The organism is Faecalibacter rhinopitheci, from assembly GCF_015234135.1.
GTDB classification, from domain to species: Bacteria; Bacteroidota; Bacteroidia; order Flavobacteriales; family Weeksellaceae; genus Empedobacter; species Empedobacter rhinopitheci.
On the sequence record NZ_JADGIK010000002.1, the window covers coordinates 1 to 57,671 of the forward strand.

The 57,671-nt window shown below is 30.6% G+C and carries 45 protein-coding genes, 1 tRNA gene and 2 pseudogenes (1 of these 48 running past the window's edge); 23 read left to right on the forward strand and 25 right to left on the reverse strand.

Going from position 1 to position 57,671, the window contains the following annotated elements:
• The 3 genes from IM532_RS02735 to IM532_RS02745 all read right to left on the reverse strand — a co-directional run.
• Positions 1-351, reverse strand: a 351-nt coding sequence (locus IM532_RS02735; RefSeq protein ID WP_194181924.1) for a DUF6443 domain-containing protein, incomplete at its 3' end; no start/stop codon positions are given.
• Positions 352-361: 10 nt separating this feature from the next.
• The gene (locus IM532_RS02740) at positions 362-3,703 is read right to left on the reverse strand and encodes an RHS repeat protein (RefSeq protein ID WP_194181925.1); all 3,342 of its coding nucleotides are present in this window, start codon (positions 3,701-3,703) and stop codon (positions 362-364) included.
• Positions 3,704-3,705: 2 nt separating this feature from the next.
• Entirely contained in the window at positions 3,706-4,392 is a 687-nt protein-coding gene (locus IM532_RS02745) for a T9SS type A sorting domain-containing protein (RefSeq protein ID WP_194181926.1), read from the reverse strand.
• 1,264 nt (positions 4,393-5,656) lie between these two features.
• Here IM532_RS02745 and IM532_RS02750 point away from each other — a divergent pair.
• The 6 genes from IM532_RS02750 (at position 5,657) to IM532_RS02775 (ending at position 10,653) form a co-directional block, all read left to right on the forward strand.
• Positions 5,657-6,412, forward strand: a complete 756-nt coding sequence (locus IM532_RS02750; RefSeq protein WP_194181927.1) for a hypothetical protein — start codon at positions 5,657-5,659, stop codon at positions 6,410-6,412.
• Complete coding sequence (locus IM532_RS02755; protein ID WP_194181928.1) at positions 6,412-6,816, forward strand: DUF5675 family protein; 405 nt, start codon at positions 6,412-6,414, stop codon at positions 6,814-6,816. The genes IM532_RS02750 and IM532_RS02755 overlap by 1 nt, the downstream gene beginning before the upstream one ends.
• Before the next feature lie 264 nt (positions 6,817-7,080).
• Complete coding sequence (locus tag IM532_RS02760) at positions 7,081-7,260, forward strand: hypothetical protein (RefSeq protein WP_228063639.1); 180 nt, start codon at positions 7,081-7,083, stop codon at positions 7,258-7,260.
• Positions 7,247-7,411 (forward strand): hypothetical protein, encoded by a 165-nt coding sequence (locus IM532_RS02765; RefSeq protein ID WP_194182349.1) that lies wholly within the window; start codon positions 7,247-7,249, stop codon positions 7,409-7,411. The genes IM532_RS02760 and IM532_RS02765 overlap by 14 nt, the downstream gene beginning before the upstream one ends.
• A gap of 137 nt (positions 7,412-7,548) precedes the next feature.
• Positions 7,549-8,193 carry a hypothetical protein gene (locus IM532_RS02770; RefSeq protein ID WP_194181930.1) on the forward strand — a complete coding sequence of 215 codons (645 nt, stop codon included), beginning with the start codon at positions 7,549-7,551 and terminating at the stop codon, positions 8,191-8,193.
• Positions 8,194-9,786: 1,593 nt separating this feature from the next.
• Positions 9,787-10,653 carry an FRG domain-containing protein gene (locus IM532_RS02775; protein WP_194181931.1) on the forward strand — a complete coding sequence of 289 codons (867 nt, stop codon included), beginning with the start codon at positions 9,787-9,789 and terminating at the stop codon, positions 10,651-10,653.
• Positions 10,654-10,753: 100 nt separating this feature from the next.
• Here the strand turns inward: IM532_RS02775 and IM532_RS02780 are convergent, their stop codons facing one another.
• From IM532_RS02780 to IM532_RS02790, 3 genes are all read right to left on the reverse strand, one after another.
• Positions 10,754-11,197: a hypothetical protein gene (locus IM532_RS02780; protein ID WP_194181932.1), complete on the reverse strand. Its 444-nt coding sequence runs from the start codon at positions 11,195-11,197 to the stop codon at positions 10,754-10,756.
• A 3-nt stretch (positions 11,198-11,200) separates the two neighbouring features.
• Positions 11,201-11,782, reverse strand: coding sequence for a Panacea domain-containing protein (locus IM532_RS02785; RefSeq protein WP_194181933.1), 582 nt, complete (start codon positions 11,780-11,782; stop codon positions 11,201-11,203).
• A 102-nt stretch (positions 11,783-11,884) separates the two neighbouring features.
• Positions 11,885-12,505, reverse strand: coding sequence for a master DNA invertase Mpi family serine-type recombinase (locus IM532_RS02790; RefSeq protein WP_194181934.1), 621 nt, complete (start codon positions 12,503-12,505; stop codon positions 11,885-11,887).
• Between the two features lie 122 nt (positions 12,506-12,627).
• Between IM532_RS02790 and IM532_RS02795 the strand changes: the two genes are divergently transcribed.
• Positions 12,628-13,230, forward strand: a complete 603-nt coding sequence (locus IM532_RS02795) for a TaqI-like C-terminal specificity domain-containing protein (RefSeq protein ID WP_194182335.1) — start codon at positions 12,628-12,630, stop codon at positions 13,228-13,230.
• Here IM532_RS02795 and IM532_RS02800 read toward each other — a convergent pair.
• A complete protein-coding gene (locus IM532_RS02800; protein WP_194181935.1) occupies positions 13,217-16,978 on the reverse strand; it encodes a type IIG restriction enzyme/methyltransferase in 3,762 nt (1,253 codons plus the stop codon). The genes IM532_RS02795 and IM532_RS02800 overlap by 14 nt on opposite strands.
• 141 nt (positions 16,979-17,119) lie before the next feature.
• Between IM532_RS02800 and IM532_RS13760 the strand changes: the two genes are divergently transcribed.
• Positions 17,120-17,251 (forward strand): hypothetical protein, encoded by a 132-nt coding sequence (locus IM532_RS13760; RefSeq protein ID WP_262892199.1) that lies wholly within the window; start codon positions 17,120-17,122, stop codon positions 17,249-17,251.
• Positions 17,252-17,368: 117 nt separating this feature from the next.
• Here IM532_RS13760 and IM532_RS02805 read toward each other — a convergent pair whose 3' ends face one another.
• The 3 genes from IM532_RS02805 to IM532_RS02815 form a co-directional block, all read right to left on the reverse strand.
• Positions 17,369-18,499, reverse strand: a complete 1,131-nt coding sequence (locus IM532_RS02805) for a hypothetical protein (RefSeq protein WP_194181936.1) — start codon at positions 18,497-18,499, stop codon at positions 17,369-17,371.
• 759 nt (positions 18,500-19,258) lie between these two features.
• Entirely contained in the window at positions 19,259-19,663 is a 405-nt protein-coding gene (locus tag IM532_RS02810) for a hypothetical protein (RefSeq protein ID WP_194181937.1), read from the reverse strand.
• Positions 19,664-19,722: 59 nt separating this feature from the next.
• Entirely contained in the window at positions 19,723-19,869 is a 147-nt protein-coding gene (locus tag IM532_RS02815; RefSeq protein ID WP_194181938.1) for a hypothetical protein, read from the reverse strand.
• 604 nt (positions 19,870-20,473) lie between these two features.
• Between IM532_RS02815 and IM532_RS02820 the strand changes: the two genes are divergently transcribed.
• The 11 genes from IM532_RS02820 (at position 20,474) to IM532_RS02870 (ending at position 29,405) form a co-directional block, all read left to right on the forward strand.
• Positions 20,474-21,886 (forward strand): MBL fold metallo-hydrolase, encoded by a 1,413-nt coding sequence (locus tag IM532_RS02820; RefSeq protein WP_194181939.1) that lies wholly within the window; start codon positions 20,474-20,476, stop codon positions 21,884-21,886.
• Between the two features lie 23 nt (positions 21,887-21,909).
• A complete protein-coding gene (locus IM532_RS02825) occupies positions 21,910-22,215 on the forward strand; it encodes a rhodanese-like domain-containing protein (RefSeq protein ID WP_194181940.1) in 306 nt (101 codons plus the stop codon).
• A 108-nt stretch (positions 22,216-22,323) separates the two neighbouring features.
• The gene (locus tag IM532_RS02830; RefSeq protein ID WP_194181941.1) at positions 22,324-22,872 is read left to right on the forward strand and encodes a YeeE/YedE family protein; all 549 of its coding nucleotides are present in this window, start codon (positions 22,324-22,326) and stop codon (positions 22,870-22,872) included.
• A gap of 4 nt (positions 22,873-22,876) precedes the next feature.
• A complete protein-coding gene (locus IM532_RS02835) occupies positions 22,877-23,290 on the forward strand; it encodes a YeeE/YedE family protein (RefSeq protein WP_194181942.1) in 414 nt (137 codons plus the stop codon).
• A 1-nt stretch (position 23,291) separates the two neighbouring features.
• Positions 23,292-23,921: a Crp/Fnr family transcriptional regulator gene (locus IM532_RS02840; RefSeq protein WP_194181943.1), complete on the forward strand. Its 630-nt coding sequence runs from the start codon at positions 23,292-23,294 to the stop codon at positions 23,919-23,921.
• A 130-nt stretch (positions 23,922-24,051) separates the two neighbouring features.
• Entirely contained in the window at positions 24,052-24,852 is an 801-nt protein-coding gene (locus IM532_RS02845; RefSeq protein ID WP_194181944.1) for a sulfite exporter TauE/SafE family protein, read from the forward strand.
• 10 nt (positions 24,853-24,862) lie between these two features.
• Positions 24,863-25,228 (forward strand): hypothetical protein, encoded by a 366-nt coding sequence (locus tag IM532_RS02850; protein WP_194181945.1) that lies wholly within the window; start codon positions 24,863-24,865, stop codon positions 25,226-25,228.
• 45 nt (positions 25,229-25,273) lie between these two features.
• Positions 25,274-26,284 carry a TQO small subunit DoxD gene (locus IM532_RS02855; protein WP_194181946.1) on the forward strand — a complete coding sequence of 337 codons (1,011 nt, stop codon included), beginning with the start codon at positions 25,274-25,276 and terminating at the stop codon, positions 26,282-26,284.
• Positions 26,277-26,867: a TlpA family protein disulfide reductase gene (locus IM532_RS02860; protein ID WP_194181947.1), complete on the forward strand. Its 591-nt coding sequence runs from the start codon at positions 26,277-26,279 to the stop codon at positions 26,865-26,867. Before IM532_RS02855 ends, IM532_RS02860 begins: the two co-directional genes overlap by 8 nt.
• A gap of 107 nt (positions 26,868-26,974) precedes the next feature.
• Positions 26,975-27,346, forward strand: coding sequence for a hypothetical protein (locus IM532_RS02865; RefSeq protein ID WP_194181948.1), 372 nt, complete (start codon positions 26,975-26,977; stop codon positions 27,344-27,346).
• Between the two features lie 43 nt (positions 27,347-27,389).
• A complete protein-coding gene (locus IM532_RS02870) occupies positions 27,390-29,405 on the forward strand; it encodes a TonB-dependent receptor domain-containing protein (protein ID WP_194181949.1) in 2,016 nt (671 codons plus the stop codon).
• A 628-nt stretch (positions 29,406-30,033) separates the two neighbouring features.
• Here IM532_RS02870 and tyrS read toward each other — a convergent pair.
• Complete coding sequence (gene tyrS, locus IM532_RS02875; protein ID WP_194181950.1) at positions 30,034-31,239, reverse strand: tyrosine--tRNA ligase; 1,206 nt, start codon at positions 31,237-31,239, stop codon at positions 30,034-30,036.
• Between the two features lie 273 nt (positions 31,240-31,512).
• Between tyrS and IM532_RS02880 the strand changes: the two genes are divergently transcribed.
• The 3 genes from IM532_RS02880 to IM532_RS02890 all read left to right on the forward strand — a co-directional run bounded on the left by IM532_RS02880 (position 31,513) and on the right by IM532_RS02890 (position 37,457).
• The gene (locus IM532_RS02880) at positions 31,513-31,893 is read left to right on the forward strand and encodes a hypothetical protein (protein ID WP_194181951.1); all 381 of its coding nucleotides are present in this window, start codon (positions 31,513-31,515) and stop codon (positions 31,891-31,893) included.
• A 99-nt stretch (positions 31,894-31,992) separates the two neighbouring features.
• A complete protein-coding gene (locus tag IM532_RS02885; RefSeq protein ID WP_194181952.1) occupies positions 31,993-36,321 on the forward strand; it encodes a CusA/CzcA family heavy metal efflux RND transporter in 4,329 nt (1,442 codons plus the stop codon).
• Complete coding sequence (locus IM532_RS02890; protein WP_194181953.1) at positions 36,321-37,457, forward strand: efflux RND transporter periplasmic adaptor subunit; 1,137 nt, start codon at positions 36,321-36,323, stop codon at positions 37,455-37,457. Before IM532_RS02885 ends, IM532_RS02890 begins: the two co-directional genes overlap by 1 nt.
• 341 nt (positions 37,458-37,798) lie before the next feature.
• Here IM532_RS02890 and IM532_RS02895 read toward each other — a convergent pair whose 3' ends face one another.
• From IM532_RS02895 to IM532_RS02935, 9 genes are all read right to left on the reverse strand, one after another.
• Entirely contained in the window at positions 37,799-40,894 is a 3,096-nt protein-coding gene (locus tag IM532_RS02895) for an efflux RND transporter permease subunit (protein WP_194181954.1), read from the reverse strand.
• 4 nt (positions 40,895-40,898) lie between these two features.
• Complete coding sequence (locus IM532_RS02900) at positions 40,899-41,993, reverse strand: efflux RND transporter periplasmic adaptor subunit (RefSeq protein WP_194181955.1); 1,095 nt, start codon at positions 41,991-41,993, stop codon at positions 40,899-40,901.
• Positions 41,994-41,997: 4 nt separating this feature from the next.
• Positions 41,998-43,251, reverse strand: coding sequence for a TolC family protein (locus IM532_RS02905; protein WP_194181956.1), 1,254 nt, complete (start codon positions 43,249-43,251; stop codon positions 41,998-42,000).
• Between the two features lie 82 nt (positions 43,252-43,333).
• Positions 43,334-44,671 (reverse strand): HAMP domain-containing sensor histidine kinase, encoded by a 1,338-nt coding sequence (locus IM532_RS02910; RefSeq protein ID WP_194181957.1) that lies wholly within the window; start codon positions 44,669-44,671, stop codon positions 43,334-43,336.
• A 1-nt stretch (position 44,672) separates the two neighbouring features.
• On the reverse strand, positions 44,673-45,353 hold the full coding sequence (locus IM532_RS02915; protein ID WP_194181958.1) for a response regulator transcription factor: 681 nt from the start codon (positions 45,351-45,353) through the stop codon (positions 44,673-44,675).
• A gap of 461 nt (positions 45,354-45,814) precedes the next feature.
• Entirely contained in the window at positions 45,815-46,339 is a 525-nt protein-coding gene (locus IM532_RS02920; protein WP_194181959.1) for a DUF6705 family protein, read from the reverse strand.
• Positions 46,340-46,346: 7 nt separating this feature from the next.
• Positions 46,347-46,793: a hypothetical protein gene (locus IM532_RS02925; RefSeq protein ID WP_194181960.1), complete on the reverse strand. Its 447-nt coding sequence runs from the start codon at positions 46,791-46,793 to the stop codon at positions 46,347-46,349.
• Between the two features lie 75 nt (positions 46,794-46,868).
• Positions 46,869-47,171 carry a hypothetical protein gene (locus IM532_RS02930; protein WP_194181961.1) on the reverse strand — a complete coding sequence of 101 codons (303 nt, stop codon included), beginning with the start codon at positions 47,169-47,171 and terminating at the stop codon, positions 46,869-46,871.
• On the reverse strand, positions 47,140-47,388 hold the full coding sequence (locus IM532_RS02935; protein ID WP_194181962.1) for a hypothetical protein: 249 nt from the start codon (positions 47,386-47,388) through the stop codon (positions 47,140-47,142). Before IM532_RS02935 ends, IM532_RS02930 begins: the two co-directional genes overlap by 32 nt.
• A gap of 81 nt (positions 47,389-47,469) precedes the next feature.
• Here IM532_RS02935 and IM532_RS02940 point away from each other — a divergent pair.
• Positions 47,470-48,821, forward strand: a pseudogene (locus IM532_RS02940) (IS3 family transposase).
• Positions 48,822-49,436: 615 nt separating this feature from the next.
• On the opposite strand, the gene IM532_RS02945 reads toward IM532_RS02940, so the two are convergent.
• The 5 genes and pseudogenes from IM532_RS02945 to IM532_RS02960 all read right to left on the reverse strand — a co-directional run.
• Positions 49,437-55,142, reverse strand: a complete 5,706-nt coding sequence (locus tag IM532_RS02945; RefSeq protein WP_194181963.1) for a DUF3320 domain-containing protein — start codon at positions 55,140-55,142, stop codon at positions 49,437-49,439.
• A gap of 311 nt (positions 55,143-55,453) precedes the next feature.
• The gene (locus IM532_RS02950; protein WP_194181964.1) at positions 55,454-56,578 is read right to left on the reverse strand and encodes an AbiH family protein; all 1,125 of its coding nucleotides are present in this window, start codon (positions 56,576-56,578) and stop codon (positions 55,454-55,456) included.
• Positions 56,579-56,690: 112 nt separating this feature from the next.
• Positions 56,691-56,774, reverse strand: a pseudogene (locus IM532_RS13665) (ATPase); the annotation flags it as partial.
• A 182-nt stretch (positions 56,775-56,956) separates the two neighbouring features.
• A tRNA-Ser gene (locus IM532_RS02955) sits at positions 56,957-57,041 on the reverse strand.
• A gap of 134 nt (positions 57,042-57,175) precedes the next feature.
• Positions 57,176-57,671 carry the 3' portion of a TIGR03915 family putative DNA repair protein gene (locus tag IM532_RS02960; protein WP_194181965.1) on the reverse strand. The gene runs 269 nt beyond the window's last position, so only the last 496 of its 765 coding nucleotides appear in the window; its start codon lies beyond the right edge, outside the window; the stop codon is at positions 57,176-57,178.

The window sequence follows — 57,671 nt, forward strand, 5'->3', positions numbered from 1 at the left end:
TCCCGTTTCTGGGTAATTTGAATAATTAATCGTACTTGGAAAATTAATTCCAGCAACTACACCTGGTAAATATTCTTTATCTGTACGTCCAAAACCATCATACGTCACTTTAGTGGCTAGTGCTTTTTCTGTATTTGGTTTCGTAATTGAAACAGTGGGTCTACCTAGACCATCAAAATAACTGATATTCTCAAATTTTGGATTTCCATTTAGTTGAGCTGTATCAGTCGTTGAAACAAGTGGTTCTTTTGTTAAAACATAATTATGATTAGTCGATTGGGCGTGTATATTACTAACTCCTAAAGCTAATAAAGCACTAGAAAGAAGTGTTTTTTTACAAAATAATTTCATAGCTTAAAGATTAGTTCTTGTAATTGTATTTGAAAGTTTTCAGAATTTCATTTTTATGATTTCGAATAACCTCTAAACGACCTGCAGAATCATATTCATAAATTTCAGTTAATCCATTTGGTCCAGTTATACTTGTAACACCTATAAGTGGCTTATATTTATAAGTCGTAATCATTGCATCTGGAAATAATCCACGAATACTATTCTCTTCACTCGGTGTTAAAGTACCATTCTGCAATTTCGTTAATAAACTACCAATTTTAGTTATTGAATTTGCATAGGTATCTCCTTCAATTTTAGCTACAGGATATTGACCGTTAAAACCCCAAATGATTGAAACACTAGAGCCGTTTTTCGGTGTGTATTGGGTTATGTTTCCAAAAGAATCATAACTATTGAATGCGATTACATCATCACCTTCAACTATAGATGAGCTACCTTTTTTCTGGAATACACGAGATTTTTGCATTACACCATTGAATTCTTGAAATTCATTGTAAGTACTGCTTAAAAGTATTGAATTGTTAAATTTCTCAATTTTTAATGGTTCATTTATTCTGTTCCCTTCAACTAATTTTTGAGCCATCACATTATTATTGGCAGCCCAATCTTGTGGATATTGATATTCTGTGGTAATTGTTTCTCCTTTAGAATTGGTTGTAGTATTTTTTGAAGGTAATAGTTTATTTGTACCGTTATATTCAGTTATAGAATTGTTTACTAATTCTAAACCATTTAAGAACTCAGTAGTTTTAGTATTAATATTTTGAGCAATACCAATGACTTCTTTTTCTTCACTAATAGTAAGAAAATACTCTGGTCTTTTTTGGTAACAGAAAATATTAGGAGCTTCAGTGTCACAAAATGCTATATATTTATTATAATTATCAAATTTTGAAGCATATAGATATTCAAATTCACTATTTCTTCCAAAGAGAATATTTAATCCAATTATTTTACTTTTTTCAAAATTATATTGGTATTGATTATTTATTTTCTGAAGAGTATTATTATAATTATCTTTTTTAATATTATCAATATTTAGCCCTCTTTTATAATCATAATTTCCTACAGGCAAATATGGAGGTAGTAAGTCAAATTCAAATAAGTTAGGATAATCTAAAGATGATGTATAAATATTAATTGTATTGTTTGTATTGTTTCCGTCCGTTTCTATAATCTTAACATATTTATAACCTACATCACCGCCTTTAGTTTTTTGCACTGGATAAAGATTTTGAGAAGAAATTAGATTAAATTGACTATTAAACATCAAACTTGAATGACTTAGTGATGTTGGGTAAATTAGTCTAGCACTGTAAGAATAATCATATGAATGAAACGGCTCTGGAAATACAAGACTACCTGAACTAAAATTCTCATTAGTTGGTAATGAGTATTCATAACTAATATTTCGTGATGGTTGTTTTCTACTTAAATAATCCTCTTTAGAATTATAGTATTTGATATTATTTATTCTTAAACCACCACCAATTTTATAATCATATCTTTTGACTTCTTTAACATATGAGTAAAGATTAATATAATCATTGTATTTAAATCCAGGTTGGATTATTTGTAATTTAGCACTGTAAATTCCTTTTTTTAAATTAAATATTGGACTCGTATTATACACATCATCTCCTGCTATATTTCCGATGTAATCATCTATTAAAATACCATCTTTGTATAATCTAATTTGCCAAGGTATTCCATCTAATCCATAGGCATTTACATCAAATTTAACCTCTTGGTCACTATCTAAGGTAAATAGAGATTTAAAATTTGTAATATTAGATTTATCTAATTGAATATTACCATTATTAATAATATTTTCTTCTAATGATGTTACAGGTTCACCTTTGTGATTGAATGAGTAAATATTAGGTCCAAAATCAAAAACTTCTAAACCACCTAATGGTAATTTAATAGATTTTAAAGAATTTACTTTCATACAATTGATATCTACATTACGATCCAAATCGCTTGTAGCACAATTAGCCCATCCCCATTTATCTATACCAAAATTCAAACTTGAACTATTGTTGTATTCAAATACATAGTCATTATCAAATTGATTATTAATCAAATGTTTAATATTATCAAGTTTTAATTTTATTTTATTTCCATAACGGAAATAATCATAATTAAATGAATATTTACTTAATTCATTGTCATAATTATCAAATTTAGCAATACTTTCTAATTTATACATGTGATTTCGACCTCCATAGTCAGTATCTTCTCTACCAGGTGTATAAGTGAAAATTACTTTACCCTGACCAGGAATTTCAATATTGTTTAAGTGTCTTATTTTTATAGTATTATTTGTAATATTTATTTCTTTTAGAGCAGGTAAACTACCTTCACTTTGTCTTGCTACATCTTCATCTGTATTAGATGTATAATTTAATCGATTCCTTGTAATATTAGATACGTCATTAAAAGAAATTTCAATTGGATCATTATAATTAAATTTAACTATAGGATTAACATTATCATTAAAATCATATATTTTACTAAGATGAAATGCTGATTTTGTATTTGTACCGTGAGAAAGATTAATAGTATTGCTATTGTACAAACCTCTTCTTTCCGTAGTGTATGTAAGATTTGTAGTTTCGGGAACGTCGAAAATATATTTTCTACCTAATTCATCTGTAATTGTAAACGAAATAGGAACAAATAAGGAATCGAAATTACATTTGATTTCTAAGTTATCAACATCAAGTTTTTCAACATAAAATTTATTTTCAGAATCTTTTTTTACAATAAATCTACCTGAATATCCAAAAAAATTATATTGATACAAATCATATTGTGTATCAAATTTATTGAAATAAAATGCTTCATACATTAATTTACCATAATTAGGATTATTGGATAAATCACCTAAATTTCCATTTTCAATTTGGGAAATAGTAGTAGCAGCATAGTTTTTATCTATAAATTTATTTGTAAACTCGTCAAAATATATACCTATTTGAGCTTTCCCACCTTGAGTACTTGGTATAAAATTGCTTTCATCTGGTCCACTTTTAATCGTTCTAGTAATTGATCCACTTGCGATTAAACTCCAACCTAATCCTACTTCAGTAGCTCTATCCTGAGGTTTAATATTATGTAAATGATAACTTAGTTTAACAGGTATTTCTAGTGATTTAGATTTTAAATTATAAATAGGTATATTAATATCTGGTACACCTGTGTAATAACTAACTGGAACTTCTTCAAATTTCATTAAGCTATTGGAAGTTGGTGCAGGCGGAAAAATTTCGGGAGTAAGTTTATTGTCTTGTGCTTCTAGAAAAAGCCCTTGTAATAGAAAGAGTAAAATAATTTTTTTATTCATAGCTACTTTTTAATGATTTTAATAGATTCGGTTTGATTATCGTAGTTGATTTTCGCGATGTAAAGCCCACTTGGATAATTTTCTAAAGAAATAGGAGTTGATCTATATTTTACAACTATAGACTGTAAGTATTGTCCAGTAATATTGTAGATTTCTATAGTCGCATTGTCAAAATCTTTATTGATTAAAATATTAACAAAATCAGAAGTCGGATTTGGATATGCTTCAATAAATTTGCGATTATTTTGATTTTCTTTATCGCCAATCTTTACCAGATATAATTGACTATTGTCCTGAAGGTTATTTTTTATTTCGGAAGAGGAACCGAAAAGGATTATGGAATTATCTCTCGTTATTATTGATTTTTCTAGATAATTATATCCTTTTAAGCCTAACTTTTTAGAATTCAATTTTTTTCCTGATAAATCGAATGTCTCATAATTATAATAACTTTCAGGAATTTTCGAAGTTTTTTTATCATCAAGAGTATTAATTTGATTAGAAGTAGAAATAATATAATCTTTATTCAGAAAAATTTCCTTTAAATCAAGGTTATTTTTAATTTCTAAAGTAGTCGATGATACTTGTGACATATTTTCATCCAAAACAATTAATTTGTTAATTGTTTCACTACCTTTAATATCTTTTAATGTTAAGTAGTACTGATTATCAGATTTTATGACATTCATTAAATAATTATCATCGTATAGAATCTCAGAAATTATATTCCCATCATGATCATAAGAGTTAGAAAAAAAACTAGATTTTCCCCCAGATTCATCATTCCCTAAAACTTTAAAACTATTATTGTCTAAAAAAATATTCTTTATAATTTTAGTTGTGTGATCCGATAATAATTTTTCCCATTTTTTTTGACCATTAGTATCTAATTTTACTAGGAACGAAGTCGAATTTTGAAATCTTGTACTTTTAATAACACTTGGGGAATTACTAATACCAGCAATAATGTATTCATTATTATTTGTTTGTATAATATCTACTGGTATATCATCACCGATACCGCCAATAGTTTCATCCCAAGTAATTTTACCTTTTGGGTCAAGTTTTATAACCCAAATATCATTTTGACCTAAATTTTTAGAAGATTTATCACCTGATAAATCTGAATTTGATGTACCTATTAATATATAACCACCATCACGTGTTGGTTTAGCATTTAATAATTGGTCAATTTTATTACCTCCAAAAGAATTTTCCCATTCAATATTTCCATCTTCATTTATTTTAACAAGATAGTAATCAGATTGTCCATTATTCTTTTTTAGATTATCACCTATATCAGAAGAAAGAGTACTTCCTAATAATAAAATTCCATAATCAGGTGTAGAAATTGCATTGTAGAGATAACTTGATTTTTGTTGTTCTATTCTTTTTTTCCCAAAGAATATCGTTTTGTGCTTTAACTGAATTAGTGCATAAGCTTACTAATAAAATTGGTAGTAGTTTTAGATTCATTAAATTGTTAAAATTTTAACAAAAAAAAACTATAAATATATATAATAAAAATATAGTGATATTATTCATATCAGATAATATTTTTCTATTATACCATATTACGATTATCCTTCATCCCCAAATACTCCTCCAATTCCCTCCAGGTAATGACTTGGTGAGGTTGTTTGTTGTAATGCTTTTTGATTTGGTGATAAATGCGAAGTGATTGTCTATAACTTTTGCCGGTGATGATTTGGATGTCTTTCGGGTACACGCAAATTCGTTGTAACTTCTTGTTTTGCATAATTATACATTTTCATACACTATCTATGCTTTATCTATACTGTATATATACCTCATCTAGGTGTCAAATGGTGACAAAAGATGAATAAAAAGTCATTTGGGATTTGCTGGTTTTTATAAAGTTACGTTTTTTTCTAACATTGTATTGTACACCGGTGTAAATCAGAATGTTGAACGAAAAAATGTTGTAAAAAAATGGCAAGACAGAAAGGTATTATTAAGCTTTTGGGTACTGTGGGAGACATTACCTTTTATAAAGCAAAAGAAGGGTATTTAGCACGTGAAAAAGGTGGCGTGGATAAGGAACGAATTATGAATGATCCCAACTTTCAGCGTACACGTGAAAATGGTGAAGAATTTGGTCGAGCAGGTGCATCTGGAAAGATGTTGAGAACTTCAATTCGAGGAGTGTTATTAAACTCTGCTGATTCGAGAATGGTTGGACGTTTGACACGTGAAATGGTGAAGGTGATTCAGACTGATATGATTAGTGATCGTGGAGAAAGGAATGTAATTAACGGTGATTTATCACTATTAAAGGGATTTGATTTCAATATCAATGGTAAATTATCGACAACGATTTATGCACCATACACAACGACGTTAGATCGTGCACAAGGTGAGGTTAAAGTTGATATACCAGCATTTATTCCGATTAATATGATTAATGCACCATCGGGAACGACGCATTTTAAAATTGAAGCTGCAGCATCAGATGTTAATTTTATTGATGGTTCTTTCAATGTGTCTACGGCAGATACTGGTGTTTTACCATATGATTCTGTAGAAACTTCGGCAATTAGTTTGGCGACAACATTACCTGCGAATAGTACAGAACCAATTTTCTTGGTTTTGGGTGTGGAATTCTATCAAGAAATTAATGGTGAAAAGTATGTACTGAAAAATGGTGCGTACAATGCGTTGCAATTGATTGAGGTAAATCAAGTCTAATGAAGTTAAAACTGATCCGTTCATATTTCCCTAATGGAACAAATGGCATTTTGCAAAATGCAAAAGGTATTATTTGTTATACGATTGAGTTGCCATGGTTGAATAATGAAGTGAGAAAATCGTGTATTCCGGAGGGGAAATATGTTTTAGTGAAACGATACAGCCAAAAATACGGATGGCATATTTTGCTCAAAGATGTTCCGAACAGGACTTATATTTTGATGCATCCTGCGAATAATGCCAAAAAAGAATTATTAGGTTGTATTGCTCCAGTGACTTCTTTGGGAGGAGCTGGAATTGGATGGGAAAGTCGGAAGGCTTTTAATAAGGTGAAGGATTTGGTTTATCAGGCGATTGATAAAGGTGAAGTTGTAAAGCTTGAAATCAAAGCTGCTTCACTTTAATTTAGATGTTCATTTTTGTCTTGACACAAAAACGAACCAAAAAGGTCAAGGCTACGATTTTCGACGGTCAATTATCATTTCGCTACACTAAAATGTTTAAATCGCTCCCGTTGGTCGGTAAACATTTTTGCGTTACGCTTAATGTATTGACACTCGTCTGCTAATCGTTAGGCCAGTGTTATTTTAGAATTATAGTTTAATTAAAAAAAGTATCGGATGAAAATAGTTGATCGAATTCAATCCCCGACGCCTAAGTTGTTTCAATTGCTCCGAAATATTGGTTTGGTATTAGCTGCAATTGGTGGAGTGCTTTTAGCCTCTCCGGTAGATTTACCAAGTTGGTTAAATGATCTTGGCGGATACTTAACTGTTGCAGGTGGAGTACTTAGTTCTGTCAGCCAATTGACCGTTGTAGATGGTGTCAATACACATGATTCAGGATAGTCAATTGAAAATGGGTACGCTTTGGGGTACACTATTTAGTATTGCGGGGAACTTAGGCATAAATGATTTGGTACAAACTGCGGTTTTAGCTGGTGTAGGTGCATTTGTGAGTTTCGTAGTTTCGTATATTCTTAAAAAATTAGAAAAATAAAAAAAGGCTCTTCGTTGAAAGGGCCTTTTTAAATCGATATATATTGCAAATTTTTATTTATGTACATTATATTAGCTTTAAAAATAAAAGAATATTAATTAATTCTATTTTATTAAATTAAAAGACCTGTAATTCTAATGATCAAAACCCTTAAAATATCTGTATTAATAGCACTACTAATTTTTTTCGGATGTAATAATTATAATGAACATGAGAGAAATCTAATTATCAATTACTCTATGTTATCTCCACATAAGTTTGCCTTATCTGAAAGTAATGATACAATTTATGTGTATGATAATATTTTGAAATCATTAGCTGAAATGGAAAAAACGTCTTCCAATAACAAAAAAAACAAGACAATTTTACTTAAGGTTCTTTTGAAAGTTAAAGATTACGACCAGATCATAGCGGTTTATGAGACTAATGATTTATCAAAAAATAAATCTTTTACTCAAGAGGTGATAATGGGAATTGCACTGGATAAAAATAATAATACAACTGAATCTTTTAAACATTTTGATCATGCACTTCAAATTGTAAAAGAAAATTATCAAGCTGACATACATCCATTTTACGAAGATTATCTTGAATATCTTAAGACAAAAGATTATGAATCCTATCGATTAAAAATAAACTCAGCTGATCACACTAGTCCCATTTATCAAAAAGCACAATTAGATGATTTATTTTATTATTCTGATAAAGAAGAGAATTATAATGATTTTATAAGCAATGCAAATAATTTATATGACTCTCTTTTCTTTCCAGTAGAAGAATAATATTTAAAATTGAGAAATATACTTTTACTTCAATTCTCGGATAATTTACAATTGCTTAGCGATGGATAATAAATTAATTGTTCCAAGGTTCGTATAAAGGTTTGCTTAAGTTTATAACTTTGGATAAAGTGAAAAATTAACTTTCAAAATGCGCTGTATTCCGAAGCTTATTAAGCTTCTCCTCTTAATCTCAAATAAAAGAAAAAAGGAAAAAAAAGAAAGCTCTTCGATATAGCAGGAGCATTTTTTAAGGCAAGGTTTTACATCCAAATACAACCTGTATAGGTGGAGATTTTGATGTAAATCTGCAAGGCTTGACCTTGACTAAAAATGAAACTGATAGACCTTTGCGGTTCTTTTTGTTGGATTTTTGGAAAGTTGAATTGACTTTTTTCAATGTGGTTTTTCTTAGCATTAAAAATTTCAATCGGGGAAATATGCGCAGGCGAAGAAAAGCATGCTTCTATTTTAAAAGGTGGTGAGGATATGTAGTGGAACATCCTTCAGGATGTTTTACTACGCCGAACCAATTTGTGTGGGCTAATAAGCAATCAAGCAGCACAAAAGTGAGGGGTTACGAATTGCTTGCAATGGAGTACTGAACGATGTGATGCGACTTGCTGTTTAGCGCAATCACAAATGTACCTTGTATAAAACTTTGCTTTTCTAAGCCTGTAGCTACTAATGGGGGTGGGTGGGATTTGAAATTAAAAGGAGAAGCCACAGTGTGGCTTAGGTATAGTATTTCTATGTTCATTTTTGTCTTGACACAAAAACGAACCAAAAAAGTCAAGGCTACGATTTTCGACGGTCAATTATCATTTTGCTACACTAAAATGTTTAAATCGCTCCCGTTGGTCGGTAAACATTTTTGCGTTCCGCTTAATGAATTGACACTCGTCTGCTAATCGTTAGGCCGTTTTTAGAAAAACTAATTTTCTAAGTTTATACAAGATTAAAATAGTATAAGTAAATTTTTATCGCTTATCAAGGATTTTTTGTGTAGAACGAAAGCCCTGATCAGCATTGGTTGCTTTTGTTTTTCTGCTTTGTGAAAAACAGTTCTTAGCAACGAATGCAAGGGCTGGTTTGTGGAGTTTGGTGAATGAAACGAAACGTAATGAAATGGAAGTACATTATTTTCATACTGAAATGGAATGAAGTAAAGTGGAATGAACCTAACGGAGTAAATCGTTTGTGCAAAAATGCTTGTTGCGATAATTTAAAACCTCAACAAGTGCAAAAAACGATATGAGATTCGATTAGTTTTGGACAGGTAATGGAAGGGGCTATTTTGCATAATGTGATTATAGTGGGGCTTGTCCCCCGTTAGCCCGCAGGTGACTATAATGCCACGTTATGTAAACATAGCTTGGGTGGGGCGGCTGGTTGCTCCCTACTTTGGTATTTAATGGATTAAGTTTTTTTGCTTTTGTTGGTAGATGGAAATCCCCAACCTATTAGAAAATTGGTTGGGGATATGAGATTTTCATTTCGCTGGTGATTTGATCTGGATTATAAAAATCTTAACTATTTTTTTACGATATTGCTATATTTTATATTAGAGATATTTATATTTAAATAAAAAATTTAATGTACAAAGATATATTAGAAGGAATTAGAATTAATTCAATTGAGGGGTTTATTAATACTATAAGAGATTTAGGAAATAGTATATCAGATACACCTGATAATTTGTGGTTTAGAGCTGAAAATGAAGCTTATGGTCATAGTCAATTGATACCTAGCTTTTATCGTGATTTTTCAAGAAAACAAGAAGATTGGTTTTTAGAATTAGACCAAGAAGCGTGTAATAATTTAAATTTGATTGAGGGCAATTTGAAATCTAAATTTAAAACATCAAGTTCTACTTATCATAGTATGAATAATTTTTTAGATAATGATTGGGAAATGTACTTTTTAATGCAACATTATGGGATTTCTACACGACTACTTGATTGGACTAAAAGTGCATTGATTGCGTTATATTTTTGTGTAGAAAAGGAACCACAAACAGATGGAACGATTTGGTTACTTAATCCATATGAACTAAATAGATATTCAGATTTATATGAAGGTATTCAAGCTCAAACTCATCAATATATATATACCCCACAGACTGCTGAAAAAGAATTACAAAATGTAAATAATGAATTAACTAAATATTTGAATTTAGATTTAGATAAAAAGAGTCCAATTGCAATCATGCCTACTTGGTTTGATGCACGTATGAAAAGCCAAAAGTCTTGCTTTACGATATTTGGAAGTCATATAAATGGATTATTAGCTAATAAGAATTGTAATAAGTTTTTACAAAAAATTGTTATTGAAAAATATTCAATGACAATTATAAAAAATGAATTAGCCTGGTTAGGAATTACCAATGAATCAATTTATCCAGGATTAGATGGAATCGGGAAAGATATTATGAGTGAAACTAAAAGAATTTTATGTATCTAAAAAATAATCCAGCTGCGTAGAACGAGCTGGATTTAATATTTTTTTTGAGTGCAGCATTAAAGCATAAAATGAATAGTGGGACACTGTTATGGTTGCAAATTTATAACAATTTTTTGTACTTGTTTTTCACCGAATCAGCTTCTTTAAAACATTTTATTACGGCTTGTAATTCGTTATCGTATAATTTACCGATATAATCATAATGAACTCCTTCAACGGGGTATTTCTCTTTAAATGATTGTGTTTCTAATATCGTTAGGTATGCACCGTATAAGAACGTATTTAAATCGAATGAAAAGCTTGTATCTTCTGTTACAATTTGACCAGCTTTGAAACAGTAAGATGTTTGATTCGCTACAGTAGATAAATCAATACATCCGTGTTCTACTTGCGTAGTCGCAGGAATATAATCTTTACTTGAGGGTAATGATATTAAAATTGAATTATGTTTTTCAATATCCTTTATTACTAGAAAGTATTTGTTTTTTGATTGTCCATTTTCAAATACATAATCATAGATATAGAGAATTGTACCTTCCTTCATTGATTAGAATGCTTTCGTAAAAGTTGTGAATTCTTTGTAATCGTGGTATAGATTCGCTTTTACTTGATCTTGTTTAATTAATTCTTCAAATTGAATTTCGTGATTTGAAGTATTTTTAAATTTCTTATCGAAAGGTTCTAACAAATCATTTTTTAGAGCCACATTGTACCATAAACTCCCTTTTTGATGAGTAATATCAATTAATTGATTTGCTGTAGCATTTTTAAATGATGCAGTAACTTCTTCTAATAATTTTAAATCATTCGTTGAGAATTCATCATCGTTAAATTCACCTTTACTTTTGATGTAAGTTGTATTATCTTGTCGGTCTAAAGTAATAAAACGATCTAAAAAAGTTAGTTCTTCTTCCTCTGCATTTAATTCAGCAAAAACTTCTTGACAAACAGGACCAAGACGCCACACTTCATAATTAAACCCAAAAAAAGGAATACCAAACTTCTTTACTGCATATTCGTCTAATAAATAAATTAGTTTCAGTAATTTCGTTTTGGAAAGGTTTTCCATTCGATCGGCTAAATAAATAATCGTGTTGCCTAATTTGTCTATTTGTTCTTGTTTTGTCATTGATTAGATTTAATTAGTGCTGTAGTTATTGTGTATTACAAAATTACAATTAAGTTCGTAAATTATCTCTATATAAGGCGTTAAAAGATTGAGTCGCTCGATTTAAAAATCTGATTTGGTGGTTACAATATCAGGATTGTTTTTGATGAAAGATGTAACCGTAAGGCGATGGACCCCTAAAATTCGACCAATTGCGCTGTATGATACATTTTTGTCTAAAAGCTCTTTGATTTGTTTTTCTTGCCCTGTTAATTTGGTTTTGGACGACTTTCTTCCTTTTGGACGACCGAGAATAACACCTTCAGCTTTTTTGCGTGCTAATGCTTCTTTGGTACGTTGAGAGATTAGATTACGCTCGATTTCGGCGGAAAGCCCAAAAGCAAAAGCTAATACTTTTGAATTGATATCGCTCCCTAATCTGTAATTGTCTTTGATGGTCCATACTTGGATGTCTCTGTTCATGCATTCGTTTAGGACTCCCATAATCATTAAGAGGTTACGCCCTAAACGAGATAGTTCGGAACAAACTAAGATATCGCCAGGTTTCATTTTTTTTAATAATTTCCCTAGTTTACGGTCTTCTACTTGCTTGGCTCCTGAAATTGTTTCTTCGATCCATTTGCTTACGAATAGTTGTTGATTATCGCAGAATTGGTTGATTTCGAATCGTTGATTTTCTACTGTTTGTTTGTCTGTACTTACTCTGATGTATCCGTAAATCATTCTTCATTTAATTTGGTGCAAAAATGAAGAGAAATTGTCTAAAAAAAATAAAGACTATTTTTTTATACAGTTTTGGATTTATTTTATTTATCCGATAAAAAACTGTTTAAAATAATCGACCTATTTTACGCGGCAGGGACATCAAAAAATACAGTTATGATTTTGCTGATTTATGGTTAATTACATCCCATAATGGGATCAAAGAAAAAGGCATAAAACCAGTCAATATAAACAATTACCCTGCAATTAAAGCACATTTGGACCAATTTTATCCTCAACTTGAAAAGCGAACGGATAAAGGCGATACTCCTTATAACTTAAGGAACTGTGCTTATATGGACGATTTTTTTAGACCAAAAGTTATGTGGAAAATTATAGGTTCAAATATTAATTTCTGTTATGATGAACATTCGCATATGTGCAATAATGCCGTGAATATTATGATAGGGAGTGAAACTCAATTATTAAATTTTATGGGGTTAATGAATAGTAAATTATATGATTGGTATTTAAAATTAACAACAACAGCTGAAGTACAAGGTGGTGGAGTTCAATTGTATTCAACTGTTTTAGAAAATATTCCGATTAATTTAAATTTACCTTTTGAAATTAACGAAGTAATCAAATCAAGACTTAATAATATAGAATTGGATAACTACTTAAATACTACATTATATAAGTATTTTGAATTAAATAGTGAAGAAATAGAATTTATTGAGAATTAATAAATTCTATTTCTTCAACTGATAAATTATAGTTTTGATAAATTAATTCATCTATTAAAAATGTATTTTTCACAGGCTCGTTTAAATATTCATTAATTAAATCCTTATAATCTTTTAAAGAATTAGATATATGAAATTTATTAAAGAATGTATGTTTCATTCTTATTCCATTTTCACCTAAACCACCTCCACCATAAAAATACTTTATGCTAAAGAAAAATAATTTTGAATTCATTAGTAATAAAAGAATATTTAAATCTTTTCCAATAATAAATCTAGCAGTATCTAAACATAGGAATTTTCCTTCAATGTCAAGTACAAAACTAGATTCTTGTACCATTTCTTGAAAAAGAATTTTCTGTTGAAAAAAATCGTCCATATAATTTGCTCCCCAACGTTGTAAAGCATACCATTCGTAACGTATTCCCGTTTCTGCTTGATTACGGTTTGATAATTCAGTTTTAAATTTTAATAAGTGATTATATATTGCAGGGTATTGATTCTTAAATGCTTCTTCCGCTTCTAAGGATGCTCCTTTAATATTTGGATCTTTATGTAAAGGGAAATGCCAAGGAATATAAAGTAAGTATAAATCCGCAAAATCATAAGAATAACGCTTAATATCACGTCCACGTAGTAACGGTCGTATAATTTCGGCAGATTTTGGGTCTTGATTTATTAGTTCTTCGCGCTTTTTACCATCAATAATAAATGCATCATTAAATCCTGTTTTAATGCCATAATTTATTCTAATATCCCAATCCTTTAAAGGTGTACCAACTGCTTCTATTTTCGCCTTTATGCTTTGCTCTATGGGAGATAAAACCACCCAACTTTCAGGAGAATTGAAGTCGGTTAATGTTTGGTTTTGACTAAAATAATCCCCCAAATTATTTATCACTTTTTCTTTTACAATACAAGCTAGGGTTTGGTGTTGATTTTGTTGTTTCTTAAACATTAGGATATTGGTATCAACAGTTGCAGAATCAAATATTTGAATCCCACCAAAATCAATTAAAATTTTAGGATTTGTTTTCTCTATAAAATATTGTCTTAAGCTTTCCCCATAGGCCGCACGCATCCATTTATTGGATGTGATAAATATTAAGCAGCCGTTTATATTTAAAATATTATTACCCAATTCGTAAAACAAACTGTAGATATCGCCCGTGCGCGCAAACGACGCATACCCTAATTTTTGAAGCATTTCGCTTGCTTCCTTCATTTTCTGTAATTGAATATAAGGCGGATTCCCAATGATGACATCAAAGCCTAAGTAAGAACCATCATCGGCTAGAACTTCCGGAAACTCGAAACGCCACTCGAAACTATTTTGGAACATTACGTTGTCCAAAATTTCTTGTTTCTCTTTTTCTAGTTTTTCAGCTTTAAGTTTTAATTTTTTTAAATTGTCTTTGTCCGCTTTTTTAATCTTTTCGCCAAATAATACTAAGTTATCTAAACGAAGCTTTTCATTTTCGAACTCACCTATGGCTTTTGAAATTTTTTCTTTGATTTTAGCATCTAAAGTTGTTCTGAAATTATTTTTGATGTTTCGGATAATGGTTTCAACTTCCCCTTTTTTCGCCTTGCTATTGGTTTGTTTATACTCGCTTACGGCTGCTTTATAATCTTCAATCGAATAGCCCACTTCTTTGTTTTTGAAGGCTTGTTTTAAACTATCGTCTAATTTAAAACGGCTTACTAATGAGTTCCCGCATTTGATGTTGATGTCAATATTCGGTAAAGTTTGCAGTTCTCCTTCAGAAGTGTAATAAGCATTCTTTAACAACTCTATCCATAATCGTAAACGACAAATATTTACTGAATTTGGATTGATATCTACTCCAAATAAACAATTTTCGATTAGCGTTTGTTTCTCATGGAATAATGTTTTCTGAATGCGTAGGCTATTTACATCTTGACGATTGTATTCGAATAATTCGCCTTCGTTGTAAGCAATGTATAATTCATCGTTCTCTACCGTCACTTCACAAGGAATTTTTTCACCTTGTTCGTTTGCTAGAATCCCTAATTCGCTTTTCACTGCAATTAATTCGTTTAAAGCCGAAACTAAGAAATGTCCAGAACCAACTGCTGGATCACAAATTTTTAAATTATTGATGGTATTGTTGAACTTGATGCGATCATCTTTTTTAAAGAAATTTTCACAGTAATCTTTTACATCATCAAAAGTTTCGATAGATGAATGATGTTCATCTTTAAATTTATCTACCACAGCCTCTCTTATGGCTTCTTTGCACATAAACATCGTTATATATCCAGGCGTATAGAAGGAACCGTCTTTGTATCCGTTGATTTTTTCGAAGATAAGACCTAAGACCGAAGCATTGATTAATGTTTTACCATTTTGTTCTTCTTCGATATCTGTATTGGCATCCGCAGAAAAATCGTAAGCATCTAAAAACCTAAAAATGTAATCGAGCGTATTTAGTTTACCGGTTAATTTTTTACCGTTGTTATCTTTTAATACTGTACCTGAATAGACTTGCATTTCTTCGTCTTTCAGTGCCGTAATATCGAATGTTAAACGCTCCATTTCACTATGTTCGAACAAGCTACTGTTTAAGTATGGAATATGTTTGAAACGTTCTTTGTATTTGTCGTGACGTTCGTTTAATGGTTTTGCCAATGCAGAAAAGAATAAATCATTTAATGCATCGTAGCCGTTTAGAAAATCGAAGTTTAGGAATTTATAATCTTTGGACTTGTTGTAACTGACCAATTGAGATTCTAATAACTTTAGAAACAAAATACGATTGATCCAATTGATGCATAATTCTAATCCTACATTAAACGCTTTTTCTGGCGAGTTTGGAATATGAGTTACACGGTCTAAATAATTTTTATCTTCTAAAGTAAAAATGGTATTTTCTAGGATTGAAGCATAATCACGTTCTTTTACCTCTTTTCGAACAATCACCTTTTTAGAACCTGTTTTTTCTTTGATTTCTTCTAACCCAATAATATGCAGTAATTCTTTGTAGAAATCGCTATTTAGCTTATTGCTATCGTTACCAAATGCTTTACCTAATAAATGCGTATCTGAAAATAATTTGTACAAGTTACTGATCTTCGTATCGTTGTATTTGGTAATTTCTTTCGAATCTAGCTTAACGTGTATATAAGGTAAAACATCTTTTACCTTTTCAATATAAGTTGCAGCAATTTCTTTATAAAATAGTTCGTTTTTTGCAGTGTCTTTTAAACCATCACGGAAACGCGCATATTCTTTTGCTAACTCTGCATTTTTGTAAAAATGATCGTAGAAGTCTTCCCCTTTGAAAAAGAACCATTCGAAACCATTAGTCACAATAATCTGTTTGATGTTGTTATTCTTATAATCGATACGTTCGCGTAGGTAGTATAAAAGGACTTCCTGTAGCGCTTTTTTATTGATATTAGTTGTAGAAATAAATTCGGCTTTGTTGCTAGGCCTTTTTGCTTCTATAATCACACCTACATCGCTTTTAGCTGTATTATCTAAATAAATGGCTAAGTCGATACGATCTTTGGTATTGATTAAGTTTTTTTGGTAAAAAGTATTCGTTAAAAAGCGCTTGATCGGTTCTTTAAGATGTTCCTCCGATTCGTTTCTGTTGTCACTGATTTCAATGGACTCTAAACAGGCTAATAATTCAGATTTAAAATTATCAACGTCTTTACGGATTGGTTTAAATTGACGATAAGCAGGATTTAAAGCTTTAACGATAGTTACCATTTTCATATTAGTTAAGTGTGTATCATCTTAACTTATATTTTTCTTATTTATTGTATTGTTAAAATTTATTCATCTGTTTATCTTTCTCAATTAAAATAGGTTGAGTAATTGTTGTAACTTAGGGATTCAACTAAAACTTTTTTTTAAATGAGTATCAAGAGAGGACCAAAAAGGATTGCAAAATCTACGGGAAAACCAGACCGCCGTCAGCGAGATAATAAAGAAACTCCAGGCAATACACCAAGTTTAAAGCCACATAAGCATAAGCCGGGTAAATAAGGTTGGTTGGTATGACTGCTTACTGTGAAATGGGTGGTTTTTAAAGAAAAAAAACTTCGATGAAGTGGTACAAGGAGGTTTTGGATTAGAATTATCTCTTTTTATTAAACAATATTTCTATTCTAGATATGTTAAAGGAAGTAAATACTTAAATATATCTAAAGGTTTAAATGCAAATTCACTTTTTTCAATTGTAGATATTTGATTTTCTACTAACTCTAAGTTACTTTTATACAAATCATTGGGAATACTTACATATTTTCTTTCATATTTAGCTAAATTATTTACAACATTTAATTTCTGTATCTCAGTTACTTCATTTATATAAAATTCTTTACGATTAATTATTGTATCAGTTAGTAACAATATGTTTTTATAATTATTAAAGAATATTTTATTTCTCTCATACTTACAATTTTGAATAATAGAGTCAATTCTTACAATATTTTTATGGTGATTTTTAATATATTTTTCAGTTATATTAAAAGACCCTGACATTGTAGAGTCAAATGGTGAAGAAAATAAAAAATGACTATCAATATTTACATTATCCTTACTATAAACAATTTGATAACGAGGTATTCTATATATATTTTTGAATTTATCTATATTATTAACTCTTTCCTCTAATATATAGTCAGTGTAAAATGATTTTTCTTCTTTATAATAATTATCAAGTGTTAAATAATTCATTCCAAAAAAGAATAAATTAATAACAATAAAATTATTAATCATCGAAAAAAATATATTCCATCTATTGTAAAATAAATATGATGAAAAATAAAAAATATTAAAAAATATAATAATTACAAACGATGTAGAGAAAAATAGATAATTATAGTTTTCAAATTTTAAGAATAAGAAAAAAAATACTATTTGGAATGGTGCGTACATCATTTTTGCAAGAACAACAAAGAAGATAGAATTTTCGATAGTTAGATTTCCATTTAAAAACTTTTTCGAAATAAATGTTGAAAGACAAAAAGGAATAATAATTAAAACCAATACAAATACCTCAAATATAAATGCTTGTACCAATTGTTTTACAGATAAATCATTTAAAGTATAATAACCTATTAAAATTATAATAGTACTATAAAATAGGACTTGGTATATTTTATCAACTGTATTTTTTTTAAAGAAAATATCATAAAATATAATAGGATTAAAATAATAATAAACTAATTCTTGTATGTAAATCTTAATATTTTCTTTATTAAAAAAATTTATAATCTCTTGCTGTGTCATTATAATACATTAAAACCTGAAAAAAGATATTTACGAATATACAATATTACCAATAAACTATATTGAAAATCAATATGTAACTTAAGTATGATAATTTCGGTAAAGATTTTTTTGTTTTCTAAACCTATTACGTGTTAATTCATACGTATTTGATTTGCGTAAGTAGCGTAAGTAAAAATCAATAAAAGAATATTTTTGTTTTTTGAGGTTTTGAAATAACTGATTTAAACGAAGAATTGAATGCAAAAGGAGAACCAATGGTTCTCCTTTGCGTTGAATAATCCCAATGAGGATAGTTTTTTATTTTGGTGATTTTACAATTTTCTTTTTTCGTAAAAAGTAGTTACGTTAGTTACTCCCTATAAATTGATGAAATGGCATGCAATTGGATGAAATTTTGGAGATTAAAATATGGGAGTGCGTAAGTATATATTTAATAAAAAAATCGTCGAGTTCTCGATACAAAAGGGTATCACCTTTCACTCGAACTGACGATTTATGATACTTAATATTTAGAACCATTAGGATGAGATCCTGAAACGAGTTCAGGATGACACTACCGAAATCATCTTATGATTTCTCCTTTTAATTTCAAATATCTTACTTCTCGATACAATTTTCTTATGCTGGGGCAACGAAAATCACTCGAAGTGACGAAAGTATTATCGTGAATAAAAAAACCTCAACTGGGAGTTGAGGTTGGGAGTTTATTTTTTATTACTTTTTAGTATAAAAGATCGAAGCTTATGTATTTACAAATTAATCTTCTTTAATCTTATAATCTACAAATTCGTAAGTGTCATTATCTTCACCAATAATCTTTATGGATTTAAAAGCTACATCACCATTTTTAAGTGTTTGGTAAGTATAAATATCTGTTAGATTACTATTTTTATGGAACTCATAGTATTTTCCATTATTGGTCCACCATTTCCCATTCTCAGTATGTTGTTTAACATTCCCTTCTTCATCAATTGATATAAAATTAAGAACACTTAATCCTTTTTCAAATCGACAAGAAATCCAGTATTTTGAAATACCATTATATTGTTGATTCTGCTCAGATCCTTTAAAACATCCGATTAAATCTTTGTCGTATTCTTTTTTTTGTGCAAATGATAAGGTCCCTATTGATAGGAATAAAAAGAGTAAGTTTTTTTTCATTTATAAGTTTTTTTAGATTTTAGTAAGTGTATGATTTAAAGCGAATATAAAAAAAATATTCAGATTCTCTTATCTTTCCTTTCTGCAGTAACAGATAATACATTTATCATTTGACGTAATCGAGAACGGACACGTTCTGTGTAATACTTTTCGATTTCGGATGCTGATAGATTGGTTGTGATATGGGTTTTGATATCTAGATTCATGTAAAGGTCGTAACGACTTAAGATAACCTCAACCATTACGTTGCCTTCGTTACCGAAATATTTGATGTTATTTTCAGTACCTAGATCATCAAAGCAAATGTTTTTAATGGGGAAATCGTATGGAATTCCTTTGCTGTACTTGTGGATTGTATTGTAACCTTCTTTGATGAATTTAGAGAAAATATATATGCAACTTATAGGATATTTTTTCCTGAAATATGATTAAGATACATTAAGACAAAAAAAGCTTCGAAGTAGAAACTTCGAGGCTTTATAAGCGGAGAGTGATCTCACAAACTATATTTTTAAAGTACCACTATAAGACATTTAGAAAAGAATGATTTTATAGGGTGTCTCTTATTTCAATTTATATGTAAATGATCTTCGTTTATTCTTTAATAAACATGCAATATATCTATCTGATAATAAATAATCTAGTTAATATTTAGTGGAGTTAATCTGATAAAATTGTTAAGTAAATTGATAGAGTAAAGTTACCTAACTGAATAAATTGAAATCCTAAATATTAATCTGTAACAATTGTAACAGTCTAGGTGAGAATATTGTATGAAATTTGTTCTATCAAAATACAAAATGAATAATCATGAAAATAGAACAAATATATACAGGATGTTTAGCACAAGGCGCTTATTACATTGAAAGTCATGGTGAAGCGGTAATTATAGATCCACTTCGTGAAACTCAACCATACATCGATCGTTTAGAAAAAGATGGTGTGACTTTGAAATATATTTTCGAAACTCACTTTCATGCTGACTTTGTGAGTGGACATTTAGACTTAAGTCAAAAAACAAAAGCACCAATCGTTTACGGACCTACAGCAAATCCGGAATTTGAAGCAACTATTGCGGAAGATCTTCAAATCTTTGAAATCGGAAACATCAAAATTAAAGTATTACATACACCAGGTCATACCTTAGAAAGTACCACTTATCTATTAATTGATGAAAATGGTAAAGAAACAGCGATTTTCAGTGGTGATACATTATTCTTAGGAGATGTGGGGCGTCCTGACTTAGCGCAAAAAGCGGCAAATATGACGCAAGAGGATTTAGCAGGTATGTTGTATGAAAGTTTATACACTAAAATACTTCCATTATCAGATGATATAACAGTATATCCAGCACACGGTGCAGGTTCAGCTTGTGGCAAGAACATGATGAAAGAAACCGTTGATACTTTAGGGAATCAAAAGAAAATAAATTACGCCTTAAATCAACCTTCTAAAGAAGCATTTATTGCAGCAGTTACTGATGGTTTATTATCACCTCCAGCTTATTTCGGTATGAATGTCGCGATGAACAAAAAAGGATATGAGAGTTTCGAGCATGTTTTAGCACAAGGGATGAAAGCCTTAACAGCAGAAGCATTTGAGCAATTAGCAGAACAACGTGGTGCATTAATTTTAGATACACGTACCAATAGTGATTTTGCAAAAGGATTTATCCCACAGTCGGTGAATATCGGTTTATCTGGCGATTTTGCACCTTGGGTAGGCGCTATGATTGTGGATGTAAATCAACCCATTTTATTAGTCACTGATGCAGGAGACGAAGAAGAAGCTGTGACTCGTTTAAGTCGTGTAGGATTTGATCATGTCTTAGGACATTTAGCTGGAGGTTTCCAAGCATGGGTGAATGCAGGCAAAGAAATTGACACGGTTAATCGCATTACTGCATCACATTTTGCGCAGGAAATAGAAAATAAAGAAGTTACAGTGATTGATGTACGTAAAGAATCAGAATATGCAGCAGAGCATATCAATGATGCGTATAGTAAACCTTTAGCGTATATCAACGAATGGATAAATACGATTGATCCAACACAACATTTTTATATCCATTGTGCGGGAGGATATAGAAGTATGATTGCCGCAAGTATCTTACAAGCCAGAGGCTACCGAAACTTCACAGAAATTGAAGGTGGATTTGGTGCAATAGCGCAAACTTCTGTTCCAAAAACAGATTTTATATGTCAAAGTAAAGTTTTAAAATAATCATATTTCAAAAAATAATTAATATGTTATCAGGATATAATAAAGAAAAGTTAGTGTCTTATATAAAGAATAATGCATTTTTAGTCGATGTACGTACGCCGGAAGAATTTGCTGAAGGTCATGTATCAGGTTCTACAAATATTCCTTTGGACCAAGTGGAAAATCAATTAGAAAAATTTAAAAATCATTCTGAAATTGTTGTTTTCTGTAGAAGCGGAAATAGAAGTGGACAAGCGAAGGTTATCTTAGAAAACAATGGTTTTACCAATGTATTAAATGGTGGTACATGGCAAAATGTCCAAGAAGTGAAGACAGGTGTTCAACCGTAAGAAATTCGATATTTTAATGCTATTTCAAAACAATCAATTGATTTGGAAATATTATTGGGTTTTATTCCCTGAAGACTTAAAGAATAAAATTAAAGAATATATAAACTAATGGAATTTATATTACAACCATGGCCATGGTATATTGGTGGACCATTAATTGCAATAATTATGTTATTGTTAATTTATTTAGGAAAAAGTTTTGGATTCTCTTCCAACTTTAGAACGATATGTGCAGCAATGGGCGCTGGAAAATCGTGTGATTTTTTTGCCTTTAATTGGAAAGCACAAAAATGGAATCTTTTATTCCTTATAGGAGCAATCTTGGGTGGATTTATCGCAGCACATTTATTATCAGATCATCAAATTCCTGCGATTTCAGAGCAAACGATTCAGCAGTTGAATGACTTAGGTTTTGCTAGTGCTGGTAAAGCTTATTCTCCTACAGAAATTTTTGAAAATCTAACGCCAAAAAATATTGTATTATTAGTAGTCGGTGGATTATTGGTTGGATTTGGAACACGTTATGCCGGTGGATGTACATCTGGACATGCAATTTCAGGATTGAGTGATTTGCAGATTTCATCATTAATTGCTGTCATCGGATTTTTTATTGGTGGTTTGATTATGACTCACCTTTTATTCCCTTTAATTTTTTAGAACGATGAGAAGTATAATTTATATCCTTTTAGGAACAATTTTCGGAATCACGATGTATAAAGCTGAAACAGCATCTTGGTTCAGAATTTATGAAATGTTTAATTTTCAATCTTTCCATATGTATGGATTTATTGGTTCTGCATTAGTCGTAGGTTTAATCGGAACACAATTATTGAAAAAAAATAAGGCAAACGATATTGATGGAAAACAAATTGTCATTTCGCCTAAAACCAAAACAATTCCACGTTATTTAATTGGAGGTACATTTTTCGGATTAGGATGGGCTTTAGTTGGTGCTTGCCCAGGACCAATTTTTGTATTAGTAGGTGCAGGTGTATACCCTATGATTATTGTAATTTTAGGAGCATTACTAGGAACATTCTTTTATGGAATCGTTAAAAACAAAATCCCACATTAAAATGATTAAAGAGAAAATAGAAATAACTTATCCTTATCAATTCGAAGAAGGTTTATTAGATGAAATGAATGAACTAGGAAGTTTAGTCGATTTTAAAGCTGGGGATGTATTAATTGAACTTAATCAATACATCAAAGGAATGCCTATTCTGATTACGGGAGCCATTAAAATTCTAAGAGAAGATTTTGATGAAGGTGAAATATTACTTTATTTTCTCGAAAAAGGAGATACTTGCGCCATGACAATGGCATGTTGCTTAGGTGATAAACAAAGTAAAATTCGTGCCATTGCTGAAACAGATGGGCAATTGGTTATGATTCCTATTACCAAAATGGACGAATGGCTAACAAAGTATCCAAGCTGGAGAAAATTTATTTTCGATAGTTATAACAATCGGTTCGATGAAATGCTTTCTGCTATTGATAATTTAGCATTTAATGATATGAATGCTCGCATTAAAAAATATTTATTAGATGTAGCAAGTATTAATAATGGAAATATTGTCATAAAAACACATCAAGAAATTGCTTACGAATTAAATACCTCTAGAGTGGTAATTTCTAGATTATTAAAAACTTTAGAAAAAGAAAATTTTTTAGTATTAAATAGAAATGAAATTACGATTAAGTAAATCATAATATCTGATGATATCTTTTAGCGATTGCAATTTTTTGCATTCGCTTTTTTATTCCAAGTATGTAACAAATGTAACAGTACAGGTGAGGGATATAATGGAAATTTGATTCATCAAATCATCAATCATGTTACAATATATTGGATATATAGTTACGGTATTAGTTGGCGTAACTTTGGGTATGATGGGAAGTGGGGGCTCTATACTAACAGTTCCTAATTTAGTTTATCTTTTTGGTCTTAATCCCGTACAAGCAACTTCTTATTCGTTATTTATTATTGGTATTACTTCTATTATCGGTAGTATTCCTAAGATTAAAAATAAATTAGTGAATTATCGTATTGCTATTATTTTCGGAATACCTTCCATGTTTTCCATGTTTGCTACAAGACGCTTTTTGATGCCACAACTTCCGGCTCAATTTCAAATCCCATTTGTCGGAGTTGTTGAAAAAGATTTGTTGTTGATGATTGCATTTGCTGTGGTAATGATTTTAGCAGCCTATAGTATGATAACAAACAAGCAAGAAGATTGTATTGATTGTGGGAAAAAGATGGAGAAGAATACTAAATTATTGGTGATTCAAGGTGTTATAATAGGAATGATTTCAGGAATATTTGGTGCTGGAGGTGGATTTTTAATTATCCCAGGTTTAGTAGTTTTAGCCAAAGTACCAATGAAAAATGCTGTTGCCACGTCGTTATTTTTAGTCGCTATTAATTCATTTGTAGGTTTCGGAAGTGATTATCAACAATTTTCGTCATTCAATTGGAATCTATTGGGCATTTTAACGGGATTATCTGTCATAGGAATTATCATTGGGAATTATCTTTCAAAATTCATATCTTCGACTCAATTAAAACCAATATTTGGTTATTTTATCTTAGTAATCGCGGGTTTAATCTTAATACAAGAACTTATCTATTAAGTGATTGAATATGAAAAATACATCAACATTTCTTTTCTTACAATCGATCCAAAAATACATTTGGATGGTGTTGGTGTGTTTTTCACTTTCATCTTGCACCGTAAAAGATGCGCTATTTGATCAGTTGGGATTAACGGTAGAAAAACCATTAAATAAATCCAAGACTGTTTCATCTTGTCAATATACGCCATTACAAGAATCGCAACAATCAGTAGTAGAAATCCAAAAAAAATCTTCATTTGAATTTTATTCGAATTTAGATTTTACTTCTACCTCAACTCAAGTTTTTAAATCGATACCTTTAGGAGGAGTAAAAAATAACAGTCCTCCGTTTTATATTCTTTACCAACGCCTTAAGATTGCCGTAGTTGCTTAATATTTTCGAGATCAAAAAATATTAACAACTATAAAAACAAGCAATATGAAAAATTTAAATCAGCATTATCAATCGGCTGGTTTGTTCACGCTAGCGATACGATTAGTGATCGGCTGGACTTATTTTTCGGCATTTTGGCGCCGATTAATTTTAGACAATAAATTAATTCCTAACGAAGCAGGCTATATCGGGGAAAAATTCAATCATTTTTTACCCAATGCTTTAGGCATAAAACCATTGATTGAGTATTTGGTCTTACATCCCGATCAATTACAATTTGCAATGGTTTCGTTTACCATCGTGGAAGCTATCGTTGGACTATTCATTATGCTCGGCCTTTTTACCCGTTTAATGAGTATTGGAATTTTCGGATTAGCAATGGGAATCTTATTGGGTTCGGGATGGATCGGTACCACTTGTTTAGACGAATGGCAAATTGGTGTTCTTGGAATCGCCTCAGGATTTGCATTATTCCTGACAGGAAGTGGCTATTATTCGCTGGATCACTATTTTATGAATAAAAATCCACAACTCATCGATTCAAAACTTTTTAAATGGTTAGGTTCAGGCTATTTACCTGAAATATTTACCAAAAGAGTCATATTAATTGGATCACTGCTTATTTTTGGATTAACACTTTACACCAATCAATACTTTCACGGAGGCGTTTATGGTACATTACACAACAAATCTGTAAAGCCCAAACTAGAACTATCTAATGTTGTACTAACGTCTTCTACGGTGACTTTTGAAGTTTATCGAACTGAAGGTGCTGATGTTTATGGTTCGTTTTTGATTGGAATACAATTGTTGGATGAGAAAAATCAAATTCTTGAAGAACTAAAAGGAGAAGATTTGGCTCAGTTTCCATTAAAAAATATCCATAACCATTATGTGGCTAAAATTAAACCAGGAAAACACAGCTTAATCATTCCATTAGGTGCAAAAGCCGATCTTACGGTAAATTCGAATAAGGCGAAATTGGTAAAAACAATCCGTTTAATCGATATCAGTGGTATCGAATGGGAACATCAAATCAATCAATCAAATGAATAAAATTGTGAAAATCTTAAAAAATAATACATCAAATCTAATTTTTGTATCCCTTGTATTGATCTTACTCTTTTCAACTGATGCAAAAGCTTTTCTTCAACAAGGTTTAATGAAAATGGGGCTTTTTCAACCTGATTTAGAAACAGTAGAAACTATACCAACGAATAAAAATTACCTAAATTTTCAGCTGATAAATGATCAAGGTGAAGTTATTTCGTTAGCCGATTTAAAAGGAAAAGTCGTATTCTTAAATTTTTGGGCAACATGGTGTCCACCTTGTATTGCAGAAATGCCATCCATTCAGGTGTTGCACGACAAATTTAAAATGGATGATGACATAATGATTTTAACTTTAGAAGTAGAAGGTAAAAAAGAGAAAGCGCATCAATTTATGCAGCGTAAAAAATTGAATTTGCCCGTCTATTATCCGCATTCTGCAATTCCTTCAGAATTATTTAAAGGCAGTCTACCCACAACGATTATCTTGGATAAAGAAGGAAATATAGCGCATACCACTTTTGGTATGGCCGATTATTCAGGGCAAGACATTGTTGATTTTTTAAATGAAATCAAGGCAATGCATTAACTCGAATGATTATAAATTAAGCCAGAAATACTATATGTTCTGGCTTTCTAATATCAATCATTTTTTACTCTATTTTCAAAATTTATTTTTGCTCAAAATTTAATTTCTTGATTCGTCAATTCTTCTATATCTTATTGTTTATAGCCGTGATGGTACGCAGCGCGTTTACACCATTTACATTGCTATTTTATACACTAGACAAAGAAGTTTTTGTGGAATATTTATGTGTGAATACAGCTCATCCAGAATTGCATTGTGAAGGAAAATGTCAATTAAAGAAAATAGGTGATTTTTATGCTCACGAACATCACGAACAAGAAACCAAAATTGTTTATTTCCATATCTTTTGGATTGTAGATGACATTGCAGCAATATCATTGAATCATCCCTTTTCTTTCGTGCAGTATTCCCAATATTTTTACCAAGAATTCTATACTTCAACTTCTCTACCACTTGATTTTAAACCACCCATTGTGTGATGTTTTAACATTATGCAATTCAAAAATTTAAAATCAAATATCAATGAAAAAAATATATATTAGTTTTTTTTGTTGCACTTCGCTATTGGCTAAAGCGCAACAGAAGGACAGTATCTCTACATCTATAAATTTAGAAGAAGTTTCTATTTTTACTCATAAAAATTTATCTCCTGCTTTAGATCATCCGATCATTACAGCGGATGAAATTTTTGCAAAACAGCAAGAAATTCATTTGATCAAACGTAGTCAATATGCGATTGACCCTAGTTTTAGAGCTAATCAATACGAACAATTGAATGTACAATTGGATGGTGGAATAAAAGCGATGAATGCTTGTCCGAATCGAATGGATCCTATTACGACTCACTTATCCTTGAATCAGATTCAGGAAGTGGAATTAATTAAAGGACCATACTCCATGCGCTTTGGACCCGTTACGGGCGGAATTATTAATTTTATTTCTCATTCTTCCCAAAAGGAAAACGGATGGAATGGCGAATTGTCGACCGGTTTACAAAGTAATGGTTTAGGGCATACGACGCATGTACGCTTGGGTTATACCCATAACCGTTGGAATATCCAAGCTGGTTATAACTATCAAACTTTTGATCATTATCAAGATGGTCGAGGAACAACGATTCCAAGTGGCTATCGTTCACAAGATTATTTTACGAAAATCGGTTTTAGTACTAAAAATTTAAGTCGATATGAAATAGGCATTCAGCAACAATTTGGACGCGATATTGCTCACCCAACATTGCCAATGGATACGAGTTTTGATGATACTTCGATTCTACATTTTATCGGAAAAACCAAACTTTCGAATTCGAAATTACAAGAGCTTCAAACGCGTGCTTATGCTAGTTTTGTGGAGCATCAAATGCATAATTTAAATCGTCCAAATGCAAATATGATGCAAATGATTACCGATGTCGAAAGCCAAACGATAGGTGGTAAAATTGAAGGAATATGGCGAATACGTCAATTGCAATTATACACTGGATTCGATTGGTTTTATTTAGCCAGAGATGGACAGAAAGTGACACAAACGATGATGAATCATCAGTTTAGTACAAATGATATTTGGCAAAAAAGTATAAACACTAATTTGGGACTTTTTATACAAGGAAACTATCGTTTAAATGCAAAACATCAATTTGATTTTGGAGCACGAATTGATCGAAATCAATTAGAAATTCAGCATCCATCCGATTTATTTCTAAATTATTATTCCCATCTAAAACCAAACGATTACTTAGTAAGTGGAACGATTGGTTATGAATATTTGATACAGCCTCATCAAGCACTAAATTTTAAAGTTGGTAGAGGTGTACGAACAGGGGATATGATTGAACGTACAATTCATCTTCACCCTGTAGGAATTGACGGAGCCAACTATTTAGGAAATCCAGATTTATTGCCTGAAATTAACTATCAAATGGATTTAAGTTATAAAAATAGATTTGCAATTAATTTCTCTTGGTTGGATTATTTTTCATTCGAAATTATTGGTTATCAATCTTTTTTACAAAATTATATTGTTGCAAAATCAACACAAATTATACAGCATCAAAAAAACACTTCGGTAAAGCAATTTGTCAATATTGATTATGCTTATAAATTTGGATTCGATTTCAATTGGAATTTAACATTCAATACGCATTGGTCTTTAAACGGCTCGATGAATGCAATTTATACCAAAAATAAAGATTGGAATGAAGCAATAGCTTTAACCCCTCCATTCGAAAATCGAATCAACTTAGCCTATCGCAACCAATGGATGAATGCAACTTTAGAACATCAATACGTCGATCGTCAGCAACGTATCGCTACTTCTTTTGGCGAAAAAATATCCACAAGTTATCATTTAATCAATTTTAATTCGAGTTTTCAAATTGCAAAGCCGATAACTGTTGTATTTAAGATTGATAATATATTGAATCGATTTTATCAATCGCACCTAAACTTTAATTATAAAAATCAAGCAGATTTGCCTATAATGGAAAGAATGTCCAATCCGGGAAGGAATTTTAAGCTGTTAGTTAGATATTCTTTATAAACAAGTTAACCTAAAAGGTTAACTTGTTTATCTATTTCTAAGTTTACTCCCAAATACTCCTCCAATTCCCTCCAGGTAATGACTTGATGAGGTTGTTTATTGTAGTGTTTTTTGATTTGGTGATAAATGCGAAGGGATTGCTTATAACTTTTCTGGCGAAATTCGAACCTAAGCCAAAATTACTTTATTTCAGAGGGATTGAAAATCTAAATTACTTAGAGTCTCGATTGGGTAGCTTGAAATTTTTAAGAACATCTCTATTCTTTTGCAAAGATATAATGTATCTCTCTGAAAAAAAACCTAACCAATATTTGGTTAGGTTTAACAGTATTATTTTTTAATTTTAATCTACAATGTTAATTGGATTATTACATTGTAAATTTTCTGTATTTTTTAATAGTTTGACGTTACAGTAAATTCATTTACTCGACTAAATTGTATATCAAAATATATATCTATGATCTCAATTTGTTTATTTTAAAGTTCTTTAAGTACATTTCATAAAACTTAATCACTATAAGTCTTTGCGATTAAATGTTTTGAAGTTTTGTGAATTAACGGATTATAAAGCCGAAAACTTTCGGCTTAGAACATATGTAAGTCAACATTTAATGTGTACTAGTTTAATTTATACAAGCATAAAAAAGTTAAGCTTACCAATTTTTAATTTATTACCACTAATTAGCTTAATATTTAGGTATGGATCCATTATTTTCACTCCATCCATTTGAACAGCTCCACTTTCAATCAGCCTTCTAATTGCTGATTTACTTTCATTATTTTTTAATTTATGACATAATTCTACTAATGATATATCATCTTTATCTACGCTTAAAGATTCAATAGGAATTGGCTGAAATTCCTTCTCCTCAAATTTTTTATTTTGGAATTGATTACTAAAAAATTCTTCTGCTTGAATAGCATCAACGTGACTATGGTATTGACTAATTATATTTTTAGCAATTTCTTTCTTTATTTCCATTGGATTAGCTCCACTTCGTAATTTCACTTTTAATTCATTTTTCTGTTCTGAACTGAAATCTGTAGCCAAATCCAAAAATTCAGTCATTAAGTCATCTGGAATAGACATTGTTTTACCAAACATTTCATTTGGTTCATCTGTTAATCCAATGATATTGTTTAGTGATTTACTCATTTTTTCTTTTCCATCTAAACCTTTTAATAAAGGCATGCACATTACAATTTGGGGTGACTTATCATGAGCTTCTTGTAGCTGTCTTCCCATTGTACAATTAAATAATTGGTCTGTGCCGCCCATTTCAATATCAGCATTTATTTTGATAGAATCAAATCCTTGTAAAATTGGGTATACCAACTCGTGCATCGCAATAGGTGTATTTTCTGTAAAACGTTTATTAAAATCTTTGCGATGCATTAGTTGAGCAACGGTTACTTTTGATAACAGTTGAATAACATCAGAAAATGACAATTGGTCTAACCAATCTGAGTTAAACATAATTTCTGCTTTATCAACATCTATAATTTTAGAAAGTTGATTTAAGTATGTTTGCGCGTTGTGCTGAACATCATCAATAGACAATGGTTTTCTACTCTTGTTTTTACCTGTTGGATCACCAATTCTTGCGGTAAATGAACCTACTAGAATTACGATTTTATGCCCCAACTCTTGAAATTGTTTCAATTTTTTCAACACAACTGCATGGCCAAGATGTAAATCCGGAGCAGTAGGATCAAAACCTAATTTAATAACCAACTGACGATTTTCCGCTTCTGCTTGCTTCAATTTTTGTTCTAAACCATTTTCTGGTAAAATGATTTCAACACTATCTTTTAATTCATTAATTACTTTCATTTTTTTTAAAATAAAAAAGCCCGAGTGAAAACACTCGGGCTTGGGTTATATAATAATTACTTATTTATCTCTTAGTTATTCATAAAACTGATGAAGTAAGTACACGACCTTTCCGAGCAAATATTATGTAGTAATAATAAGTGCTGAAAAAAGGTACACGTAATATGTTGTTCATTTGTTTCATTCTATTTGCAAAGATAATAAATTATATTAATGCTTTTTTTTTATCGAATATAAGGTTTACAAGACAAAATTAAATGTTAATTTTGTCACATGAAGACATGGCTAATATTTTCTGTAGCTTTTTTATATATTTCGACATCTACACAGTTGTCGCAGTTGTATAAACTTCCTGTTTTCATAACACATTTTATCGAACATGATAAAGGTGGAGATTTCTTCAAAGAAATGAAAGTCTTTTTGGTGCATCATTATGGGGGACATGAGGTAGACGAAGATTGGGAAACAGATCAGAAATTACCTTTTATGAAGGTTGAAATTGCACACATCGATTTGGCTGCAATACCTAAATTTGTTTTCATTACTCCTTTTATATTGAAAGAAAAAATTGAAACTACTTTCGTCTATTTTGATGAAAATAATATCTATTCACACTATTTAAATTCTATTTGGCAACCGCCAAAACAAGCGTAAGTTTTATAAATCAATTATTTACTTTCTAATCAGAAAGTAAAAGTATTTCGCTATTTGATATTTTCAAGTGGCTGATAATCTAATTTATATAATTTCACGATGTTAAATAAAATCATTGATTTTTCAATCAAGAATAAATTCATCGTAGGTTTATTTACGTTCGCATTGTTAATCTATGGGATTTACGAAGCAACTAAATTACCTATGGATGCACAACCTGATATTACCTCTAATCAGGTACAAGTAATTACAGTTGCTCCGTCATTTGGAGCAGAGGATATTGAACGTTTAGTAACATTTCCTATCGAACAAGCCAATTCTAATATTGGCGGAATTTCTGAAATTCGTAGTTATTCGCGATTTGGTTTATCGTTAGTAACTATAGTTTTCGATGACGATACAGATGTTTTTTGGGCCCGTCAACAAGTGAGTGAACGTTTAGCTCAGGTTAAAAGTGAGATTCCTGAAGGTATTGGAGAACCTCAAATGGGACCAATTTCTACAGGTTTAGGAGAAATCTATCAATATGTTGTTCGTCCTGCTGATGGTTATGAATCCCAATACGACGAAACAGAATTGCGTACAATTCAAGATTGGATTGTACGTAGACAATTATTAGGAGTACCAGGTGTCGCTGATGTAAGTAGTTTTGGTGGTAAATTAAAACAATTCGAAATTGGAATTAATCCACAACAATTACAAGCATATAACTTAACAATTAACGATGTTTTCGAAGCTTTAAGTGCAAACAATCAAAATACAGGAGGAGCTTATATCGAAAAAGGACCGACTTCATTATTTATCCGTTCAGAAGGTTTAATCGGAAATATTGCAGATATAGAGAACATTGTTGTCAAACGTTCAGGAAGTGGCACGCCAATTTTAATGCGTGATGTTGCTGAAATCAAAACAGGTTTTGCAACTCGATATGGAGCGATGACGTATAACGATAAAGGTGAAGTTTCTGGTGCTATCGTTATGATGCTGAAAGGTGCTAATGCACAAGAAGTTGTTCAGAATGTACAGAAGAGAATCGAAGAAATCAAGAAAACTTTACCAGAAGGAGTTATTATCGAACCTTTCTTAGACCGCAAAAAAATGGTAGATAATACCATTTCTACTGTTGAAACTAACTTATTAGAAGGTGCTTTAATCGTCGTTTTTATACTAGTAATTTTCTTAGGAAATGCGAGAGCTGGAATTATTGTCGCTACTGTTATTCCTCTTTCATTACTTTTTGCCATCATTATGATGAACTTGTTTGGAGTTGGTGGAAACTTAATGAGTATGGGTGCTTTAGACTTTGGTTTAATCGTTGATGGAGCTGTAATTATTGTAGAAGCAGCTATGCATCAATTGGCTCATAGTAAAAAGTTTGGGCTAAACAATAAATTATCTCAAGCAGAGATGGATAAAACAGTTGGAGAATCTGCTAAAAAAATGGTGAATTCTGCTGTTTTTGGTCAGATTATTATCTTAATCGTTTATCTTCCAATTTTTAGTTTACAAGGCATCGAAGGTAAAATGTTCAAACCAATGGCGCAAACAGTTGCCTTTGCATTAGTAGGTGCCTTTATTTTATCCTTGACTTACGTACCGATGATGAGTAGTATTTTATTGAGTCGTAAAAAGAAAGAAAAACCAAACTTTTCAGATCGTGTAATGGCTAAAATTGAGGTTTTTCATCAAAAATATTTGATTAAAGCTTTAAAAGCGAGAACCATTATATTAACAATTGTTATTTCCTTATTTGCTGTTGCTGTATTTGTTATGTCACGACTTGGGGGTGAATTTATTCCAGCTTTAGAAGAAGGTGATTTCGCTGTTGAAGCACGAATTCTACCAGGAAGTAATATTTCTACAACTATTGAATACACAACAAAAGCAGCGAAAATTTTAAAAGAGCGTTTCCCTGAAGTTGAAATGGTGGTCACTAAAATTGGTAGTGGAGAAATTCCGACCGAACCAATGCCAATGGATGCAGGAGATATGATTATCGTTCTGAAACCGAAAAAAGAATGGATCTCTGCAACAACTTTTCCTGAATTATCAGAAAAGATGCAAAAAGAATTACAAGAAATTCCTGGTTTATCTGTGAGTTTTCAGTTCCCTGTGCAAATGCGCTTTAATGAGTTAATGACTGGTGCAAAACAGGATGTGGTGATTAAAATTTTCGGAGAAAATTTGGATAAATTAGTCGAAAACGCGCAGAAAATTGGTAAAATCATCAATTCTGTTGATGGGACAGATAATTTATACATCGAGCCTGTAAATGGAATTCCGCAAGTTGTAATTGAATTTAATCGTGCTATAATTGCTCAATACGGCTTATCCATAGGAGAAGCCAATCGAATCGTTAATATAGCTTTTGCTGGACAATCTACAGGTCAAGTTTTCGAAGGAGAAAAACGTTTTGATTTAGTGGTACGTTTAGCTCAAGATAAACGAGCAAATATCGAAGACATTAGAAATCTATTAATTCCAATGCCTTCAGGAACTCAAATTCCATTGCATCAATTAGCCAATGTAGTTTATAAAAATACCCCAAATCAAATCCAAAGAGAAGATGCTAAACGTCGTATTGTCATTGGATTCAATGTAAAAGGACGAGATATTGAGAGTGTAGTAAAAGAAGTACAACAAAAAGTAGATGCAAAAGTAAAATTACCTACAGGCTATTACACAACTTATGGCGGTGCATTTGAAAACTTAAATCAAGCGAAAGCCCGCTTAGGAATAGCTGTTCCAGTTGCTTTAGTTTTAATCTTTGTGTTATTATTCTTTGCCTTCAAATCAATCAAAGAAAGTTTATTAATCTATACTGCCATTCCATTATCGTCCATAGGAGGAATTTTATTCTTAGCTGCTCGTGATATGCCTTTTAGTATCAGTGCTGGTGTAGGATTTATCGCCTTATTTGGTATTGCGGTATTGAATGGTATTGTATTAATATCTGAATACAATCGTTTACGTGACCATGGAATTAAAAATACAACACGTATTGTAATTATGGGTACAAGAACACGTTTACGCCCGGTTTTGATGACTGCTGCTGTAGCCTCATTAGGTTTCCTACCAATGGCTTTAAGTAATGGGTCGGGTGCTGAAGTGCAACGTCCATTGGCAACAGTTGTAATTGGTGGTTTAATTGGAGCCACATTCTTAACCTTATTTGTCTTACCAATTTTATATGTAATGTTTGAACATATTCATTTTACAAAGAAACGTAGAAACAAAAAAGCAATTTCTACAATTATAATTATTGCTTTTGCATTCTTAGGAACTACAGCTAATGCACAAGAAAGAATGTCTTTTGTTGAGGTTGTGAAATTAGCAGAAGCGAATAATTTAGAATTAAAACAAGCCGAATTAAATACGTTATACCACGAAAAAAATGTATTTGCGAATCGATCATTAGATCCATTGGATATTTCGGCTGAGTTGGGACAAGTCAATTCGAATAAATTTGATAATAAAATTACGGTCGCTCAAAGTTTTCAGTTTCCTACGGTTTTCAAACGTTACAAAGCCTTAAACGAACAAATGATTAATGCATCGAAAGCGAATGAAAAATTAACGAAAATTGAAATTAAGCAACGTTTAGCAAATGTTTATGTGTTGATGCAGAATTTCGAAGCTCAACAAGAATTACTAAAAGAAAACGAATCGATTTATCAGCAATTTTTAGATAAGGCGAACTTACGTTTAAAGAAAGGCGAGTCCAATAGAAGTGAAGTATCTACTGCAATTATTCAATTAAAATCGATTCAAATTCAAATCAAATTAATTGAAACAGAATTAGAAAACTTATCCCGTCAAATACAATATTTAACCAATACTTCGATAAAGATTTATCCAATCCAATCGGATATCAATTGGTATGAGTTGAATAATTTAACTGTTTCTACTAATCATCCAATTTTGAGATTAGCAGAAGAAAATATTCAAACCTCAACTTTAGAAACTGAAGTTGAGAAGTCGAAGAAAATTCCGACAATTTCTCTTGGTTATTCTAATCAAAGTTTTTCGGATTTAGATCAAAATCGATACAATTCATTCCAAATAGGTGTTGGATTACCCCTTTTTAATCGTGGAATAAATTCATCAATTGAAGCATCAAAAATTAAAGTGGATATCGCAAAACAAAATTATAATTTGCAACAAACGAAGATGCAACAGGATTTTGATATGTTAAACAATCAAATTAAATCCTATGATGAAATTGTTTCAGATTTTGAACAATCACAAATACCTGCTTCAACTGATTTACAAAAAACGATTAATCGTCAATTATTAGAAGGCGAGATTAACTTTTTGGATTGGGTGATTTTAAATAATCAAATCATCGAGGTGAAAACCAAATTTTTGGAAGCAAAAAACTTACGCGAACAGGCAAATGCCGCAATGACTTATTTTACTGCACAATAATGAAAAAATATATCGTATTAATTTGTACAACTTTACTTGTCATGAGTTGTAGCAAAAAAGAAACAAAAATCGAAGAAACGGAACAAGTAGCGACAGACACTTCCATTTTAAAGTTAACTGATGCGCAATTGAAAAATTTTGTGTTGGATACATCAACTTTTCAAAACCAAAATTTACCCACAACTATTCGTCTAAATGCGAAAACCGAAGTTACGCCTCAAAATACGGTTTCAATTACCAATCCTTTCGGTGGATATGTGAAAAAAATTGCTTTGATACCTGGTAATTATGTAAAAAAAGGACAAGTGATTGTGGTGTTAGAAGATCCACAATATATCCAAACGCAAGAGGAATATTTAACAACCAAAGCCTTGTTGGAGCAAGCCAGTGCCGATTACGTTCGTCAAAAAGATTTGAATGCTGATAAAACAGCAAGTGATAAAGTGATGCAGCAAGCGAAAGCGACTCAGCAAACTTTATTGATAAAAAAACGTTCGTTAGAAGAGAAATTAAAATTAATGAACATCAATCCTTCTTCGGTTTCTCTATCGAATATTCGCCGAACAATTAATGTATATGCACCGATGAGTGGAATGGTGAGCGAAGTTTTTGCCAATTTAGGACAATATGTTTCACCAGCCGAAGCGATGTTGGAAATCATTAATCCAAATACCTCTTTATTAAATGTAAAAGTTTTTGAAAAAGATTTAGGGAGTGTACAGATTGGTCAATATCTAAAAGCTTACACCAATGCTAATCCGGAACAAAAATTAACGGCTCAAATTTCTTCGATTTCAAATCAAGTGAATCAAGATGGTACCGTAGATGTATTTGCTCGTATTACAAATCCAAATGGGATTAGAATGACGGTTAATATGTATTTTAATGTGGAATTAGAGGTAAATTCTTTACAGGTAAATGTTTTACCTGAAGATGCTGTGGTACATTACGAAGGAAAAGATTATGTTTTTGAACTTCAAAGTAAAAATCAATTCAAATTAATTCCAGTTACGATTGGAACTTCAGCGAATAAAATGGTTGAAATTAAAACTCCATCCAATTCAGGAAAAATATATGTTACTAAAGGAGCATATAATCTACTAAATGCGATGAAAAATAGTGGTGAGGAACAATAAAATAGTATTTATTCTTACATTTTAGCTCTTCGAAAGAAGAGCTTTTTTATTTCCCATCTCTTTCCCATTTCTTTCCAAGTAATGATTTGATGAGTTTGTTTGTTGTAATATACTTTGATTTGGTTATAGAAGGTTGTTTTTTGAAAGTACTGCTATTGGAAAGATTAGCTCGGATCTCTTATTTCAATTTATGTATAAAATGAACTTCTTTTATGCATTATAAAGGTATTAAATCTATCGTTCTTCTTCTGTTTCACTTAGCCAAAATTTGGTTAGGTTTTAGAATATGATAAAAAAAAACCCTCATCTGAACAACAAACGAGGGATTAATCACATTAATATTATTGGTATTTCTTATCCTTGCGATAGGTATAATAAAACACCGTTGGTAAGACTGTAAACGATAAGATTAAACAGAATAGTAATCCTCCAACAATCATGATCGCTAAAGGTTTTTGAATTTCAGAACCCATTCCTGTGGATAAGGCTGCTGGTAGTAATCCTAATGACCCCATTAAGGCAATCATCAGGATCGATCTGATACGACTTTTAACGCCTAACGTTATCGCTTTTATCAAAGGATATTCTTTTAAGTTTTCCTTCATCACCGCAATCAAAATAATACCGTTGATGGTATTCACTCCAAAAAGAATAATCAACCCAATACCAGCTGAAATACCAAATATAGTATTCGTAATCCATAAAGATAGAAAACCACCAATGAAAGCAAATGGAATGGTAATGGAAGCGATAGCGGTATCTTTCATATTGCCAAAGTTGCTATACAATAATAATAGAATTAACACCAAAGAAATAGGAATTACGGTCATCAATTGTTTAGAAGCACGCTCTTTACTTTCGAACTCACCCGCCCATTCCATATAATTTTCTTTTGGCAACTGTACATTTTTTGCTACCACTAGTTTTGCTTCTGCAATTGTAGATCCTAAATCACGACCTTCGATGCTAAATCCTACACCAATGTAACGGCTGTTCCCTTCACGATAAATAAATGCAGGCCCAGTTTTATACCCAACGGTTGCAATTTCTTGTAAAGGAACATTTTGTCCGTTGCTTGTTGGAATCAGAATATTTCCAATTTTTTCTGGCGAATCTCTATATGCTTCTTCGAAACGTAAAATTACATCAAACTGGCGATCGTTTTCATAGAACTTTGTTGCTGCTTGTCCGCCAATAGTCATTTCAATTACAGCCTGTACATCGGCTGTACTGATACCATATCGTGCCATTTTATTATCGTGTAACTGAATTTTAAGCTCAGGTAACCCGATGTTTTTATAGACATTAATATCTGTAATACCTTGTACTTTCTCGATAGATTTTGCGACTTTGTTCGCATAACGTTCTAAATCGTATAAATCGTCTCCGAAAATTTTAATCACCAAAGAACTTTTAACACCAGCGACATATTCTTCAACATTATCTTGGATTGGTTGAGAAAAGCCAAATGTAATTCCAGGATAATTCGCCAATTTATTACGCATTTCTTGAATAATTTCATCTTTATTAATCGTACGTTTCCAATCCACGGGATCTTTTAATTGGATATTAAATTCGATATTAAAGAAACCTGTTGGATCTGTACCGTCATTTGGTCGACCTGTTTGCGTTAGAATAAAATCAATTTCATCCGCATCTTTCATTAAAAGCGTTTTCATTTCTTTGGTTAAGCGATTAGATTCTTGCAAGTTGATACTATTGGGTAACGTGGCTCTTACGTAAATAGAACCTTCGTTTAATTGCGGTAAAAATTCTGAACCATAGTTCATAAACTTCACACTACATAATGCCAAAATTCCAATGAAAATAGCAAGTGTAATCTTCTTAGCGCGAAAAGAAATATCAAACAACTTAAAAATGATTTTTGAAAAGAATTTAGAAATAAAGTTTTCTTTCTCTTCTATATTTTTTGTGAATAATAATTTACACATTGCAGGAACATAGGTCAAACTTAAGATTAATGAACCCATTAATGCATATCCTAATGTAAACGCCAGTGGTGTAAACATTTTGCCTTCTACTTTCTGAAACGAGAAAATAGGTAGAAGTGCAACGATTAAAATAATTAAGGCAAAGAAAATATAAGAAGCGACACTTCCGGCACTTTTCTTAATCACACCCATTTTGCTCATTTTAGCAAATCGTTCGGGTCCTACTTTGCGCTGCATCGTGGCTAATGCCACAAAGACCGTTTCTACGATGACTAATGTTCCTTCTAAAAGCAATCCAAAATCTAAAGCTCCCATCGAAATTAAATTGGCGGGTAATCCTTGAATTTTTAGCATAATAATCGCAAATAAAAAGGCCAATGGTATAACAGAAGCAACGATGAACGTCGATTTCCAATTATATAAGAAAATGAACACAATTAATGATACTAATAATACACCTTCTATAATATTTTTAGCGACTGTTTTTACCGTATTATCTACCAATTTAGTACGATCGACAACAGTTTCAATTTTTACATTATCAGGTAAGGTACGTTCATTTAATTCTTCGATTTTCAATTTTAAATTGCCAATAACTTCTGATGGATTTTCTCCACGAAGCATGATAACAATTCCTTCAACCAAATCGTCATGCTCATTGAATCCTACTTGTCCTAAACGTGGTTTACTAGAAACCACGACCTCGGCTACATTTTTAATTAAGATGGGTGTAGAACCGTTTAATTTTACGGTAATATTTCCTATATCTTCAATTTTATCTAATAAACCCACTCCACGTACCACATATGCTTGATCGCCTTGCTGAATGACATCTCCACCAACGTTGATATTTGATTTTGATACAGCTTCATAAACATCTAAAGGCGATAAATCATAATTCTTTAATTCAGTCGGATTAATTTTGATTTCGTATGTTTTTTCTTCCCCTCCAAATGTCACCACATCTGCAACTCCTGGAACAGAAAGTAATTCACGTTCAATCACCCAATCTTGTACCGCTTTTACTTCTTTGATGGGCAAATCACTTTTGATGACATAACGGAAAATTTCTCCCGTAGCACCCGAAGGAGGCTCAATCGATGCATCGGCTCCTTGAGGCAAATCCACACCATTCAATTTATTGGATACATATTGCTGGGCATAAAAATCATCCACTCCATCTTCAAATTGAACGGTAACCACTGACAATCCAAACAAAGAAATGGAACGAATATTTGATTTGTGTGGAATACTGTTCATCACTTTAGAAATAGGTAAAGTGACTAATTTTTCCATTTCTTCGGCACTACGTCCTGGCCATTGCGTAATAATACGGGCTCTGGTATTGGTTACATCAGGAAAAGCTTCGATTGGTGTATGTTTTAAAGCATAAATACCACCAAATAGAAGTGCCAAAGTTGCAAACAAAACGAGTGTGGTGTTTCGTAATGAAAACGTAACTATAGCTTGTACTAACTTTTGCATTTGCTTATTTATTTAATTGTTCCACCAATAACAAAGCATTGGATGTAATGATTTTTTCGTTTTTCATAAACTTTTCCTCAACAAACGTGTGGGTTGTATTAGAACCGATTGGAGTAATTTTACGTACCTCCATTGTGCAATCATCTTTATATATGACTACATATTCTTTATTGTTTTCAAAAACTTTAGCTTTGTTTGGAATCGCGAATGCAGTACCGATGACATTTTCTTTATCTATGATGATGTCTGCACTTAAACCTGGCATCAAATTCAAATCGTGATTTTCTAATATTACTCTTGCTTTTATCACGTGTTCATTATCATCAAATACATTGTATATCTTATCGATTCTACCAGTGTACACACGATCAGGAAAAGCCACCGTTTTTACTTGTACGTGATCTCCATTTTTAACGTATTTTAAATTGCTGGCATAAATATTTACCATCACCCAAACTTGTTTTAAGTTGGAAATCGAAAATAAGGGATCGCTTGTATCTGTATCAATCGATTGACCAGTACTTATTTTTTTCTGAACGATATATCCATTTTTAGGTGCTAAAATTTGAAATAATCCATTGCCTATGGCACGATACATTTTTAATGTCGCATTAATCTTTTCTAATTCGAAACTTGCTGCTTTGTATTCATATTCTAAGGCAGATACTTCTGGTTGAGAAGCCATACCATCTTTCAACAATTCTTTTTTCGACTGTATTTGTTTGCGGTATAGTTCCATTTGATTTTGATAATAATTACGTTGTTGGCTTAGTTCAACTACTTCCGTTGATTTTACCGTTGCTAAAACTTGTCCTTGACGAACAAAATCGCCCAACTCAAAATTGACTTGATTAACAGCACCACGCAATAAACTCTTATAAGCCACCAAATCATTTTCGTTGTATTCAACTTTTCCGGTAAGTGTTAACTGTTCGTGAATAGGTTGTTCTGATATGGTTTCAATCTTAGTCGATTTTTTTAATTGCTCATTCAAACAAAAAATCTCTTTTTTATCGACTTCAACAGGTTGTTCTTCTTTTTTATTACAGCTTATTAAGGTTAAAATAAAGGCTGCAAAAATGTATATTGATCTATTCATATGATTAAAAATCTTTTCCTACGATGTATTGTAATTCTTCTAAAGTGTTGTAATAGGTTTGTTCTATTGCTAAAAAAGACTGGTTGGCTTCGCGATAAGCTTGTGTAAAGTCGATTAACTCGAGTAATGAAACTTGTTTGTTTTGCAAATGTTTTTTGTAATTATCCAGCATATGCTTTTGAGCAGTTACCTGATTTATGGGCCAATTGTTTAAAATTTGTTCCATTCGAACCAATTGATTTTGTAAATGAGAAATGGATTGTTGCAGATAATTTTCAGCCGTTTTATAATTCGTTTTTTGTTGATCAATGGTGATTTGAGCCGCTTTAATGTTTCCTTTGTTGGTATTGAAAATGGGTAGATCAAAACTTACCCCTACCCCTACAAAATCTCGCATAATATTTCCTCCACGATCATAATTGATTTGGAGCATTAGATCAGTTTTTTTTTGAGCAATCTCTAATTCTAGTTGCTTGTTTAATTTTGCTTGCTCGTTGTCTAAACGTTTTAAGCCAATGTTTTGCTTTTGAGCAATTTCTAAAAGATTGATCGGTAATTGTTGCGCATATTGAGAAGGCTTTGATGAGAAGGCCAATTGATACATTTCCAATTGATCATTGTGCGTTAAAATCCGCAATTGATTCAAGGACTGCATACGTTCGTTCTCTAAGTCGATTTGCTCTTTTTGTAGAGCGATTAATTCGGTTTGAATGCGATAAAATTCTGAGGTTGGAATATTTTTTAATTGCGCTTGACGTTGGTAGTTCTCGTTCATTTGTTGATACAATTGAACGATTTCTTGCAATTGTTTTTCTTCTTGGTTTATACGCTTCAGATTATGGTAGATCATACGCAACTCCTTACGCAGTTCTCGTAAAATTTCTTCATAATCAAAAGCAGCAGCAGTTTGTTCTAATTGTTTAAGTGCAACACGTTTTTTTCGCTTGCCAGCAGTTTCAATTAATTGTTCTAATTCAACAGCAACTTGTTGATTTTGTCCGTATTTACCAAATAAATAAGGTTGTTGCTCGATGTTGTAGGATTTCCAGAGATTGACTTCCGAGATGGATAACGTAGGATTAGGCCATAATTTTTCTTGAATAATTTCAGCGTGCGATTTATCCACATTAAACTTCGAGGCTAAAAGCTGTGTGTTATTAAGAATAAATTGGTTTTCAAGATCATTTAAAGTATATGATTGTGCCTGCGTACTAACTGTAGCAGACAATATTACAATAGGAATTAAAAGCTGTTTCATTTCTAGTATTTTACAACGACAAAACTAGAAACCAAACATTAGAGCGGGTTTTAAGGTAGATTAGAAAACGATTAGAATTTGTTTAAAATATTAAACGCATTACGCTTCCTTTGGGATGATTGGGAAGAATATCTAATTGGATGTGATGTATTTTGAAAATAATATCTGCAATAGATAATCCAATCCCTTTGCCTTGGTACATATTTGTATTTTTACCGCGGAAGAAATTTTGTCGAATATGTGGTAAATCAGTTGGATCAATACCTATTCCGGTATCAATAATATCTAAAACCAAATTTTCATTTACTAGTTTAAATTGAATTTGAACTTGTTGATTATTGGAATATTTTATCGCATTTGAAATAAGATTTCCTATCGCTAAATTAAGTAATTGCGTATTTCCATTGATGGTTAATAATTGGTCGTTTTTAACATCCAATGCTACGTTAATATCCGCTTGATGATAAACAATTTGGTTTTCGATGATTTCCCAAATCACTTCATCAATACGAATCGGAATTAACTCGAAATTAGTTTTTGCGCCAGACAATAGCATCATCTGATCAATTGTATCTTGTAAATCGGTCGTGTATTGTTTTAACTGATCCAAAGCGGCTTGGTATTCTTGATTAGATCGTTCTTTTTGATTGGTAACTTCCAACGTTCCCATAAGTGCAGCAATGGGCGTACGTAACTCGTGAGAAACGTAATCGATAAAATTCTTTTGAACATCAAACGTTTGAGCGACTTGATTAATAAATCGATTATAAGTTGTCGATAAATCCTGAATTTCGGTATAGGAATGTTTTAATGTAATAGGTTCATTAAAATTAAAACTGTTTCTATTTTTGATTTGTCGTATGAAATGATTGATTGGCTGGTAAGCGATATACCCTAAATATTGAGAAAATATATAGATAATTGCAAAACCAATAACCGAAACAATACTCAAAATTTGTAATAATGAGCTCATTTGATCATTAAATTCACTTTTTGGTTCGCGAGCAACAATTACAAAATCACCTTGATTATCATTATAAAGAATTCCGTTATAAAAGTAAGCATTCGTATGAAAAGATGCTTGTAAATCGTGTTTAACCTGTGCTAAGAAATCACCAGAAATGCTAGTATCTTCTTGCATTTCACCATTAACTTGTAGATTATCTAAATTGAATACAGCAATGTTTTTACGAGAAATTGTTTTTAAAAGTTTGTTTTTAATATTCTCATGTTCACTAAAAGGTAACTCATCTTGTTCTAAATAATAAATAGCGGCAAGAAGGGATTTACTTTCCAATGTATTCATTTCCTTTTTTTCCATGGTTGAATAAAATGTGAAGTAAATAATCGTTGAAACAATGATAAAAATTATTCCAAAAATGAAAGCAGAATATAAGGAAAGTCGATCTTTTAATTTCATCTTACTCTTCTAATTTAAACATATATCCAACACCTTTTACCGTTAAAATATAACGTTCTTTCGTTTCGATTTTATTTCTTAAATATGAAATATATACATCAACAACGTTGGTGTGATTTTCAAAACTTATACCCCAGACTGCATTTAGTATTTGAATACGAGATACTGCTTTATTTGCATTGTCGATTAAATACGCTAATAGTTTAAATTCTTTTGGTGAAAGTGTAATATCTTCATGGTCAATTTTCACTTGATATTGTTCTAAATCAATAATTAAATGACCATACTGAACAACAGAAGAACGTTCTTCTTGTACTGCATATTGATTTCTACGGGTTAATGCATTAATCCTAGCCAGTAATTCGTCAAAATGAAAAGGTTTTGTTAAATAATCATCCGCACCAAAATCCAAAGCATTAATTTTATCTTGTACAGTTCCTAAAGCTGTCAGCATTAAAATAGGTGTATAGATTTTTTTATAACGAAGTGTTTGAATCAACTGCATACCGTCCATTCCAGGCAACATAATATCACAGATGATAATATCAAAAGAAATCTGTAAATAACTGGCTAGCATTTCTTCCGCAGTTTTGCATAAGGTTACAAAATGACCATTTTCTTCTAAACCCTTGATTAGAAAATTACTTATTCGTTTATCATCTTCAATTAATAGTATTTGCATTTGAAAACCTTTTTACAAAATTAGAAATTATAAGGGTACAAATCTTGAACTCCAATGATTCTAATCCAATTTTAATGTAATCCCCAAATACTCTCCCAACTCTTCCCATGTAACAATCTGATGAGGTTGTTTATTGTAATGCGCTTTGATTTTGTTATAGATGCGAAGGGATTGCCTATAACTTTTCTGGCGGGATTCGAACCTACGCCAATATTCCTTTATTTCAGAGGGATTGAAAATCTGTTTTATCAAATGGTCTCGATTTGGTCTCTACCATTCTTTAAAGAACATCTTTATTATTTTGCAAAGATACAACCTATCTATTTGAAAAAGAAAAACCTAACTAATATTTAGTTAGGTTTAATTATATTATTTATATAAAATATGCTTTATAAGTTTAACATTCTTTACACTTAATATATAGTTAAATTAAACTTTAGACTCTGTTTTTTAATTATTTATTATTCTCTATAAAAGTTCATTTCTATCGGGAATAAAATTTCAGGGTTATAATTTTTATTAATTTTAATACCAGGAGCATTTTTTATATTACTTATTTTAATTTGATTATTACTGATATAAGTTAATGTACCCTCTATATTTTTATTATTATGTACAATGACTACTTTCGCATTATTTGGTGTGTTTACACTACTTGTTCTACCGATAAGAGTAGATTTTTTATCAGAATGTTTAGTATTATTAAATTGTATAGAATTTTCTATAACATTATTATTTATAATTAATTTATGAAATCCTACAAGAGCATCCATTTTAAAGTATGATCCTGTTGAAATTTGAATATTTTCTTTTTTAATATATAATGTTAACTCTTTATTATCTGATCTCCATTTCCATGTACCTACAAATTTATTTATATTATTGTCTATTATATTATCACCCGTTTGAGCTATTACAGTATTTTGAGCTTTACATATGTTTAATCCTACTATTAAACATAAAGTTGTTATTAATATTTTGTACATAATTAACCTATTTACAATCTTCTTTAATTATTTTTCCATTTTTATCAACTGATAATTTCTTCCAATTTTCAGAATTAGAATCTCCTTCTACTAATCCTAGTCCAGTATTATTTGCATTTAAAAAATTTAAAAAATTCTTAAGATTTTCAGATGCATTATTTGTTTCATTTATATTATAGAGTGAACCATAAATTAAATTTAAGGCATTCTGAGCTGTAACATCAAGGTCTCTATTTGTTATATATAAGTTTGAGAAATTAGTGAATTTTGCGGGATTATCAATAGTTAAAAAATACTGATTGTTACCTGTAACCAAACCCATCAAAAATTTATTAGTATCTTTAATTAATCCTAAACTATATAATTTTACTAATGATAAAATATCATCAGGAGAATAAATAGATAGTAATCCATTATAATGTGAGTGTAAAAAACCATCAATAGGTGAATCCACATTAACACATTAATGATTGCTTCATTTTCTAATCCAGAAACTGATACATAATCTATATTTCCATTACTTGTTTCATTAAGAATGATATCCATATTCTTTATTTCCTGAAACTGTATTTTTGAGATTATCTCTCATCAATTCTTTAACCTTATTACTTTTCCCTAGTGGTTTTATAATTTCACATGGATTTTTAGGCGTGCTAGGAGCACTTCCTCCTCCAATAAGTGGTTCTATATATTCACAATCTTCATATATAGAACATCCGCCACCGCCGCCGTTATCTCCTCCCCAACCTGGATAGCCACCTCCTCCGCCAGGATGAGGGGTAATTGTAGGACCTTCTAATTCACAAGGTTTGACCTTCAAAACCACAATCAAAACCACCAATTTTGTTTTGTAGCTTAGAGTTTAAAGTTAAATTATATCTATTTTGAAATTCTACAACATTCTTTTTGTAAAAGTTTGAATTTTCATTGAAAGTATAAATTTGTAAATCTGAATTGTCTTTATTTAAATTAAGAATGATAAAACCATTTATTTTCTTTTCTTTTATTTTAGGAAATGTAATCCATTTGTCACCATTAGCATTTTCCATTAATTTGTAAATCGTCAGCAAAAAGTGGACATCTAAGACCTAAAATTTAAGGTAGTGTTTTAAAAATCATTAACTTTAATTATGGCAACATCCAAAAAACCAACTCCAGAGAAATATGTAAAAGATATTCGTCAAAATACAAGACGAATATTTACAGCGGAACAAAAGATTTTAATTGTAATGGAAGCTTTACGAGCAGAAACTTCGATAGCTGAACTTTGTAGAAAATATAGTATTAGTCAATTTTATAAGTGGAATAAAGAATTTCTAGAAGCTGGAAAAAAGCGATTGTCTGGAGATATTACTCGAGAAGCTACAAGTGACGATGTAAGTGAATTACGTAAAGAAAACCATCGTTTAAAAGAGATTGTAGCTGATTTGGTTGTCCGTTATGATATCGTAAAAAAAACCTTGAACTCGTTGGATTAAAAACAAAATTCAAGAAATATATGCGATTATCAGCAAGTGAAAAACACGAAATTATACAGATTGTAACTCGCTCTGAAATTGGAGTTAAACGTACTTTAGAGGAGTTCGGAATTGCACGGAGTACCTTCTATAAATGGTACTGAAATTATTTAGAAAATGGATTTGAAGGTTTAGAATCAAAAAATTATTCAACCCATCGAAAATGGAATAGTATACCTGATTCTCAGAAGGATTTAATTGTAGAATTAGCGTTGGATTATCCTGAATTATCTGCTAGAGAATTGGCTTGTAAAATGACCGATGAATTAGGAATTTATATTTCAGAATCGAGTGTTTATAGAATATTGAAGCAGAGAGATTTAATTCCATCACCTAATCATATTTTAATTTCAGCAGCAAACGAATTTAAAGATAAAACCAATTTTGTTCATCAAATGTGGCAGACTGATTTCACTTATTTTAAAATTATAGGATGGGGATGGTATTATTTAAGCACAATTTTAGACGATTACAGCCGATATATTATTCATTGGGAATTATGTAGTTCGATGAAGGCAGAAGACGTAAAAAGAACTGTAAAAACAGCGATTGAAAAAGCTAAATTAAAAGCGAAACAGAAACCAAAATTACTATCAGATAATGGCCCTTGTTATGTGTCAAGTGAATTAAAAGATTACTTGAAAAATACGCAAAAAATGGAGCATGTTAGAGGTAAACCACTACATCCACAAACCCAAGGGAAAATCGAAAGGTATCACAGAACGATGAAAAATGTAGTGAAATTAGATCACTATTACCATCCTGATGAGCTGATTGAAGCCTTGAATAAGTTTGTAGAAAACTACAACAATTGCAGGTATCATGAGGCTTTGAACAATCTTACGCCTTCGGATGTGTATTTTGGTCGAGCAGATAAAATTTTAGAACAAAGAGCAATTATTAAACAACAAACAATTGCAAAAAGAAGGCAATTGTATTATCAAGAAAAAATAATAAATTTATAAACCAAACACTCTCTTAATTTTTAGAAAGAGGTGTCTCATTTATTTTGACAACATACAGGGATATCTATCAAATTCAGAAAATTTGATATTGGTTCTTAAGGAGTCATCGAATCGTATAAAAATGTATGAAATTGAAAGGACAGTAGTCGTAAATAAATAGAATTTAGAATATACATATTTTCTTATAAATAAGCAGTATACATTGTATGATATAATTGCACTGAATATTATCCAATAAATAAAACTAAAACTGTGATATTCTGAAATACTTTTCCTTAAAAGAAATGAATTGCTTAACTGATTATCTAAAAATGGGAAAAGTATATAAACAATAATTAGAATTGTACATATACCTTTAATCCAAATATTGTTATCTTTTAGATAATTAAGTGCGTCATTATTAGGCATAAATTAGAATTTTTGCTAATTTACAATAAGTATTTTAGGCATATATAATTATGTTTAAATTTTAAAAAATCCTCAACTATGAGTTGAAGATTTATATTCTTAAAACTTCCTTTTCTGTAAGATAAATAATAAAACTATCACAAGGATCAAAGCGTTATCTTTTTCTGCGCGTTGGATGGATTTCTTGAATAATCTAATTTTTCGATACTATTTTACAGAAATTCTATTTTCGTTTAGAAGTAATTGATCTTGCTTGACCATTGATAAAATCACTTGATCTAAAATATTATTGATTTGGTTTCCGACTTTTAAGAAGCCAAAAGCTTTTGCTGTTAATTTGATTAAATCTTCCTTATTTAAACTAATGTTAGCTTCCATAATTTCTTGTATCGCAATAGCTATTTCTTCTGGAGCAATATCCTCGATAGTTCTTTTTTCAATTGTATTATCACGATAATTTTTTAGCTCTTGTGGTTGTTGTGCTGATACCCAATAAAAATCTTGATGACCTTCAGTTATTACCACTTCAGGAATTGAAACTACTATATCCGATAAATAGTTATTCAGTTTTGAACCTGCTCTTGAAGTATTCCATAATTTTAAAATCTTTTTAAACAATAAAGATTTACTTATTGGAGCTTCTACAGTTATGATTTCCTTCATTTGATTTAGAATTACAGGTCTATTTTCCATATAATAGATGGATTCTGAATTCGCAAAATCAATAGGTTCAACAACAGCTGATTGATAAGGCACTATTAATTTACTTCCTGCTTTCTCCTCTACTAAAAGATTTGATTGAGGAATTTCTTTCAATTGAATTTCTTGTACTACTGGATTAGGTTCTACAATTTTATTTTCTTGAATATCAATAATTAGTTGCTTTATTTCCTTTATGCATTTTTCTTTGTTCTTTAACCAATCTAAAGTCCATATACGATAGATGTTCCAGCCTAAAGCTTTTAAAACATTAGGTGCTAATAATTCACGATCATTCGTTGTATTAATATCGTTGTAATTCTCTCCATCTACTAGAATCCCTAGAATATACTCTTTATTATTCTCAGGATTAATAATACCTAAATCTACTTTATAATTTGAAGTTCCAATGTATTTATTTACCTGTAAACCATTATCTATTAAAGCCTTTTCAATCGCATCTATTAACGTGATTTTATTTGCTTGAGAGCTATTCTTCTGTAAGATATAATTCCCTTTTTCAGCAAAATTCAAGAATTCTTTTAAACCTTTTACCCCTTCGGATTTTGTACGATTTAAATCAATTTGATCTCCTTTAAGTGTAGAGAATACTTTCATTTCATATCGTGCTCTTGTTACAGCTACGTTTAATCTTCTCCATCCACCATCTCTATTTAAAGGACCAAAATTCATTGCAATTTTACCTTCTTCATCCGGACCGTAACAAATTGAAAAAAGAATAATATCCCTTTCATCACCTTGTACATTTTCAAGATTCTTAATAAAAATCGGTTCTTCATTTTTCAAAGCAAACTCCTCTAATTGTGGATAATCTTGAAATAATTTTTGTAATAAATCATCAATTAATTCTTGTTGTACCTGACTAAAAGTTACCACCCCTAATGATTTCTTATTTCCTGATTGAAGATGCTTTTTGATGTATTCAACAATGGCTAAGGCTTCATTTTTATTGGTACGTGTTTCCCCTTTATCATAAAAACCCTTAATGTGTTCAAAAGTTACCTTTTGATTTAGGTCATCTGGCGATGGAAACGTTAACAATTTACTGTTGTAAAAGTTCTTATTACTGAACGATATTAAACTCTCGTGTTTACTTCTATAATGGCGTAATAAGTGATTCGATGGAATTGATAAAGCTAGAGTATCTTCTAAAATACTTTCTAGATCTTCTAATTCCATATTTTCTTCATCTATTTTATTTGAAGCAAAGAAGCTTGTTGGAGGCATCTGTTTTGGATCTCCTACAATTATTGCTTGTTTTGCTCTCGCTAATGCACTAATAGCTTCTGAAGTTGGTAATTGTGAAGCTTCATCAAATATGACTAAATCGAAATGATCTTGCTTCACATCAAAATATTGAGCAACCGAAATTGGACTCATCAACATACAAGGTTTTAACCTTGGAATTAATGTTGGAATTTGATCGAATAATCTACGAATTGTAATTCCTCTTCCTTTACTTCGAATCGCTTTTTGTAAAATACCTATTTCAGAACTCTGTGCCGCTTCCAACGAAAGATTTGGAATTTTAGCACTTAGTTGTGCTACCAATTGCTGTTTAGATAATTCCGTATATTGTTGGTGAATTTCTTTGTATTGTTTGATTAATGATTCATATATATCTGCATCAAAATGATTCAGTTCATCAGAAGAATATATGGATTGTATAAAATGATTTAAACGAATAACTTTTTCAAATTCTTGTTCGGCATTATTTGAATCAATTACACCTTCATTTATTTTATCAATAAACCAGCTGGTATCAATTTCATTCGCCTTCTCTTCATAACTTCTAAATTTAAGCCATTCATCTAAGCCATCAATATGCTTTATAATATTCAATAACTCATCTTCATTCGGAATTTGCTCTAGATAATTTAATAACGACTTTTTATTCGTTTCGTTTGTTTCAATTTTATGAATTACATTTTCAATATCATTTTTAAACTCAGCATTTAGAATGATTTCCTTTAACCAATAGATCGCATTATCTTTTGATAATTTACTTGATAAACCAACAAATTCTTGTACTATATCTAAATCTTGTTTGATTTTATCTTTATTAATTCGATTACTTGATTTATACTTCTCTAGTCTAATGTCAAAAACATTAAATTTTTCATCTTTTAAATTCTTTGATTGATTTTTCAGTTCATCGAGATTAGAAAATAATTGATCTATACGAGTGGAATCATTTATTTTATTCGAAGAAAATCCTTGTAAAATACCTTTAACTTTTCTTTGCTTTAACCATTTCGGAATAAACCACGTATGTTTCGATTGATTCCATAACATTTGAATTTCTTCGTAATTAAAATCAATAATTTTCGGATTAAATTCTTGTGTGATTGAATCTGAAGTTTTAGCGATAGATTCATTAATTTTTACCCATTCATTTAAGTGGCTCTTTTTTACCTCATCTACAGCGAAGTCAATTAAATCAGTATTAATATCATTATTCTGGATAAATTTTATGATTGATAAGTATATTTCAATTTCTGTGTCCTCTATTTTATACTTCTCCATTAATGCATTCTTTTCACTTGTAGAATGCATAAAATTTTGAATAACTGACGTGATATTTATTTTTAAATCAAATTGATTATTTTGATTCTTGATATATTTTAATGGATGTTGATTTGGAATCCCAATTTTACTTATTACCGAATCAAATGCAGTAATCCAACTTTGCCACTCATTCCATTTATTTAAGTTTAAAAGATCAAAATTAATCGGAACACGTAACTCATTAGAAAATTGAATTTTATAATATTCTAAATACGAAATTGTATCATAAATACTCCACCCAATTGTATTTTTTTCGTGAAGTTTAATTACATATTGATTCAATTCTTTACGTTTCAAATCTAAACGATTAGCTTCCTCCAAAAAACTCTCATTCGTTTGATATTTTGGAACATCTAAAGTTCTTTCAAATTGTTGTAAAACATCTGATTTCTTCGATTTATTAGAATGTAATTCTAGGCAAAAAGGTCCTAAACCTATATTTTCTAAACGAGTATGTACAACATCTAATGCTGCTTTTTTTGCAGCTACAAAAAGCACTTTTTTATTATTCGCTAATGCATCAGCAATAATATTTGTAATCGTTTGTGATTTCCCTGTTCCTGGAGGTCCGTGTAAAATAAAAGTTTTATTTTCATTGGCGTTCTTAACCGCATTTAATTGGGAATTATCTGCTGAAATAGGTAGAATTAAAGAAGATGTAGGTAAATGTTCTAACTCCAATTCATTCCCTTCAACACTTTGCAGTGATGAAGATAATTTACCATCGATTAAACTTTTAACGATTGAACTTTTCTCTATTTCTTCCGAATATTTTGAAATATCCTGCCACAGAATTAATTTATTAAACGAAAAAATCCCTAATACTGTTTGCTCTAAAACATCCCAACCTTCTAAAGACATTACCGCATTTCTAATTAACGCTAAAACTTTAGGTACATCAACCCCAAAATCATCTGTTGGTAATGTTTCTAAGCTGTTTAAATTTAATTTATATTCTTGCTTCAAGTATTCTAACAATGTTATATTAATCATTGTTTCTTCCTCTCTACTTCGCAAAGTGTATTTTGAATTTGCAGACTTACGCGATAATTCTACCGGAATTAATAAAATAGGAGCATAACGTGGATGGAATTTATTTTTAGGTTCAAACCATTTCAATAATCCAATCCCTAAGTATAATGTACTTTTCCCATTCTCTTCTTCGGCTTGTTTAGACGATCTATATAAGTTTGTAAGGATTTTATCTAAATCATCATTATGATAATAAGTCAATAATCGACCATAATTAAATTCGTCATCCGCAAGTTTAAATAATGGATCTGATGAATGCAAAGGAGCATTATAAACATTATATCGTCGAGTAATCGGAAGATTATTATCTGGTTGAATGATATAACTTTTACCATCTGCTAAATTATCCTCTAAAAGATGTGACTTCAAATCGATAATCTGAAGCATGCTTTTAGTAAAGCGAATGTTTAAAAGATTATTTCTTAACGATAAATCAAGTAATTTACGCTCCCATATTTTTTGCTTGGTTAAGTTAGATAAATCTGTTAATTCTAAATCATCGTATGAAATTCCTAAGTCAAAATCTTCATCTACCTCATTATTCTTAGTTTCGTTGGAAAAATGTAGATTACTGATAATCGGTTTAATATCTGATTTTAATGATAAAGGTTGTATCCCATAGGATCTTGTATTTTTTACATCTATTGATAATATAAAATTATCATCTTCTAACAACTGTTTCTCTGCGTTGTCCATTGCCTGTGAAAATGGAATATCATTTCCTTTACAAAGATTCGTGGTTTCAATTAAAGCTAATTGTTTAATGCCTTTAGCCATTCTTTTCGTTAGAGCAGTTACATCGAGATTAATCATCCCATCAAAACGCTTATCTTCTAACCAAACACCAACAAATGCGTGTCCAGAAGTGATGACTATAATTGGATTAAGATCTACAGCTTCTAAGATTGAAGCGAATAATAAAGATAAATCTATGCAATTTCCAAATTTTGTATTTATGACTTTATCTATTAAACGTATTCTTTGACCAGATTTTTCAAAACTCGACGGCATAGCACTGTACACTATTTGATGATTTTGAATTGTTTTATAGATTGCTGAAATAACTTGTAGAACCCTTTCTTTATTTTGAGATTGATATCCTTCAAATTGTGTAAAATTTTCGTTGGACTCGAGTATTTTAATTACTTCTGTTTTTAAACTATATACCAAATCGTGATTAGGGAAAATATAAGATGATAATAAATGTGGATAAACTTGAAGACCACCAAAAAAATCAATAGGTAATACTACTATAGTAAAATCATATTGAATTAGTACTTTATCATAACAAAAAACCTCAACTATAATTTTATCTAAATCTTTCTCTGACAAACTTTTTAATAAAGGTAGATTATATTTAAAATCTAATTCTTTGAAAGTTAATATTTCGTTTTCTTGTATTTTATCTTGGTTAATTATATAATCTTCAAAAAGGTTGAAAGTAGATTTTATAACTATTTTAATATTTTCTTTTTCTTCTCCTGTATTTTCTAATCTAATATTTTGGATGAAATTCAGTCTATTTGAAACGAAAGTATAATTAATAAAAGAATGATTTTCTATATTAAAATTAAGTTTAGGTTCTTGTTGCATTATAGGTTTTGTTAAGTGATTTAGGTAATTGTAAATATATTAAAAAAGTAAAATATAACTAACTAATTATCAACGGTATCTTTCAATGTTTATATCCTTAAACTTATAACTAATTAAAAGTATTTAATATACTAATATAATTTATTGCATTTAACAAAATCTCAACTCAAATAATCCAGATTGTACACCTGATCGAAGAAGGAGAGTTACACCTCTTAACAAACCAAAACATCCAGGATTAAAACCTCACAAACATAAGCCTGGTGATTAAAAAAGAATCCCCTTAATCAAATTGATCAAGGGGATTGTTTTTAGTTTTCTACTAATACAGTATTTACTTGAGGTATAGAAATTGATTTACTTTTAGGAACAATTAATTGTCTCATTTTTGCTTTATTTCTGATATGTTGTGAGATTTCATACGTTAGGTCTTCGTAATTGTCATATCCTGTTCCATTATCGTAATAAAACAATTTAATAGATTTACAATTCTCATTTTCAAACAGCATATTTAGCATCGTTCTATCCGACAAACCACAAGAATGACCTAAAATGAAAATTTGATATTCATCGCTATTAATAAACCTTAACAGGTTATGGTAATTATTGGTTTTAAAATACCAAAATGATTTGATGAATTTTAAAAATGCTTTATTTTTCTCTAACTCCATTAAATTATAAACTTCGTCTAATTCATCTCCGAATCCAAAAATAATTGGATTATGAATATTATTTAATTGGCCGTTTATATAATTTACTTTATACTTTTTAGGATTAATGTTATGTGTTGAATCTTTAAAATATTCTTCAACAGTTGAAGTATAATTAAAATTTAAGATTAATGTATCTTTTGGTGTTATACCTGGGTTATCTAAAGCTTGTACAAAGTCATCTTGATCTAATTGAGTATCAAAAATTGATAAAAATTCGCTATTTAAATGTGTAGGTTGTAGTTCAGTTAAATAAAGTTCTAAGTACCTAGTTATTTCGCTTAGAGAATTGTTTAAATTCTTTAATTCAATATCCCTATCTTTTTTTAAATTAAAAACCTCTTTTAGAATCTCATAATAGTCATTTTCTACTTCAACCCAAGTATTTATTGAGCATTTCCCTAATAATATTCTTAGAAATTTAGATTTAATTTTAACTTCAAAAGGATTAATAACACCATGATATTCAGTATTTATAGTTTCGTTTTCACAATTTGAAAGATTTGTATTATATAATAAATCAATATAATTATCAATTGTTTTAAAATGTTGAAATGCTCGATGATAATTTGTGCTTTTTACAGATATTAAATCATCTTCATAAGTAGAAAATTCAACTGATTCTAATAAAGCTCGTTTTAAATACCATTTTATAAAATCATTATAGCTTGTTTTTAAGCCGTGTGCTAAATCGAAACCATTACCAATTAAAATTATTCTATTCATACTTTTATTAACAACTAAATTGTTAGTTATAAATATAAAAAATATTATCTTTTATTCAATATTAACTTCTCTTATCCTTCATTTCAGCTGAAATGGATATGACATTCATCATTTAGCGTAAACGAGAGCGTACACGTTCGGTATAATACTTTTCAATTTCGGATGCTGATAGGTTGGTTGTGATGTGCATTTTTATGTAACCTATACTACGAGCTGAAATTAGAGATTTTGTCGACACCCTAATCGATTTGTAATTTTGGGTGTCGATAGGGTGTCTGATGAAATACATTTAGATGGATAAAATGGAAATGTATTGCATAAAAAAAACCTCTATTTCGTTAAAAATAGAGGTTTTTGAATCAACTTTGTTTAAAGTTGCGGAGAGTGAGGGATTCGAACCCCCGGAGGTGTGACCCTCAACAGTTTTCAAGACTGCCGCATTCGACCACTCTGCCAACTCTCCAATCACGCGGTGTAGTGCGTTATTGATGGTGCAAATATAAGCCCATTACATTGGGTTTTGCAAGTGTTTTAATCACTTTTTTTAAAAGTTTTTCTTAACTAAAACATATTCAGTTGAATAAATTTTAAAATAATTTAAAATTCTTTTTCCGTAAGGTATTTCCAGAACCGTTTTGGCAATAATTGCACGTGTAATTTGGTGTTTTTACGTGCTGGTATGTTTGCTGATTTAAAATAACCTTTCCATAAGTGTTGATATTGTTCTTCCGTAGGTTCGAAGGACTTTAGGATTGAATTATTTTGTTTTGGAGCAAATTCTAAATGTATTGGCACAACTTGCTCTTCAATTTTAGAGTAAAGAAGGCCAGTTTTACGTACCAAATCATAAATTATCCAATCTTGATCTGCATATCTATTTTTAAAATGATTTAAAATCAGTGGCAATATATTATATTTAGGTTCTACAGTTGAATAAAATGTACCATCAGGTAATTCTTCAAAACGAATAAAAGCCTCAAAATGATGTTTTTCTCGGTTTACTTTTCGCTGCATCTGAGCTAAGTACAACACATGTTCATTCCCGAAGTTAGTTTCTACTTCTATTGGAGAGTCAATTACATATCTTACAAAT

Coding starts and splice junctions, on each gene's coding strand:
- IM532_RS02740 (WP_194181925.1), bottom strand. CDS start 3,703: ATGAATAAAAAAATTATTTTACTCTTTCTATTACAAGGGCTTTTTCTA.
- IM532_RS02745 (WP_194181926.1), bottom strand. CDS start 4,392: ATGAATGTCATAAAATCTGATAATCAGTACTACTTAACATTAAAAGAT.
- IM532_RS02750 (WP_194181927.1), top strand. CDS start 5,657: ATGGCAAGACAGAAAGGTATTATTAAGCTTTTGGGTACTGTGGGAGAC.
- IM532_RS02755 (WP_194181928.1), top strand. CDS start 6,412: ATGAAGTTAAAACTGATCCGTTCATATTTCCCTAATGGAACAAATGGC.
- IM532_RS02765 (WP_194182349.1), top strand. CDS start 7,247: ATGATTCAGGATAGTCAATTGAAAATGGGTACGCTTTGGGGTACACTA.
- IM532_RS02770 (WP_194181930.1), top strand. CDS start 7,549: ATGATCAAAACCCTTAAAATATCTGTATTAATAGCACTACTAATTTTT.
- IM532_RS02775 (WP_194181931.1), top strand. CDS start 9,787: ATGTACAAAGATATATTAGAAGGAATTAGAATTAATTCAATTGAGGGG.
- IM532_RS02780 (WP_194181932.1), bottom strand. CDS start 11,197: ATGAAGGAAGGTACAATTCTCTATATCTATGATTATGTATTTGAAAAT.
- IM532_RS02785 (WP_194181933.1), bottom strand. CDS start 11,782: ATGACAAAACAAGAACAAATAGACAAATTAGGCAACACGATTATTTAT.
- IM532_RS02790 (WP_194181934.1), bottom strand. CDS start 12,505: ATGATTTACGGATACATCAGAGTAAGTACAGACAAACAAACAGTAGAA.
- IM532_RS02800 (WP_194181935.1), bottom strand. CDS start 16,978: ATGAAAATGGTAACTATCGTTAAAGCTTTAAATCCTGCTTATCGTCAA.
- IM532_RS13760 (WP_262892199.1), top strand. CDS start 17,120: ATGAGTATCAAGAGAGGACCAAAAAGGATTGCAAAATCTACGGGAAAA.
- IM532_RS02805 (WP_194181936.1), bottom strand. CDS start 18,499: ATGACACAGCAAGAGATTATAAATTTTTTTAATAAAGAAAATATTAAG.
- IM532_RS02810 (WP_194181937.1), bottom strand. CDS start 19,663: ATGAAAAAAAACTTACTCTTTTTATTCCTATCAATAGGGACCTTATCA.
- IM532_RS02815 (WP_194181938.1), bottom strand. CDS start 19,869: ATGAATCTAGATATCAAAACCCATATCACAACCAATCTATCAGCATCC.
- IM532_RS02820 (WP_194181939.1), top strand. CDS start 20,474: ATGAAAATAGAACAAATATATACAGGATGTTTAGCACAAGGCGCTTAT.
- IM532_RS02825 (WP_194181940.1), top strand. CDS start 21,910: ATGTTATCAGGATATAATAAAGAAAAGTTAGTGTCTTATATAAAGAAT.
- IM532_RS02830 (WP_194181941.1), top strand. CDS start 22,324: ATGGAATTTATATTACAACCATGGCCATGGTATATTGGTGGACCATTA.
- IM532_RS02835 (WP_194181942.1), top strand. CDS start 22,877: ATGAGAAGTATAATTTATATCCTTTTAGGAACAATTTTCGGAATCACG.
- IM532_RS02840 (WP_194181943.1), top strand. CDS start 23,292: ATGATTAAAGAGAAAATAGAAATAACTTATCCTTATCAATTCGAAGAA.
- IM532_RS02845 (WP_194181944.1), top strand. CDS start 24,052: ATGTTACAATATATTGGATATATAGTTACGGTATTAGTTGGCGTAACT.
- IM532_RS02850 (WP_194181945.1), top strand. CDS start 24,863: ATGAAAAATACATCAACATTTCTTTTCTTACAATCGATCCAAAAATAC.
- IM532_RS02855 (WP_194181946.1), top strand. CDS start 25,274: ATGAAAAATTTAAATCAGCATTATCAATCGGCTGGTTTGTTCACGCTA.
- IM532_RS02860 (WP_194181947.1), top strand. CDS start 26,277: ATGAATAAAATTGTGAAAATCTTAAAAAATAATACATCAAATCTAATT.
- IM532_RS02870 (WP_194181949.1), top strand. CDS start 27,390: ATGAAAAAAATATATATTAGTTTTTTTTGTTGCACTTCGCTATTGGCT.
- tyrS (WP_194181950.1), bottom strand. CDS start 31,239: ATGAAAGTAATTAATGAATTAAAAGATAGTGTTGAAATCATTTTACCA.
- IM532_RS02880 (WP_194181951.1), top strand. CDS start 31,513: ATGAAGACATGGCTAATATTTTCTGTAGCTTTTTTATATATTTCGACA.
- IM532_RS02885 (WP_194181952.1), top strand. CDS start 31,993: ATGTTAAATAAAATCATTGATTTTTCAATCAAGAATAAATTCATCGTA.
- IM532_RS02890 (WP_194181953.1), top strand. CDS start 36,321: ATGAAAAAATATATCGTATTAATTTGTACAACTTTACTTGTCATGAGT.
- IM532_RS02895 (WP_194181954.1), bottom strand. CDS start 40,894: ATGCAAAAGTTAGTACAAGCTATAGTTACGTTTTCATTACGAAACACC.
- IM532_RS02900 (WP_194181955.1), bottom strand. CDS start 41,993: ATGAATAGATCAATATACATTTTTGCAGCCTTTATTTTAACCTTAATA.
- IM532_RS02905 (WP_194181956.1), bottom strand. CDS start 43,251: ATGAAACAGCTTTTAATTCCTATTGTAATATTGTCTGCTACAGTTAGT.
- IM532_RS02910 (WP_194181957.1), bottom strand. CDS start 44,671: ATGAAATTAAAAGATCGACTTTCCTTATATTCTGCTTTCATTTTTGGA.
- IM532_RS02915 (WP_194181958.1), bottom strand. CDS start 45,353: ATGCAAATACTATTAATTGAAGATGATAAACGAATAAGTAATTTTCTA.
- IM532_RS02920 (WP_194181959.1), bottom strand. CDS start 46,339: ATGTACAAAATATTAATAACAACTTTATGTTTAATAGTAGGATTAAAC.
- IM532_RS02935 (WP_194181962.1), bottom strand. CDS start 47,388: ATGGAAAATGCTAATGGTGACAAATGGATTACATTTCCTAAAATAAAA.
- IM532_RS02945 (WP_194181963.1), bottom strand. CDS start 55,142: ATGCAACAAGAACCTAAACTTAATTTTAATATAGAAAATCATTCTTTT.
- IM532_RS02950 (WP_194181964.1), bottom strand. CDS start 56,578: ATGAATAGAATAATTTTAATTGGTAATGGTTTCGATTTAGCACACGGC.